Origin of the sequence: Pseudomonas sp. OV546, assembly GCF_900116845.1 — a bacterium.
GTDB lineage: Bacteria > Pseudomonadota > Gammaproteobacteria > Pseudomonadales > Pseudomonadaceae > Aquipseudomonas > Aquipseudomonas petroselini.
On sequence record NZ_FPCE01000010.1, the window covers coordinates 115,344 to 172,721 of the forward strand.

At 59.1% G+C, this 57,378-nt stretch carries 54 protein-coding genes (2 of these 54 running past the window's edge); 18 read left to right on the forward strand and 36 right to left on the reverse strand.

Annotated elements, in window-relative coordinates; genetic code table 11:
* Positions 1-123, forward strand: partial view of an NAD-dependent epimerase/dehydratase family protein gene (locus BM403_RS21870; RefSeq protein WP_046035831.1) — the final stretch only. 735 nt of this gene lie to the left of the window's left edge; the window shows 123 of its 858 coding nt (coding positions 736-858); its start codon lies beyond the left edge, outside the window; it ends in the stop codon at positions 121-123.
* An 89-nt stretch (positions 124-212) separates the two neighbouring features.
* Here the strand turns inward: BM403_RS21870 and BM403_RS21875 are convergent, their stop codons facing one another.
* The 17 genes from BM403_RS21875 to mnmG all read right to left on the reverse strand — a co-directional run bounded on the left by BM403_RS21875 (position 213) and on the right by mnmG (position 16,463).
* Complete coding sequence (locus tag BM403_RS21875; protein ID WP_093544800.1) at positions 213-590, reverse strand: avidin-fold protein; 378 nt, start codon at positions 588-590, stop codon at positions 213-215.
* Between the two features lie 60 nt (positions 591-650).
* Positions 651-2,483, reverse strand: coding sequence for a glutamine--fructose-6-phosphate transaminase (isomerizing) (glmS, locus tag BM403_RS21880; RefSeq protein ID WP_015886641.1), 1,833 nt, complete (start codon positions 2,481-2,483; stop codon positions 651-653).
* Between the two features lie 10 nt (positions 2,484-2,493).
* Positions 2,494-3,261 carry a DeoR/GlpR family DNA-binding transcription regulator gene (locus BM403_RS21885; protein WP_015886642.1) on the reverse strand — a complete coding sequence of 256 codons (768 nt, stop codon included), beginning with the start codon at positions 3,259-3,261 and terminating at the stop codon, positions 2,494-2,496.
* Between the two features lie 227 nt (positions 3,262-3,488).
* Positions 3,489-4,856 (reverse strand): bifunctional UDP-N-acetylglucosamine diphosphorylase/glucosamine-1-phosphate N-acetyltransferase GlmU, encoded by a 1,368-nt coding sequence (gene glmU, locus BM403_RS21890; protein ID WP_015886643.1) that lies wholly within the window; start codon positions 4,854-4,856, stop codon positions 3,489-3,491.
* A gap of 123 nt (positions 4,857-4,979) precedes the next feature.
* Positions 4,980-5,396 (reverse strand): F0F1 ATP synthase subunit epsilon, encoded by a 417-nt coding sequence (locus BM403_RS21895; RefSeq protein WP_015886644.1) that lies wholly within the window; start codon positions 5,394-5,396, stop codon positions 4,980-4,982.
* 44 nt (positions 5,397-5,440) lie between these two features.
* Positions 5,441-6,817 (reverse strand): F0F1 ATP synthase subunit beta, encoded by a 1,377-nt coding sequence (gene atpD, locus BM403_RS21900; RefSeq protein ID WP_015886645.1) that lies wholly within the window; start codon positions 6,815-6,817, stop codon positions 5,441-5,443.
* Between the two features lie 27 nt (positions 6,818-6,844).
* Positions 6,845-7,705, reverse strand: a complete 861-nt coding sequence (gene atpG, locus BM403_RS21905; RefSeq protein WP_003195829.1) for a F0F1 ATP synthase subunit gamma — start codon at positions 7,703-7,705, stop codon at positions 6,845-6,847.
* A gap of 50 nt (positions 7,706-7,755) precedes the next feature.
* Entirely contained in the window at positions 7,756-9,300 is a 1,545-nt protein-coding gene (gene atpA / locus BM403_RS21910) for a F0F1 ATP synthase subunit alpha (protein ID WP_003177064.1), read from the reverse strand.
* 21 nt (positions 9,301-9,321) lie between these two features.
* Positions 9,322-9,858: a F0F1 ATP synthase subunit delta gene (locus BM403_RS21915; protein ID WP_015886646.1), complete on the reverse strand. Its 537-nt coding sequence runs from the start codon at positions 9,856-9,858 to the stop codon at positions 9,322-9,324.
* A 12-nt stretch (positions 9,859-9,870) separates the two neighbouring features.
* Positions 9,871-10,341 carry a F0F1 ATP synthase subunit B gene (locus BM403_RS21920; RefSeq protein ID WP_015886647.1) on the reverse strand — a complete coding sequence of 157 codons (471 nt, stop codon included), beginning with the start codon at positions 10,339-10,341 and terminating at the stop codon, positions 9,871-9,873.
* Between the two features lie 57 nt (positions 10,342-10,398).
* A complete protein-coding gene (gene atpE / locus BM403_RS21925; RefSeq protein WP_002555987.1) occupies positions 10,399-10,656 on the reverse strand; it encodes a F0F1 ATP synthase subunit C in 258 nt (85 codons plus the stop codon).
* Positions 10,657-10,789: 133 nt separating this feature from the next.
* Positions 10,790-11,659: a F0F1 ATP synthase subunit A gene (gene atpB, locus BM403_RS21930; protein WP_015886648.1), complete on the reverse strand. Its 870-nt coding sequence runs from the start codon at positions 11,657-11,659 to the stop codon at positions 10,790-10,792.
* 16 nt (positions 11,660-11,675) lie between these two features.
* The gene (locus BM403_RS21935; RefSeq protein WP_015886649.1) at positions 11,676-12,083 is read right to left on the reverse strand and encodes a F0F1 ATP synthase subunit I; all 408 of its coding nucleotides are present in this window, start codon (positions 12,081-12,083) and stop codon (positions 11,676-11,678) included.
* A 148-nt stretch (positions 12,084-12,231) separates the two neighbouring features.
* Positions 12,232-13,104 (reverse strand): ParB/RepB/Spo0J family partition protein, encoded by an 873-nt coding sequence (locus BM403_RS21940; RefSeq protein WP_015886650.1) that lies wholly within the window; start codon positions 13,102-13,104, stop codon positions 12,232-12,234.
* 9 nt (positions 13,105-13,113) lie between these two features.
* Positions 13,114-13,911, reverse strand: coding sequence for a ParA family protein (locus BM403_RS21945; RefSeq protein ID WP_015886651.1), 798 nt, complete (start codon positions 13,909-13,911; stop codon positions 13,114-13,116).
* 18 nt (positions 13,912-13,929) lie between these two features.
* Entirely contained in the window at positions 13,930-14,574 is a 645-nt protein-coding gene (rsmG, locus tag BM403_RS21950) for a 16S rRNA (guanine(527)-N(7))-methyltransferase RsmG (protein ID WP_015886652.1), read from the reverse strand.
* Positions 14,571-16,463 (reverse strand): tRNA uridine-5-carboxymethylaminomethyl(34) synthesis enzyme MnmG, encoded by a 1,893-nt coding sequence (mnmG, locus tag BM403_RS21955; RefSeq protein ID WP_093544912.1) that lies wholly within the window; start codon positions 16,461-16,463, stop codon positions 14,571-14,573. The genes rsmG and mnmG overlap by 4 nt, the downstream gene beginning before the upstream one ends.
* A gap of 565 nt (positions 16,464-17,028) precedes the next feature.
* On the opposite strand from mnmG, the gene BM403_RS21960 reads away from it, so the two are divergent.
* The 3 genes from BM403_RS21960 (at position 17,029) to BM403_RS21970 (ending at position 21,010) form a co-directional block, all read left to right on the forward strand.
* A complete protein-coding gene (locus BM403_RS21960) occupies positions 17,029-17,535 on the forward strand; it encodes a sigma-70 family RNA polymerase sigma factor (protein ID WP_093544803.1) in 507 nt (168 codons plus the stop codon).
* Positions 17,535-18,479: a FecR domain-containing protein gene (locus BM403_RS21965; protein ID WP_093544805.1), complete on the forward strand. Its 945-nt coding sequence runs from the start codon at positions 17,535-17,537 to the stop codon at positions 18,477-18,479. The genes BM403_RS21960 and BM403_RS21965 overlap by 1 nt, the downstream gene beginning before the upstream one ends.
* 92 nt (positions 18,480-18,571) lie before the next feature.
* Entirely contained in the window at positions 18,572-21,010 is a 2,439-nt protein-coding gene (locus BM403_RS21970; RefSeq protein WP_093544807.1) for a TonB-dependent siderophore receptor, read from the forward strand.
* 83 nt (positions 21,011-21,093) lie between these two features.
* Here BM403_RS21970 and mnmE read toward each other — a convergent pair whose 3' ends face one another.
* From mnmE to rpmH, 5 genes are all read right to left on the reverse strand, one after another.
* Entirely contained in the window at positions 21,094-22,464 is a 1,371-nt protein-coding gene (gene mnmE, locus BM403_RS21975) for a tRNA uridine-5-carboxymethylaminomethyl(34) synthesis GTPase MnmE (protein WP_046035856.1), read from the reverse strand.
* 79 nt (positions 22,465-22,543) lie between these two features.
* On the reverse strand, positions 22,544-24,226 hold the full coding sequence (yidC, locus tag BM403_RS21980; protein WP_015886658.1) for a membrane protein insertase YidC: 1,683 nt from the start codon (positions 24,224-24,226) through the stop codon (positions 22,544-22,546).
* A gap of 2 nt (positions 24,227-24,228) precedes the next feature.
* A complete protein-coding gene (gene yidD, locus BM403_RS21985) occupies positions 24,229-24,474 on the reverse strand; it encodes a membrane protein insertion efficiency factor YidD (protein WP_003213574.1) in 246 nt (81 codons plus the stop codon).
* Positions 24,467-24,871 (reverse strand): ribonuclease P protein component, encoded by a 405-nt coding sequence (gene rnpA / locus BM403_RS21990; RefSeq protein ID WP_010565857.1) that lies wholly within the window; start codon positions 24,869-24,871, stop codon positions 24,467-24,469. Before rnpA ends, yidD begins: the two co-directional genes overlap by 8 nt.
* 16 nt (positions 24,872-24,887) lie before the next feature.
* Complete coding sequence (gene rpmH, locus BM403_RS21995) at positions 24,888-25,022, reverse strand: 50S ribosomal protein L34 (protein ID WP_003213577.1); 135 nt, start codon at positions 25,020-25,022, stop codon at positions 24,888-24,890.
* A 585-nt stretch (positions 25,023-25,607) separates the two neighbouring features.
* Here rpmH and dnaA point away from each other — a divergent pair.
* Genes dnaA through gyrB form a run of 4 tightly spaced genes read left to right on the forward strand, consistent with a single transcriptional unit; the run spans position 25,608 to position 31,801 of the window.
* Positions 25,608-27,113, forward strand: a complete 1,506-nt coding sequence (gene dnaA, locus BM403_RS22000; protein WP_012721451.1) for a chromosomal replication initiator protein DnaA — start codon at positions 25,608-25,610, stop codon at positions 27,111-27,113.
* A 38-nt stretch (positions 27,114-27,151) separates the two neighbouring features.
* Positions 27,152-28,255: a DNA polymerase III subunit beta gene (gene dnaN, locus BM403_RS22005; protein WP_010207719.1), complete on the forward strand. Its 1,104-nt coding sequence runs from the start codon at positions 27,152-27,154 to the stop codon at positions 28,253-28,255.
* Positions 28,256-28,275: 20 nt separating this feature from the next.
* Positions 28,276-29,379, forward strand: a complete 1,104-nt coding sequence (recF, locus tag BM403_RS22010; RefSeq protein ID WP_012721452.1) for a DNA replication/repair protein RecF — start codon at positions 28,276-28,278, stop codon at positions 29,377-29,379.
* Positions 29,380-29,383: 4 nt separating this feature from the next.
* Entirely contained in the window at positions 29,384-31,801 is a 2,418-nt protein-coding gene (gene gyrB, locus BM403_RS22015) for a DNA topoisomerase (ATP-hydrolyzing) subunit B (RefSeq protein WP_012721453.1), read from the forward strand.
* A gap of 104 nt (positions 31,802-31,905) precedes the next feature.
* Here the strand turns inward: gyrB and BM403_RS22020 are convergent, their stop codons facing one another.
* A complete protein-coding gene (locus BM403_RS22020; RefSeq protein WP_012721454.1) occupies positions 31,906-32,628 on the reverse strand; it encodes a response regulator transcription factor in 723 nt (240 codons plus the stop codon).
* A gap of 286 nt (positions 32,629-32,914) precedes the next feature.
* Between BM403_RS22020 and BM403_RS22025 the strand changes: the two genes are divergently transcribed.
* Positions 32,915-33,847: a FecR family protein gene (locus BM403_RS22025; protein ID WP_175538094.1), complete on the forward strand. Its 933-nt coding sequence runs from the start codon at positions 32,915-32,917 to the stop codon at positions 33,845-33,847.
* 3 nt (positions 33,848-33,850) lie between these two features.
* On the forward strand, positions 33,851-36,130 hold the full coding sequence (locus BM403_RS22030) for a CHASE2 domain-containing protein (protein ID WP_093544810.1): 2,280 nt from the start codon (positions 33,851-33,853) through the stop codon (positions 36,128-36,130).
* A 182-nt stretch (positions 36,131-36,312) separates the two neighbouring features.
* Here BM403_RS22030 and BM403_RS22035 read toward each other — a convergent pair whose 3' ends face one another.
* From BM403_RS22035 to glyQ, 4 genes are all read right to left on the reverse strand, one after another.
* Complete coding sequence (locus BM403_RS22035; RefSeq protein WP_093544813.1) at positions 36,313-37,083, reverse strand: lysophospholipid acyltransferase family protein; 771 nt, start codon at positions 37,081-37,083, stop codon at positions 36,313-36,315.
* Between the two features lie 84 nt (positions 37,084-37,167).
* Positions 37,168-37,704 (reverse strand): D-glycero-beta-D-manno-heptose 1,7-bisphosphate 7-phosphatase, encoded by a 537-nt coding sequence (gene gmhB / locus BM403_RS22040; RefSeq protein WP_012721458.1) that lies wholly within the window; start codon positions 37,702-37,704, stop codon positions 37,168-37,170.
* Between the two features lie 2 nt (positions 37,705-37,706).
* Positions 37,707-39,761, reverse strand: a complete 2,055-nt coding sequence (gene glyS, locus BM403_RS22045; RefSeq protein WP_093544816.1) for a glycine--tRNA ligase subunit beta — start codon at positions 39,759-39,761, stop codon at positions 37,707-37,709.
* The gene (gene glyQ, locus BM403_RS22050; protein ID WP_003187265.1) at positions 39,758-40,711 is read right to left on the reverse strand and encodes a glycine--tRNA ligase subunit alpha; all 954 of its coding nucleotides are present in this window, start codon (positions 40,709-40,711) and stop codon (positions 39,758-39,760) included. Before glyQ ends, glyS begins: the two co-directional genes overlap by 4 nt.
* An 81-nt stretch (positions 40,712-40,792) precedes the next feature.
* Here glyQ and BM403_RS22055 point away from each other — a divergent pair, with 81 nt between their 5' ends.
* Together BM403_RS22055 and BM403_RS22060 are read left to right on the forward strand one after the other, a co-directional pair.
* A complete protein-coding gene (locus tag BM403_RS22055) occupies positions 40,793-41,350 on the forward strand; it encodes a DNA-3-methyladenine glycosylase I (protein ID WP_093544819.1) in 558 nt (185 codons plus the stop codon).
* Positions 41,351-41,392: 42 nt separating this feature from the next.
* Positions 41,393-42,280, forward strand: coding sequence for a lysophospholipid acyltransferase (locus tag BM403_RS22060; protein WP_012721461.1), 888 nt, complete (start codon positions 41,393-41,395; stop codon positions 42,278-42,280).
* 134 nt (positions 42,281-42,414) lie between these two features.
* Here BM403_RS22060 and BM403_RS22065 read toward each other — a convergent pair whose 3' ends face one another.
* The 5 genes from BM403_RS22065 to def form a co-directional block, all read right to left on the reverse strand.
* Complete coding sequence (locus tag BM403_RS22065; protein WP_012721462.1) at positions 42,415-42,726, reverse strand: tetratricopeptide repeat protein; 312 nt, start codon at positions 42,724-42,726, stop codon at positions 42,415-42,417.
* Between the two features lie 140 nt (positions 42,727-42,866).
* The gene (gene trkA / locus BM403_RS22070) at positions 42,867-44,240 is read right to left on the reverse strand and encodes a Trk system potassium transporter TrkA (protein ID WP_012721463.1); all 1,374 of its coding nucleotides are present in this window, start codon (positions 44,238-44,240) and stop codon (positions 42,867-42,869) included.
* Positions 44,241-44,262: 22 nt separating this feature from the next.
* Positions 44,263-45,573 (reverse strand): 16S rRNA (cytosine(967)-C(5))-methyltransferase RsmB, encoded by a 1,311-nt coding sequence (rsmB, locus tag BM403_RS22075; protein ID WP_046035862.1) that lies wholly within the window; start codon positions 45,571-45,573, stop codon positions 44,263-44,265.
* The gene (gene fmt, locus BM403_RS22080) at positions 45,570-46,523 is read right to left on the reverse strand and encodes a methionyl-tRNA formyltransferase (RefSeq protein ID WP_093544822.1); all 954 of its coding nucleotides are present in this window, start codon (positions 46,521-46,523) and stop codon (positions 45,570-45,572) included. The genes rsmB and fmt overlap by 4 nt, the downstream gene beginning before the upstream one ends.
* A 69-nt stretch (positions 46,524-46,592) precedes the next feature.
* On the reverse strand, positions 46,593-47,099 hold the full coding sequence (gene def, locus BM403_RS22085; protein WP_005783383.1) for a peptide deformylase: 507 nt from the start codon (positions 47,097-47,099) through the stop codon (positions 46,593-46,595).
* A 135-nt stretch (positions 47,100-47,234) separates the two neighbouring features.
* On the opposite strand from def, the gene BM403_RS22090 reads away from it, so the two are divergent.
* The 3 genes from BM403_RS22090 (at position 47,235) to BM403_RS22100 (ending at position 49,796) form a co-directional block, all read left to right on the forward strand.
* A complete protein-coding gene (locus BM403_RS22090; RefSeq protein ID WP_093544825.1) occupies positions 47,235-48,026 on the forward strand; it encodes a peptidoglycan-binding protein in 792 nt (263 codons plus the stop codon).
* A 63-nt stretch (positions 48,027-48,089) separates the two neighbouring features.
* Entirely contained in the window at positions 48,090-49,184 is a 1,095-nt protein-coding gene (gene dprA, locus BM403_RS22095; RefSeq protein ID WP_093544828.1) for a DNA-processing protein DprA, read from the forward strand.
* Positions 49,185-49,238: 54 nt separating this feature from the next.
* Entirely contained in the window at positions 49,239-49,796 is a 558-nt protein-coding gene (locus tag BM403_RS22100; RefSeq protein ID WP_012721468.1) for an L-threonylcarbamoyladenylate synthase type 1 TsaC, read from the forward strand.
* 147 nt (positions 49,797-49,943) lie between these two features.
* On the opposite strand, the gene BM403_RS22105 is transcribed toward BM403_RS22100, so the two are convergent.
* Positions 49,944-50,921, reverse strand: coding sequence for an NADPH:quinone reductase (locus BM403_RS22105; RefSeq protein WP_046035865.1), 978 nt, complete (start codon positions 50,919-50,921; stop codon positions 49,944-49,946).
* 159 nt (positions 50,922-51,080) lie between these two features.
* Between BM403_RS22105 and hemF the strand changes: the two genes are divergently transcribed.
* Together hemF and aroE are read left to right on the forward strand one after the other, a co-directional pair.
* On the forward strand, positions 51,081-52,013 hold the full coding sequence (hemF, locus tag BM403_RS22110) for an oxygen-dependent coproporphyrinogen oxidase (RefSeq protein ID WP_093544831.1): 933 nt from the start codon (positions 51,081-51,083) through the stop codon (positions 52,011-52,013).
* Positions 52,013-52,831 (forward strand): shikimate dehydrogenase, encoded by an 819-nt coding sequence (aroE, locus tag BM403_RS22115; protein WP_093544834.1) that lies wholly within the window; start codon positions 52,013-52,015, stop codon positions 52,829-52,831. The genes hemF and aroE overlap by 1 nt, the downstream gene beginning before the upstream one ends.
* 49 nt (positions 52,832-52,880) lie before the next feature.
* On the opposite strand, the gene BM403_RS22120 is transcribed toward aroE, so the two are convergent.
* The 3 genes from BM403_RS22120 to betC form a co-directional block, all read right to left on the reverse strand.
* On the reverse strand, positions 52,881-54,449 hold the full coding sequence (locus BM403_RS22120; protein ID WP_046035866.1) for a SulP family inorganic anion transporter: 1,569 nt from the start codon (positions 54,447-54,449) through the stop codon (positions 52,881-52,883).
* Between the two features lie 96 nt (positions 54,450-54,545).
* A complete protein-coding gene (gene choX, locus BM403_RS22125; RefSeq protein WP_064053163.1) occupies positions 54,546-55,460 on the reverse strand; it encodes a choline ABC transporter substrate-binding protein in 915 nt (304 codons plus the stop codon).
* An 18-nt stretch (positions 55,461-55,478) separates the two neighbouring features.
* Positions 55,479-56,993 carry a choline-sulfatase gene (betC, locus tag BM403_RS22130; protein WP_093544837.1) on the reverse strand — a complete coding sequence of 505 codons (1,515 nt, stop codon included), beginning with the start codon at positions 56,991-56,993 and terminating at the stop codon, positions 55,479-55,481.
* A gap of 103 nt (positions 56,994-57,096) precedes the next feature.
* Between betC and BM403_RS22135 the strand changes: the two genes are divergently transcribed.
* Positions 57,097-57,378, forward strand: the 5' portion of a protein-coding gene (locus BM403_RS22135) for a choline sulfate utilization transcriptional regulator (RefSeq protein WP_064053161.1). It continues 669 nt past the right edge of the window; only the first 282 of its 951 coding nucleotides appear in the window; it begins with the start codon at positions 57,097-57,099; its stop codon lies beyond the right edge, outside the window.

The window sequence follows — 57,378 nt, forward strand, 5'->3', positions numbered from 1 at the left end:
TCCAGCACCCTGGTGATGCGCATGAATCAGGATCTTGTGTTCGACCATACGGATGCAGCTGTCCACTTGGGATTTTCGCCGCGCGCCTTCCACTTGAGCGATCAAGACCTGCCGAAACATTGATGTGCCGGCCACTTCTGAAAAGGCGATTTTCCGGTTCATGGGCAATGCCCCTGCATGGCACATGCTTCGACAACAATCGCGAACATGCATTACTGCTTTATGTGCGAGGCGCCCATCTCGACGTAAAAAGACTCTCCTCCTCCCGTTGCGCCCGACAACCATGCCCATTGGAAGCCCAACGTGGTAAACCCAGCGTGATCAACACCCACCGTGCCACGCGACCAGCCCGCCAGCAATTGCCCGTCCAGCGTCAGGCAGTGATAAAGCAGCTCAATGGAATGGGAACCGGTCACTCGCCCCACTTGCGTACCCAGGCGAATCCGCCCGCCCTGGTAAGTGCCGGAAATGGCATCACCTTCAACAAGGTAATGAAACACCGTACCCGCGCCAGATAGTCCTTGGGCGTTGTTGGCGACGGTGAATCGGCGGTTGTTCAGACGTTGGTGGATCAGGGAGGGGGGTTGCATCGAGGTCGCGTCCTTTCGCGGTAGCCTGGAGACCCGGGCGGGTCTCCAGGGCGTAGCGGGTTACTCCACCGTCACCGACTTCGCCAGGTTGCGCGGCTGGTCCACGTCGGTGCCCTTGAGCACGGCAACGTAGTACGACAGCAGTTGCAGCGGGATGGTGTAGAGGATCGGCGACAGGGTGTCATTGATGTGCGGCATGTTGATGACGTGGGTGCCTTCCCCGTTGGTCATGCCGGCTTTCTCATCGGCGAACACCACCAGCTGACCACCACGGGCGCGGACTTCCTGCAGGTTGGATTTGAGTTTTTCCAACAGTTCGTTGTTCGGCGCCACGGTGACCACCGGCATGTCGTCATCCACCAGGGCCAATGGGCCGTGTTTGAGCTCACCGGCCGGGTAGGCTTCGGCATGGATGTACGAAATTTCCTTGAGCTTGAGTGAGCCTTCCATCGCCACTGGGTATTGCGCGCCACGGCCAAGGAACAGGGTGTGGTTCTTGTCGGCGAACAGTTCTGCGACTTTTTCCACGGTGCTGTCCATTGCCAGGGCTTCACCCAGGCGGGTTGGCAGGCGACGCAGTTCTTCGACCAGGGTCGCTTCGACGCCTTCGGCCAGGGTGCCGCGAACCTGGCCCAGGGACAGGGTGAGCAACAACAGGCCAACCAGTTGGGTGGTGAAGGCTTTGGTGGAGGCCACGCCGATTTCGCGACCGGCCTGGGTCAGCAAGGTCAGGTCGGATTCGCGCACCAGGGAGCTGATGCTGACGTTGCAGATGGCCAGGCTGGCCAGGAAGCCCAGCTCCTTGGCATTGCGCAGGGCCGCCAGGGTGTCGGCGGTTTCGCCGGACTGGGAGATGGTCACGAACAGGGTATCGGGTTGCACCACCACCTTGCGGTAGCGGAACTCACTGGCGACTTCCACCTGGCACGGGATGCCGGCCAGTTCTTCCAGCCAGTAACGGGCAACCATGCCGGCGTGGTAGCTGGTACCGCAAGCCACGATCTGCACGTTGCGCACTTTGGCAAACAGTTCGGCAGCTTGCGGACCGAAGGCGTTGACCAGTACCTGGTTCTGGCTCAGGCGACCTTCCAGGGTGCGTTGCACCACGGCTGGCTGCTCGTGGATTTCCTTGAGCATGAAGTGGCGGTATTCACCTTTGTCGGCGGCTTCGGCACCGTCGCGGTATTGCACGGCTTCGCGCTCGACGGATTGACCGTTAACGTCCCAGATCTGCACGCTTTCACGGCGGATGTCGGCGATATCGCCTTCTTCCAGGTACATGAAGCGGTCGGTGACTTGGCGCAGGGCCAGTTGGTCGGAGGCGAGGAAGTTTTCACCCAGGCCCAGGCCGATCACCAACGGGCTGCCACTGCGGGCGGCAACCACGCGGTCGGGCTGGCTGGCGCTGACCACGGCCAGGCCATAGGCACCGTGCAGTTCCTTGACCGTGGCCTTCAGGGCGACGGTCAGGTCGCCAAGGTCCTTGAGTTTGTGGTTGAGCAGGTGAGCGATGACTTCGGTGTCGGTGTCCGAGGTGAACACATAACCCAAGCCTTTGAGTTGTTCACGCAGCACTTCGTGGTTTTCGATGATGCCGTTATGGACCACCGCCAGGTCACCGGAGAAGTGCGGGTGGGCATTGCGTTCGCACGGCGCACCGTGGGTCGCCCAACGGGTGTGGGCAATCCCCAGGCGACCGACCAGCGGCTCGCCAAGCAGGGCTTGCTCCAACTCGCTGACCTTGCCCGGGCGGCGCATGCGCTCGAGCTTGCCGGCATTGGTGAAGACGGCCACACCGGCGCTGTCATAGCCACGGTATTCCAGGCGCTTGAGGCCTTCGAGCAGGATGGCGGTTACGTTACGTTCAGCGACTGCGCCTACGATGCCACACATGGTGTTTCTCCTAGATGATTGCCGCGCATATCAGCGTAATGCCGCGGGCTTGGATCTGGTCGCGGGCCTCAAGCGGCAGGCGATCATCGGTGATAAGGGTATGGACGCTGCTCCAGGGCAGTTCCAGGTTGGGAATCTTGCGGCCGATCTTGTCCGATTCGACCATCACCACCACTTCACGGGCGACCTCGGCCATGACACGGCTCAGGCCCAGCAATTCGTTGAAGGTGGTGGTACCACGCTGCAAATCGATGCCGTCGGCGCCGATGAACAGTTGATCAAAGTCGTAGGATCGCAGCACTTGCTCGGCGACCTGGCCCTGAAACGAATCCGAATGCGGGTCCCAGGTGCCGCCGGTCATCAACAACACCGGCTCGTGTTCCAGTTCGCTCAAGGCGCTGGCCACGTGCAGAGAGTTGGTCATCACCACCAGGCCGGGCTGGTGGCCCAGCTCGGGGATCATCGCGGCGGTGGTGCTGCCGCTGTCGATAATGATGCGTGCGTGTTCGCGCAGGCGCATGACCGCAGCACGCGCAATCGCACGCTTGTAGACCGACACCGGTTGAGTGGCATCGCCCACCAGCTCCTGAGGCATGGTGATTGCGCCACCGTAGCGGCGCAGCAACAGGCCGTTGCTTTCCAGCGCGGCCAGGTCCTTGCGGATGGTAACTTCCGAGGTTTCGAAACGCTTGGCCAATTCGTCCACGCTGACTTCGCCCTGTTCATTGAGCAAGGTCAGGATGTTGTGGCGCCGTTGGGGTGTATTTCGTTTCGACATGGCGATGATAAGTTTCGTTTCGAAAGATAACGAAGGCAATCAAAACCTATCGGCGAAAGATCGTCAAGCAGCAAACCTCATTTTTTCAAGCTATACAAAACAAATGTGGAAGGGGGCTTGCTCCCGATCGCGGCAGATCAGTCAACTTTGCATCGACTGAACCACCGCCATCGGGAGCAAGCCCCCTTCCATATTGGCGTTATGCTGCCTGTGAAATTGTGGATAACTCAGGTCTTTTTGATTTTGACCGGGCGTTTCCAGCCGTCGATATTGCGTTGGCGGGCGCGGGCTACGGCCAGTTGGGACTTATCCACATCCTGGTTGATGGTTGAGCCCGCGGCAGTGTTCGAACCATCACCGATAGTCACTGGCGCAATCAACGAGTTATTCGAGCCGATAAATACGTCCTCACCAATAGTGGTCTGGTACTTGTTGGCACCGTCGTAGTTGCAGGTGATTGCGCCAGCGCCGATGTTGCTGCGAGCACCGATCACGGCATCACCGAGATAGGCCAAGTGGCCGGCCTTCGCATCGTCACCCATTTTCGCGTTTTTCAGCTCGACGAAATTGCCAACGTGCGCCCTGGCGCCCATCACTGTCCCCGGACGCAGCCGCGCAAACGGGCCGGCATCGCTGCCCTCCCCCATTACGGCGCCATCGATATGGCTGTTGGCCTTGATCACCGCCCCCTTGCGCAGGGTACTGTCCTTGATCACACAGTTAGGGCCGATCACCACGTCGTCTTCGATGATCACACGGCCTTCGAGGATCACGTTGATATCGATCAGCACATCGCGACCCACGCTGACTTCTCCGCGCACATCGAAGCGTGCCGGGTCGCGCAGGGTCACACCCTGGGCCATCAGGCGACGACCTTCGCGCAACTGATAGTGGCGTTCAAGCTCTGCAAGCTGCTTACGGTCGTTGGCGCCCTGCACTTCCATCGGGTCGTGGGGTTGTTCGGTGGCGACCAGCAGGCCATCGCTCACGGCCATTTCGATGACGTCGGTGAGGTAGTACTCGCCTTGGGCGTTGTTGTTGGACAGACGGCTCATCCAGTCAGCGAGCTTATTGGCCGGTACTGCGAGAATGCCGGTGTTGCCTTCGGTGATCGCGCGTTGGGCCTCGCTTGCGTCCTTGTGCTCCACGATAGCCGCGACCTTGCCGTCGGCATTACGCACGATGCGCCCATAGCCGGTAGGGTCGTCCAGTTCGACGGTCAGCAGGCCCATCTGGCCAGGCACGACGTGCTTGAGGAGGCGTTGCAGGGTTTCCACTTCGATCAACGGTACGTCGCCGTAGAGGATCAACACCGTATCGGCGGTGATGAACGGCACCGCCTGCGCAGTGGCGTGGCCGGTACCCAATTGCTTATCTTGGAGAACGAAATTCAAGTCGTCTGCGGCGAGGCGTTCACGCACCACGTCCGCACCGTGACCGATCACCACGTGAATGCGCTGTGGGTCGAGTTGTCGAGCGCTGTGGATAACATGGCCAAGCATGGAGTTGCCGGCAACCGGGTGCAGCACCTTGGGCAGGGCCGAACGCATACGGGTGCCCTGGCCTGCGGCGAGAATGACGATTTCAAGAGACATGAATGGCTACCAATCCTGGGCGGTCCGGCGTCAGACCAACGAAGTGTTTTGCTGAAAAAGAAAAAGGGTAGCCGAGGCTACCCTTTTTAATCAATCGCGCATGAAGCATGACGGCGTGGCCGCTTACTTCTTACGGATCTGCTGGAGCGTGCGCAGCTGAGCTGCAGCCTCAGCCAGACGTACAGCAGCAGCGCTGTAGTCGAAGTCCGCACCCTTTTCGTTCAGGGCTTTCTCGGCAGCCTTGACGGCTTCCTGAGCGGAGGCTTCATCCAGGTCGCCAGCACGTTGCACAGTGTCGGCAAGTACCTTGACCATGTTCGGCTGAACCTCGAGGAAACCACCAGAGATGTAAAACACCTCTTTTTCCCCGCCTTGCTTGGTCAGCGTGATCGGACCTGGCTTCAAGCTGGTGATCAACGGCGCGTGGCCCATGGCAATACCCAGGTCACCCAGGTCGCCGTGTGCAATCACCATTTCTACCAGACCGGAGAAGATTTCCCCTTCCGCGCTGACGATATCGCAGTGGACTGTCATAGCCATCTGATTGCCTCAACCTGATGAGCGCCCGTTGCCGGGCGCTTGGATTACAGTTTCTTGGCTTTCTCGATCGCTTCTTCGATGCCGCCGACCATGTAGAACGCTTGTTCTGGCAGGTGGTCGTAGTCACCGTTGAGGATGCCTTTGAAGCCAGCAATGGTGTCTTTCAGGGAAACGTATTTACCCGAGGCACCGGTGAAGACTTCAGCCACGAAGAACGGCTGCGACAAGAAGCGCTGGATCTTACGAGCGCGGGATACCAACTGCTTGTCGGTTTCCGACAGCTCGTCCATACCCAGGATCGCAATGATGTCCTTCAGTTCTTTGTAACGCTGCAGCACGTACTGAACGCCGCGAGCGGTGTCGTAGTGCTCCTGGCCGATCACGTTCGGGTCCAGCTGGCGCGAAGTCGAGTCGAGTGGATCGACCGCTGGGTAGATACCCAGGGAAGCGATGTCACGGGACAGTACGACGGTGGCGTCCAAGTGGGCGAAGGTGGTCGCAGGCGACGGGTCGGTCAAGTCATCCGCAGGTACGTATACCGCTTGGATCGAAGTGATCGAACCTTCCTTGGTCGAAGTGATACGTTCTTGCAGAACGCCCATCTCTTCAGCCAGGGTCGGCTGGTAACCTACTGCCGAAGGCATACGGCCCAGCAGTGCGGATACTTCAGTACCGGCCAGGGTGTAACGGTAGATGTTGTCGACGAACAGCAGAACGTCGTTACCTTCGTCACGGAACTTCTCGGCCATGGTCAGGCCAGTCAGTGCTACGCGCAGACGGTTTCCCGGCGGCTCGTTCATCTGACCGTAAACCAGTGCCACTTTGTCCAGAACGTTGGAGTCCTTCATCTCGTGGTAGAAGTCGTTACCCTCACGAGTACGCTCACCCACACCAGCGAACACGGAATAACCGCTGTGCTCGATGGCGATGTTACGGATCAGTTCCATCATGTTTACGGTCTTGCCTACACCGGCACCACCGAACAGACCGACTTTACCGCCCTTGGCGAACGGGCAAACCAGGTCGATAACCTTGATGCCGGTTTCCAGCAGGTCGTTGCCGCCAGCTTGTTCGGCGAACGAAGGTGCTGGACGGTGAATGCCCCAGCGCTCTTCGGTGTCGATCGGGCCAGCTTCGTCAATCGGGTTGCCCAGTACGTCCATGATCCGGCCCAGGGTCGCTTTACCGACTGGTACGGAGATGGCAGCGCCAGTGTCGACAACGTCCAGACCGCGCTTCAAGCCTTCGGTGGAACCCATCGCAATGGTACGAACTACGCCGTCGCCCAGCTGCTGCTGAACTTCCAGAGTAGTTTCCGCGCCTTGTACTTTCAGCGCGTTGTAGATGCTCGGTACGCTGTCGCGTGGAAATTCCACGTCGATAACGGCGCCGATGATTTGAACGATACGTCCGCTACTCATAGCTGGATCCTCTGAATATTTGAACCGTTAAACCGCGGCAGCGCCGCCGACGATTTCCGAGATCTCTTGGGTGATCGCAGCCTGACGCGCCTTGTTGTAGATCAACTGCAAATCGCTGATCAGATCACCGGCGTTATCGGTAGCGTTTTTCATCGCGATCATCCGCGCCGCTTGTTCAGCTGCGTTGTTCTCGACCACCGCCTGGTACACCTGCGACTCCACGTAGCGCACCATCAAGCCGTCAAGCAGCTCTTTGGCGTCTGGTTCGTAGAGGTAGTCCCAGTGGTGCTTGAGTTCCTGATCCGGAGTCGCCACCAGTGGAATCAATTGCTCCACGGTTGGCTGCTGGGTCATGGTGTTGATGAACTTGTTGGATACCACGGACAGGCGGTCAATCCGGCCTTCCAGGTACGCATCCAGCATCACCTTCACACTGCCGATCAAATCATTGATCGACGGCTCTTCACCCAGGTGGCTGATAGCTGCAACGACGTTACCGCCGAAGTTACGGAAAAAGGCCGCACCCTTGCTACCAACAACACACAGATCGATCTCGACGCCGTTTTCGCGGTTTACCGCCATGTCCTTGACCAGGGCCTTGAACAGGTTGGTATTCAAACCACCGCACAAACCACGGTCACTGCTCACTACCACATAACCCACACGCTTGACGGCGCGTTCGATCATGAACGGGTGGCGGTATTCCGGGTTGGCGTTGGCCAGATGCCCAATTACCTGGCGGATACGTTCCGCATAAGGACGGCTAGCAGCCATGCGCATTTGTGCCTTGCGCATTTTGCTGACCGCCACTTTTTCCATGGCGCTGGTAATTTTTTGCGTGCTTTTGATGCTCGCAATCTTACTGCGAATCTCTTTTGCGCCTGCCATGTAACACCTATCAGGTTAGCAAGCGGGAGCCTTGCGGCTCCCGCTGCGGCTTACCAGGTTTGGGTGGCCTTGAACTTCTCGATACCGGCTTTCATGCCAGCGTCGATATCGTCATTGAAGTCACCCTTCACGTTGATCTTCGCCATCAATTCGGCGTGATCGCGGTTGAAGTAAGCAATCAGCGCTTGTTCAAAGCTGCCGACCTTGGCGATTTCAACGTCGGTCAGGAACCCACGCTCAGCGGCATACAGCGACAACGCCATGTCAGCGATCGACATTGGGGCGTATTGCTTCTGCTTCATCAGCTCGGTAACGCGCTGACCATGCTCAAGTTGCTTACGGGTCGCTTCGTCCAGGTCAGAAGCGAACTGGGCGAATGCCGCCAGTTCACGGTACTGAGCCAGAGCGGTACGGATACCACCGGAGAGCTTCTTGATGATCTTGGTCTGAGCGGCACCACCCACACGGGATACCGAAACACCGGCGTTCACTGCAGGGCGGATGCCCGAGTTGAACATGGCCGATTCCAGGAAGATCTGACCGTCGGTGATGGAAATCACGTTGGTCGGAACGAACGCGGAAACGTCGCCAGCCTGGGTTTCGATGATCGGCAGTGCGGTCAGGGAACCGGTTTTGCCGGTCACTGCGCCGTTGGTGAACTTCTCTACGTATTCTTCCGAAACGCGGGATGCGCGCTCCAGCAGACGGGAGTGGAGATAGAACACGTCGCCTGGGTAGGCTTCACGGCCTGGTGGACGGCGCAGCAGCAGGGAAATCTGGCGGTAAGCCACTGCTTGCTTGGACAGATCGTCATAAACGATCAGCGCGTCTTCACCGCGGTCGCGGAAGAATTCACCCATGGTGCAACCGGAGTACGGTGCCAGGAATTGCAGCGCAGGAGATTCCGAAGCACTGGCAGCCACGATGATCGTGTTGGCCAGGGCGCCGTTTTCTTCCAGCTTGCGAACCACGTTGGCGATGGTCGATTGCTTCTGACCGATGGCTACGTAGACGCAGAAAATGCCGCTGTTCTTCTGGTTGATGATCGCGTCGATCGCCAGAGCGGTTTTACCGATCTGACGGTCACCGATGATCAGCTCACGCTGGCCACGGCCGACAGGGATCATGGCATCGACAGCCTTGTAGCCAGTCTGTACAGGCTGGTCTACCGACTTACGCCAGATCACGCCTGGAGCAACTTTCTCGACCGCGTCGGTCTCGGTGTTGCCCAGTGGACCTTTACCGTCAACAGGGTTACCCAGTGCGTCGACTACGCGACCCAGCAGTTCCTTACCAACCGGAACCTCCAGGATGCGGCCGGTGCACTTGGCGCTCATGCCTTCAGCCAGACTGGTGTACGCGCCCAATACAACGGCACCTACGGAGTCTTGCTCCAGGTTGAGGGCCATACCGTAGACGCCGCCCGGAAACTCGATCATCTCGCCGTACATAACGTCGGCCAGACCGTGAATCCGCACGATGCCGTCAGATACGCTGACGACAGTGCCTTCGTTACGGGCTTGGGAGGTCACATCGAGCTTGTCGATGCGGCCCTTGATAATTTCACTTATTTCGGAAGGATTGAGTTGCTGCATTGCTCTGCTGCCCCTTCAAACTCAAGATTTCAATGCTTCGGCAAGTTTCGCGATTTTGCCGCGAATCGAGCCATCGATAACCAGGTCGCCGGCACGGATAACAACACCACCAATCAGGGATGCGTCCTCCGAAGCTTGCAGGCGCACTTCCCGATTGAGTCGTGCACTGAGAACCTTGGCGAGTTTGTCTTGCTGTTCTTGGTTCAATGCAAAAGCACTGGTCACTTCAACGTCTACCGATTTCTCTGCTTCGGCCTTGTACAGGTCGAACAGAGCGGCAATCTCCGGCAAAAGCGGGAGACGGTCGTTTTCGGCAACGACGTGGATGAAGTTCTGCACTTTCACATCAAACTTGTCGCCGCACACTTCAATAAAAGTGGCGGCCTTGTCTGCGCTCGTCAGGCGCGGGGCCTTGAGCACGCGCTGCATGGTGTCGTCTTGCGACACTGCTGCAGCCAGGCCGAGCATGGCTGACCAAGAGGCCAGCTGCTGGTGGGCCTGGGCGTGCTCGAAGGCTGCCTTAGCGTAAGGTCGGGCCAACGTGGTCAGTTCTGCCATGATCGCCCTCGCTTAAATTTCAGCAGCCAGTTTGTTAACCAGCTCCGCGTGCGCGTTTTGATCGATTGTGGCACCGAGGATCTTCTCAGCACCGCCGACCGCCAGAGCACCCAGTTGGGCACGCAGCGCGTCTTTGACGCCGTTCAGTTCCTGTTCGATCTCGGCATGAGCCGAAGCCTTCACACGGTCAGCTTCGACGCGGGCTTTTTCAACAGCCTCTTCGACGATCTGGTTACCGCGCTTCTTGGCTTGCTCAATGATTTCAGCTGCCTGTGCTTTAGCATCGCGCAGTTGATGACCCACTTTCTCTTGGGCCAACTCCAGGTCGCGAGCTGCACGGCTGGCAGCGTCCAAGCCATCAGCGATCTTCTTCTGACGTTCGTGCAAAGCCGCGATGACCGGAGGCCACACGAACTTCATGCAAAACACTACAAAAATGAAGAACGCAACGGATTGGCCAATCAGGGTTGCATTAATGTTCACGCCAACACCTCGCTCATTCGTTGTCCATCACTCCAATCAACTCGAAAATTCGAGTGATTAGCCAGCGAGTTGACCAACGAAGGGGTTCGCGAAGGTGAAGAACAGAGCGATACCAACGCCGATCATGGTCACGGCGTCGAGCAGGCCGGCGACGATGAACATTTTAACTTGCAGCATTGGAACCATTTCTGGTTGACGCGCTGCGCCTTCCAGGAATTTGCCGCCCAGCAGGCCGAAACCAATGGCAGTACCCAGGGCGCCCAGGCCGATCAACAGTGCAACAGCGATAGCGGTTAGACCAACTACAGTTTCCATCTTTCCTCCCGACTTTTACGTCGTATGGTTTAGGTTTTTTAGATTTTAAAGCGGTAAAACAAATCGTTTCATAGCCCTGGTGGGCCACCTTCCCGTTTCACCGGGAAGGACATCAGACTAGTCGAGACTGGTCTTAATGGTTCTCTTCGTGCGCCATCGACAGGTAGACGATGGTCAGCATCATGAAGATGAAGGCCTGCAGGGTAATGATCAGGATGTGGAACACAGCCCACGCCCACTGCAGAACCACGCCCAGGCCGCTAAGCCAGAGCAGACCACTGCCGAACATCACAGCGATCAGAATGAACACCAGCTCGCCGGCATACATGTTGCCGAACAGTCGCAGCGCCAGGGAAATCGGCTTGGCGATCAGGGTCACGAACTCCAGCAGGAAGTTCACCGGAATCAGCAGGGCTTGAACGAAGATGTTCTTGCTGCCGAACGGGTGCAGGGTCAGTTCGCCGATAAAGCCGCCGATGCCCTTGACCTTGATGCTGTAGAAAATGATCAACGCAAACACCGACAGGGCCATGCCCAGGGTGGCGTTAGGGTCAGTCGTCGATACGGCACGGAATGGAATGTGCGCATCGCCCGTAATCAGGATGGCCAGCTGAGGAATCCAGTCGACCGGGATCAGGTCGACGGCGTTCATCAGGAACACCCAGACGAAGATGGTCAGTGCCAACGGTGCAATCACCGGGCTACGGCCATGGAAGCTGTCTTTCACGCTGCCATCGACGAATTCGACCAGTACTTCAACGAAGTTCTGCAAAGCACCTGGCTGACCGGACGTTGCCTTCTTTGCCGCCATGCGGAAAATCAGGACGAAGATCAGACCCAATGCGACCGACCAGCCCAGAGTGTCCAGGTGGAAAGCCCAGAAGCCCATTTCTTTGGCCTCTGCTGCGGAGTGGGCAAAGCCCCAGCCGCCATTAGGAAGCTGACCGAAGGTCAGGTTCTGCAAGTGGTGCTGGATATAGCCCGAAGCGGTTGTTTCTGCCATGGTTGCCTCAAACGCCCTAAGGTTTCGAAAGTCTTGTTTTCATTAGCAGGGGAGCGAACCAGCTGACCAGTTGGGTCAACACGAAGACGCCGAATACAGCCAGCGGCGCCAATGGCTTCACACCTGCAAAGGTCAGTGCAAACAGCACTGCCGTCAAAATCAGTTTCCCCGCCTCGCCGGCATAAAAAGACCGGACGATAGCCTGGGCTGCTCGGGCGCCGGAAAACCGAAAGGCCCTGTGAGCAAAATACATATTGGGCAGCAAGGCTATCAGGCCTCCGCAGAGTCCTGAATATCCGGCTACGACTCCATGCCAATACCAAAGCGCCAATGCGGCGATCAGCAAAACGACAAATTGAGCCAATAAAACCGGAAAAACGGCCAAGCGATGGAACGGCAACGTGTTTGGCGTGCGGGTTTCCATCACTCTTGCTCCTCAATGGTCGGCTGCCGGAAATCAATAACTTGGCATAATTTGTGCCGACAAAATGCGCGCAGAGTATAGGGGCGGTTCTGCCCCTATTCAACTGCCGGGTAGTGATTTCCGATCACGCGCTACATAAGCAAATGTTTCAGCGGATGTGAGCAAGGACGCCCTGAAGCTCATCAAGGGAGTTATATCCGATGACCAATTGTCCTTTGCCTTTCTTACCGTGGCGAATTTGCACCGCAGAGCCTAGGCGCTCGGCCAGGCGCTGCTCGAGACGTGCGATATCCGGATCAGGTTTGGCCGTTTCGACCGGTGCAGGTTTGCCGCTGAGCCATTGGCGAACCAGGGCCTCGGTCTGACGAACGGTGAGACCTCGTGCGACAACGTGTCGCGCCCCTTCAACCTGTTGATTTTCCGGCAAACCGAGCAAAGCACGGGCGTGACCCATCTCCAGATCGCCGTGGGAAAGCATGGTCTTGATGACTTCCGGCAGTGCGATCAGGCGCAGCAAGTTCGAAACGGTAACGCGGGATTTCCCCACCGCCTCGGCCACTTGTTGTTGGGTCAGCTGGAATTCCTGCTGCAAACGTTGCAGCGCGATGGCTTCTTCAATCGGGTTGAGGTCTTCGCGCTGGATGTTCTCGATCAACGCCATGGCGATGGCGGTTTCATCCGGCACATCGCGCACCATCGCCGGGATGGTGTCCTTGCCGGCCTGCTGGCTCGCGCGCCAGCGGCGTTCACCGGCGATGATTTCAAAGCGGCCACCCCCAATCGGACGCACCACGATCGGCTGCATCACGCCCTGAGCCTTGATCGAATTGGCCAGCTCTTCCAGCGCCTGCGGGTCCATGTCCCGGCGAGGCTGGTATTTGCCGCGCTGGATAAGGTCCAGGGGCAGGTGTTGCAGCTCGCGTTCGTCGGCCTGCACCGCCTGTTCTTCAAGCGATGTGACGGTCGGACCACTCAACAGTGCATCCAGTCCACGTCCGAGACCTCGTTTCTTGACGGCCATGGGGATTCCTTAAGTTGGCTGGGCTGCAGCGGTGCGTGAGTTGCGGCGTTGGCGACGAACCATCTCGCCGGCCAGCGCCAGGTAGGCAATGGCACCACGCGAAGTCTTGTCGTATGCCAGCGCAGGCATGCCATAGCTGGGTGCTTCGGCCAGGCGGATGTTGCGTGGAATCACGGTGTCGTACAGCTGCTCGCCGAAGTGTTCCTTGAGCTGGGCCGACACATCATTCATCAGGCTCAGGCGCGGATCGAACATGGTACGCAGCAAGCCTTCGATCTGCAGGTTCGGGTTGAGCAGCTCGGCAATACGCTTGATGTTATCCACAAGGTCACTCAAGCCTTCCAGTGCGTAGTACTCGCACTGCATGGGGATAATCACGCCGTCGGCGGCCACCAGCGCGTTCAATGTCAGCATCGACAATGACGGTGGGCAGTCGATCAAAATGTAGTCGTAGTTCTCGCGGATCGGCGCCAATGCGCTGCGCAGACGGCTTTCTTTCATCTGCATTTCCAGCAGCACAACTTCCGCCGCGGTCAAATCGCGGTTGGCCGGCAGCAGTTGGTAACCGCCGTGTTCGGAGTAGTGCATGGCTTGGGCCAGGTCGCACTCACCAATCAGCAGGTCGTAGACCGAGTTTTCCAGGCCGTGTTTATCCACACCGCTACCCATGGTGGCGTTGCCCTGTGGATCGAGATCGATCAGCAGCACCCGACGCTTGGTGGCGACCAGGGATGCTGCGAGGTTGATGCAGGTGGTGGTTTTGCCCACGCCACCTTTCTGGTTCGCTATCGCGAATACCTTAGCCATTCTTGCTTGTGTTCCCAATCATGCCGTGCGGCGCAGTATCAGCAGATGGCGTTGGCCTTGGCAACCGGGTACGGCCAAGGCGTGTTCGCTATCGAGGTGGAAGTCTGCCGGCAATGCTAACAGCTCGTCGCTTGGATGAACGCCCTTCATTGCCAGCCAACGGGTGTCACGATCGCCCAGATGGCGGGTCCAGTTGCTGAAGTTCTCCATGCTGCTGAATGCCCGGGAAACGATTCCGTTGAAAGGCTGTTCAGGCGTGAAGCCTTCGACCCGGCTGTGGATAACTTGCAGGTTATCCAGTTTGAGTTCGAGTTTGACCTGGGTCAGGAAGCGGGTTTTCTTGCCATTGCTATCAAGGCAGGTCACTTGCGACTCAGGAAACAGGATCGCCAGCGGGATGCCGGGCATGCCGCCGCCACTGCCCACGTCGAGCCAACGACCGTTTTCGATAAACGGCATCACGCTCAAGCTGTCGAGCAGATGGCGGGAGACCATTTCGTCGGGGTCACGCACTGCGGTCAGGTTGTAAGCCTTGTTCCATTTGATCAACAGGGCCAGGTAGCCCAACAGCAATTCATGCTGGGCCGGGGTCAGGTCGACGCCCAACTGGCGCGCACCTGTGGATAACTCTTCGGCGTGTTGCGAGGTGACCAACGAACTCAAGCGCTTTGCTCCAACTGACGGCCCGCGCCGCGTTTTTTCAAATGGATCATCAACAGCGAAATCGCTGCCGGGGTGACGCCGGGGATACGTGAAGCCTGGCCCAAAGTCTGCGGCCGAGTTATCCCCAGCTTGCTTTGGATTTCTTTCGACAGCCCGGAAATTCCGGTGTAGTCGATATCCGTAGGCAGCTTGGTGTCTTCACTGGCGCGCAGGCGAGCGATCTCATCCTGCTGGCGGTCAATGTAACCGGCGTATTTGGTCTTGATTTCGACCTGCTCGGCAACCTGTGGGTCTTCTGCGCCCTGGCCAGTCACTTCGACCAGACCCGCGTAGTCGATTTCCGGACGCGACAGCAGGTTCAGCAAGTTGTACTCGTGGGTCAGCGGCGTGCCGAATTTTTCCGCAATCGCGTCGCCTTGTTCAGTGCCCGGGCGAACCCAGGTGCTTTTCAGGCGCTGCTCTTCGAGCGTGATGCTTTCGCGTTTTTTGCAGAAGGCTTCCCAGCGTGCGTCATCAACCAGGCCCAGCTCGCGACCTTTTTCGGTCAGGCGCAGGTCGGCGTTGTCTTCCCGCAGGATCAGGCGATATTCCGCCCGGGAAGTGAACATCCGGTACGGTTCCTGGGTACCCAGGGTAATCAGGTCGTCCACCAACACGCCGATGTACGCTTCATCGCGACGCGGGCACCAGCTGTCTTTGCCTTGAGCACGCAGTGCAGCATTGGTCCCGGCCAGCAAACCCTGGGCGCCGGCTTCTTCGTAACCGGTGGTGCCGTTGATTTGCCCAGCGAAGAACAGACCGCCGATCACTTTGGTTTCCAGGCTGTACTTCAGGTCACGCGGGTCGAAGTAGTCGTACTCGATGGCGTAGCCCGGACGCACGATGTGTGCGTTTTCCATACCGCGAATCGATTGCACGATCTGGATTTGCACGTCGAACGGCAGGGAAGTGGAAATCCCGTTCGGGTACAGCTCGTGGGTGGTCAAGCCTTCGGGTTCGATGAAGACCTGGTGGCTTTCCTTGTCGGCAAAGCGATGGATCTTGTCTTCGATCGACGGGCAATAACGCGGGCCAATGCCTTCGATCACCCCGGAATACATCGGCGAACGGTCGAGGTTCGCGGCGATGATCTCGTGGGTACGTGCATTGGTGTGGGTAATCCAGCAGCTGACCTGTTTGGGGTGCTGCTCTTTGTAACCCATGAACGACATGACTGGGATCGGCGTATCGCCGGCTTGTTCGGTCATCACCGAGAAGTCCACAGAACGCCCGTCAATACGCGGCGGGGTCCCGGTTTTCAAGCGACCGACGCGCAGCGGCAGTTCACGCAGGCGTTTTGCCAGGGCAATCGATGGCGGATCGCCGGCGCGGCCACCGGAGTAATTCTGCATACCGATGTGGATAAGTCCGCCGAGGAATGTGCCGGTGGTCAACACCACGGATTCTGCCAGGAAGCGCAGGCCCATTTGCGTGACAACACCGCGTACCTGGTCCTGCTCGACGATCAGGTCATCCGCTGCTTGTTGAAATATCCACAGGTTCGGCTGGTTTTCCAGGGTTTCGCGAACGGCAGCCTTGTACAGGATGCGGTCAGCCTGTGCCCGAGTGGCACGTACGGCCGGACCTTTGCGGCTGTTGAGCACGCGAAATTGGATGCCACCTTTGTCGGTCGCCATGGCCATCACACCGCCAAGGGCGTCGATTTCCTTGACCAGGTGGCTTTTGCCGATCCCACCGATGGCGGGGTTGCAACTCATGGCACCGAGGGTTTCCACGTTATGCGTCAACAACAGGGTTTTTACGCCCATGCGTGCTGACGCCAGTGCTGCCTCGGTACCGGCATGACCGCCGCCGATGACGATCACTTCAAAACGGGAAGGGAAATCCACCACGCACCTCGTGCCTGCTTATGTAGGTAATTAGGAATTGATTGGTTGAGCTGGTTTTAGAGCTTTGGCGGCAAGTATAGGGACTTAGCCCTTCCTAAAGAACCCTTTGCACAAAATTTAACCAGCTGTGGATGAATCACAGACAATAGAAATTAAAAGAGAGAAATATATTAAAGCTTTGTTTTTATGTTTATTTCTACTGAACAACATTTCTGTGGATAGATCTCTACAGGCCTTAATTTACGTTGTGTACAGCGATTCAAAAGTCTGTGGTCATGTGCCAATGAGGCCGTTGGATAAGTGCGTTAAGCCTGTGGATTAAACAGGTGGTTATCCACAGATGGGTTTTTGCTCAGGTTTCAGGGCCTGTTATCAACTGGGCACAGGAGCGGTTATTCACAGGGCTTAATCCACAGAAATCAGTGAATCTGGCTGTATTCTGTCCACGACGACGCCAGCGGAAACCTTCCACTCGGTGGTGAGCACGGCAAAAAGAGATCTATTGTGAGAAAACCGCAGGACAGTTAATAATAGCGATTATCATTAACCTGCCTTGTCATGCCCTATGTCCCCTTCCTCACACACGGCTGCGGTCCAGAACATCTATGAGCAGCACCATTCCTGGCTGCATGGGTGGCTCAAAGGTAAGTTGCATAACGCCTGCGATGCGGCCGATGTGGCGCACGATACGTTCGTGCGCATCCTGGGCGGGCGGCATGCGGCGCAGATCGTTGAACCGCGTGACTATTTGGCGACCATCGCCAGAGGCCTGGTGATTGATCGTTACCGTCGGCACGCCATCGAACAGGCTTACAAGCAGACCTTGGCCGAACGGCCTGAAGCGAATGCCATCAGCGAAGAAGATAAAGCCATCATCCTCGAGACGTTAGTGGCTGTGGATAAAGCCTTGTCTGCACTTGGCGAGCGGGCCCGGCGGATTTTCGTGCTGTCGCAGATCGAGGGGCTGACTTATCAACAGATTGCCGATCAGCTCCAGGTGTCACTGACCACGGTGAAAAAGCACATGATCCGTGCATTGACTGAATGCTCGCTGATCATGGCCAGCTTGTAATGGCGGCGCCTGATCGCAAGACCTTCGAGGCCGCTGCCAGTTGGTATGTGCAGTTTCAATCCCAGACACCGACCGCCGCCGAGCGCCATGCCTGGCAACAATGGCTCAACGGCGATCCGTCCCATCAGGCCGCGTGGAACCAGATGGAGCAGTTGCAGCGCAGTCTCGGCGCCCTGCCCCAGGATTTCACCCGCCGCGCATTGTCGACCAGCCAGCAACGTCGCCAGGTGTTGAAGTGGATGCTGGTGTTGGGCGGTACCGGGTACCTTGGCTGGAATGTTCAGCAACACACGCCCCTTGGCAACGTATGGGCCGACTACCGGACCTCCGTGGGTGAGCGCCGACGTGTCGAGCTGGCTGACGGCACGCGAATTGATCTGAACACCCGTACGGCAATTGACGTGGTATTCGATGGGCGTCAGCGTTTGATCCGCCTGCGTGAAGGTGAAGTACTTATCCACACAGGCAAGCGGGGTGGCCAAACGCCCTTTTATGTCGAGACGCGCCAAGGCCGAATCCAGGCCTTGGGCACCATATTCAACGTGCGCCAGTTGCCAGATTCCACACGTGTCGGCGTCCTGGAGGATCGGGTGAGCGTAGCGCCTGGTGACCAACCCAACCATGCGCGGCTACTCAGTGCCGGTGAAAGCGCTGACTTTGATCGCCAACACGTGGGGGTTAACCACGCGTACCGCAGCTCACAGGCGGCCTGGGTCGATGGTCAGTTGATCGTATTGAATGCTCGCCTCGCAGAGGTGATCGAAGACCTCGCCCGCTACCGCCCTGGCGTTCTGCAATGCGACTTGGCGTCGGCACGCCTGCGTGTCTCCGGGACCTTCCGCCTGGATTCCACCGATGCGGTACTGGCCAATCTGCAGGCAACACTGCCGATCCAGGTGAAGTACTTCACCCGCTATTGGGTTTCGGTCAAGCGAATCGGTTGATCGCAAAAAATATCCGCACCAGGGGTTATCTTTTTTTTACCTGACACGGCCCTACAGGTAATCACGACGTCACCTTCAGGGCTTACCCACCTATGCGCCTCCCTTCCAAGCTCCGCCAACGACTTTCCTACCACGGTATGACGTGCAGCCTGCTGCTCGCCACGGCAGCCACCGCCAGTGTTTTGTTATCCACTGATGCCCTGGCCGCCAGCGCGGTGCAGCACTACGTCATTGCAGCCGGTCCCCTGGACAATGCCTTGAGCCAATTTGCGGCCAAAGCGAACGTGATTCTGTCTTTCTCACCCCAGCAAACCGCGCGTTTGAGCACGACCGGGCTTGAGGGCGAGTATTCGGTGGAGCAAGGCTTTGCGCTGTTGCTGCAGAACTCGGGGTTACAAGCGGTATCCCAGGCGCCCGGCAGCTATGTCCTGCAAGTCATTCCCGCAGGGCAACTCACGCTTGCGCCCACCACGGTCAGCACTTATCAACAAAGCGGTTTCAACCAGGAGATCGCCGGGGATGTGGGCTACAAGGCACAAAACAGCCGCATCGGTACCAAGACCAGCACGCCCCTGTCAGAAACACCGCGTTCGGTATCGGTCGTCACCAGCCAGCGTATCAAGGACCAAAAGTCGCAAACCCTGACGGAAGTGTTGGGCTACGTGCCGGGTATCTTCGCGCCACCCTTTGCTGCCGGCGACGGTCTGGCCGGTGACCTGTTCTTCATTCGTGGTTTCAATGCCACGGATTACGGCTACGGTTTGCTGCCAGATGGCCTACGCGTACAAGGCAATCGGTATGACACCACCAGTGAGCCGTATGGCCTGGAGCGCGTCGAAATCTTCCGTGGCCCCTCTTCCCTGCTCTACGGCGAAAACGCACCTGGCGGCTTGGTGAACTTGGTGAGCAAACACCCGACTGCCACGCCGCAAGGTGAAGTCCAGCTGGGGTACGGCTCGAATAATCGGCGTCAGTTGGGTGTGGATATCTCGGGGCCGCTCAATGACAGCGGCAATATCCTTGGGCGGGTTGTGATGCTTGGTCGAAAATCCGACACGCAGACTGACCATGTGCCAGATGATCGCCTGTACATAGCCCCCTCACTGACCCTGAATTTCGACGACTACAACACCCTCACCCTGTTAGCCAATTACCAAAAGGACCACACCAATCTCGAACTTGGCCTACCAGCCGCGGGCACCTTGCTGAAAAATCCCAATGGCAAGCTGTCCAAGCACACCCTGCTCGGCGACCCGGACTGGAACACATTTGAACGTGAAGCCTGGAGCACCGGTTACGAATTCAGCCACAGCTTCAACGATGATTGGCAGTTCCGTCAGAACTCGCGGTATATGCAGTCCCGCATCAACCGTCATGAAACCTGGCCCAGCGCGCTGAATAACCGCGGATTCGGTACGCAACTGAACATGACTGCCTACGACCGCTACAACAAGTCGATGGTGTATTCCCTGGATAACCAGTTGGAAGGCAAATTCCAGGTGGGTGGCCTGGAAAACACCGTGCTGTTGGGTGCTAGCTATGACCGCACCTCTTTCAATCAGGATTGGGATGCCGGTTTCGCCGGCACCATCAATGTATATAACCCCGTGTATCTGCGTGATCCACTTACGCCCGTGGCGGTGCAAAACACCTTGCTCGAGCAGCAGATGAAAGGCGTTTATGCACAGATCCAGAGCAAGTATGACCACTGGCTGTTCCTGCTGGGTGGTCGTCAGGACTGGGTCGACAGCGATTTCCGCGACAAGGTCAACAAGGCCAGCAACACCGGCTCGGAAGACCGCAAGTTCACCTACCAGGGCGGGGTGATGTACCAGTTCGACAACGGCCTGACGCCGTACGTCAGCTACTCCACCGCATTTGTGCCGGTGCAGCAGATCTCCAATGCCGGTTCGCCGCTGAAGCCGATTACCAGCAGCCAGTACGAAGTGGGTGTGAAGTACGAGCCGATCGGCTGGGATACGGCGATGACCCTGTCGGTGTATGACCTGCGCAAGGAAGACGACACCTACCTCGACGCCACCACCAACAGCTATCGCCAGGTGGGCGAAAGCCGGGCTAAAGGTGCGGAAGTCGAGGTGAACAGCAACATCACGCCCAACCTGAATGTGACGGCCGCCTACACCTACACTGACGCTCGGATTACCAAGGATTCGGCTACATCGCTGGTCGAAGGGCACCAGATGACGGGAGTTCCACGCAACCAGGCTTCGGTGTGGGGCAAGTACCGATTCCTTGATGGCCAACTCAAAGGCTTGTCCCTGGGCGGCGGTGTGCGTTATTTCGACAGCACCTTTTCCTACACCGCGCCAACGCTGTACGGGAAGTTGGATGCAGGAAGCGTCACCTTGGTGGACGCAGCCGTTGGCTATCAGATCGACAAACATTGGTCTGTGGACGTGAACGCCAAGAACCTGTTCGACAAGGAATATGTATCTGGTTGCAACGACGCGGGCCGCTGCTATTGGGGTGAAAGCCGTACGCTGCTTGGGACGGTTTCGTATAACTGGTGATGGATGAGGGCCTGAAGAATTCTGCTGTTCTTCAGGCCGCTATCGCTGGCAAGCCAGCGCCTACAGGGGTGTGGATAACTTGGTTATTTGCCGATGCAGAAGCTGGAAAATATCCGCCCCAACAAATCATCGGAGCTGAATGCGCCGGTGATTTCTCCCAGCAGTTGCTGCGCCTGGCGTAAATCCTCAGCCAGCAGCTCCCCTGCCCCCGCCAAGGTCAATTGCGCCCGACCATGCTCCAACGCTGCGCTCGCATGACGCAACGCCTCCAGGTGCCTGCGGCGCGCACTGAAGCTGCTTTCCGACGTCTGCTCGTAACCCATGCAGGCCTTGAGGTGCTCGCGCAGCAATTCCAGACCTTCACCTGCCGATTTCGCGCTCAAGCTTAGAGTGACATGGCCATCCGCGCTGGTTTCCATGGCAATGGCTTCACCCGTCAAGTCGGCTTTGTTGCGAATCAAGGTGACTTTGGCCGGGTCCGGCCGTTGCTCGAGGAATTCCGGCCACAATGCAAAAGGATCCACAGCCTCGGGCGCCGTGGCATCCACCACCAGCAACACCCGATCCGCTTCGCCGATGGCTTTGAGTGCGCGTTCCACGCCGATCTTTTCCACCTGATCGTCGGTATCACGCAAACCTGCGGTATCGACTACATGCAGTGGCATGCCGTCGATGTGGATATGTTCGCGCAGGATATCCCGGGTGGTACCGGCAATCTCGGTGACGATGGCGGCTTCACGCCCCGCCAGCGCATTGAGCAGGCTGGATTTACCCGCATTCGGCCGCCCAGCGATCACCACCGTCATGCCGTCACGCAGCAGCGCGCCTTGCCCCGCTTCGCGCAGGACTGTGGATAACTCATCACGAACTTTATCCAGCATCGCCAATACGTGGCCATCGGCGAGAAAGTCGATTTCTTCCTCGGGAAAATCAATCGCGGCCTCGACGTAAATACGCAGGCTGATCAGTTGCTCGGTCAAGTTATGCACACGCAGGGAGAACGCGCCCTGCAGCGAGCGCAGTGCATTACGTGCAGCCTGTGCAGAACTGGCTTCGATCAAATCAGCAATGGCTTCAGCCTGGGCCAGGTCGAGCTTGTCATTGAGAAAGGCCCGTTCGCTGAATTCACCTGGCCTGGCCAAGCGACATCCCAGTTGCAGGCAACGTTGCAGCAACATATCCAGGACAACCGGGCCACCGTGACCCTGCAATTCCAGGACATCTTCCCCGGTAAACGAATTCGGGCCTGGAAAATAGAGGGCCAACCCCTCGTCCAGCACGCTTTGGTCAGCGTCCAGGAACGGTCCGTAATGGGCATAACGTGGCTTCAATTCACGGCCGCTGATAGCGTTGGCTGCAACGCTTGCGAGCGGCCCGGAAATTCTAACGATGCCGACACCGCCGCGACCTTGAGCGGTAGCGACGGCAGCGATGGTTTCACGAGGTGCGCTCATCAGCAGATTCCAAAACAAAAGTGACGGAAAGCAAAACGCCCCACTAGGGGGCGTCTTGAGTGGTTATCCACAGAGTAAATTACGCCGCGGCTTTTGCAGTAGCCGCTTCGATTTTACGTGTGATGTACCACTGTTGAGAGATAGACAACACGTTGTTGACCACCCAGTACAGCACCAGACCGGCTGGGAACCACAGGAAGAAGAAGGTGAAGATGATTGGCATCATTTTCATTACCTTGGCCTGCATCGGATCCGGCGGAGTCGGGTTCAAGCGCTGCTGGATGAACATGGTTGCGCCCATGATGATCGGCAGGATAAAGAACGGGTCTTTGATCGACAGGTCAGTTATCCACAGCATGAACGGCGCCTGGCGCATTTCCACGCTTTCCAGGAGTACCCAGTACAGCGACAGGAACACCGGCATCTGCACCAGAATCGGCAAGCATCCACCCAGCGGGTTGATCTTCTCTTTTTTGTACAGCTCCATCATGGCCTGCGACATCTTCTGCCGGTCATCGCCATGTTGTTCTTTCAGTGCCGCCAGTTTCGGGGCCACGGCACGCATACGCGCCATCGACTTGTAGCTGGCTGCCGACAGAGGGAAGAAGATCCCCTTGATCAGCATGGTCAGGAAGATGATCGACCAGCCCCAGTTACCGACGATGCTGTGGATATGTTGCAGCAGCCAGAAAATAGGCTGGGCAATGAACCACAGGAAGCCGTAATCCACAGTCAGTTCCAGACCTGGGGACAACTCTTTGAGCACGGCCTGGCTTTTCGGACCGGCGTACAGGGTAGCGCTGGTTTCAGCCTTGGCACCGGGTGCGACGGTCAACGCCGGGCCAGTAAAGCCGATGATGTAGTTACCCTGGCTGTCCTTGCGGGTTTGAACCAGGTTCGCATCACCTTTGTTCGGGATCCAGGCGGTCACGAAGTAGTGTTGCAGCCAAGCAACCCAGCCACCTTGAACGGTTTCTTTCAGCGAGCCCTTGTCGATATCTTTCATCGACACTTTTTTGTACGGCTCGTTACTTGTCCACAGGGCTGCGCCCAGGTAAGTCGCGGTGCCGGTGGCGGTGCTGGAAGAAGGATCGGAGCTCGCGTCACGCTTGAGCTGGGCAAACAGGTTGCCGCTCCACGGTTTGCCGCTTTCGTTGTCGATCAGGTAAGTGACCTTCAAGTCGTACAAACCACGGGTGAAGCTGAAGCGCTTGATGTAGTTGACGCCGTCGAGGCTGAATTTCAGGTCGACGTTCAACTGGTTCTGGCCATCGGCCAGTTGATAAGTCTTCTGCTCGGTCGAATAAACCGGACGACCGGTAGCACGTGCATCCGGACCATTGGTGCCGGTCAGGCCGCTTTGCGCCAGATAAGTACGCTCACCACCGTTATCGAACAGTTGGAACGGAACATCCGGATGGTCTTGGCGACGTGGATACAGCGGCAGTTTCAACTGCGCAATATCACCACCTTGTGGGTCGATAGCCAGGTCGAGCACATCCGTTTTGACGTGGATGAGGTCTTTATTGGTGACCACTGGCGTTTCTAAAGGGGCGCTTGTCTCGCCATTCGCGCTGGGAACATCGGCACTCGCGGACGCATTGTTACCCAGCGGGGTGTCCGGAATAGCCGGCGCAGCCTGGTTGGTAGCAACATTCTGAGTCGGCAGGGCAGCCTGTCCATAGTCCTGGTTCCACTTAAGAACCATGACGTAGGACACGATTGCCAGGGCGACGATCAGGATCGTGCGTTTAATATCCATGATTACTCGGCCATCGAAGAAGAACGGGAGGTAGGGATAGGTGGAACCGGGTCATAACCACCGGGATTCCACGGATGACAGCGACCTAAACGACGAAAGGTCAGCCAGCCACCGCGCAGAAGACCATGGTTTTCTATGGCCTCTAACGCGTAGCAGGAACAACTGGGGTAGAAACGACAGTGGTTGGCCATCAGAGGACTAATGGCATAGCGATAAAACTGGATCGGAACGAGGGCCAGTTTACGCATCAAGGCTGTCTACCCCTACAGTTTCGGTGCTGACTGCTGGTGCTGGCTTGTTGGTACGCGCCAAACGTTTCCAGAGCTTGCCGAAATGCTGAATCAATTCGGGGTTTTCTACGTCCCCCAAGCCTTTGCGCGCGACGATAACAATATCCCAACCAACCAGAGTGTCCTGGTGGAGGCGAAACGATTCGCGCATCAGACGCTTGAGGCGATTGCGCTCAACGGAGAGCTTTACGCTCTTCTTGCCGATCACCAACCCGAGACGGGGGTGATCCAGATCGTTGTTACGCGCAAGGAGCAGGAGATTTTTCCCCGGAACCTTGCCGGTGGGGGAGTCAAAGACTGCCTTGAAATGCCGGGGGGTTAGCAGACGCTTTTCCCGACTGAAGTCCTGACTCACCACCAGTACCGGATTATCAAACTGCCAGACGCGCACGACCTTTGGCGCGACGACGCGACAGGACAGCACGGCCGTTCTTGGTAGCCATGCGAGCACGGAAACCGTGGGTGCGGGCGCGTTTGATGGTGCTTGGTTGGAAAGTACGTTTCATGGCGTTGTTACCTGGTTCGTCCACAACGGGCCGGAATGGCCCCCGTTTTAAGAGACCGGCGATTCTAGTGAAAGCAAGCCTCTAGGTCAATTTCCAACCAGCTTTTCCTTTAATTAGATCTCTGCAGCCGATTTGCCCTTTTGCGTCCGCGCCGCTTCCACGGGCAATGCCATAGATATAAAAATAAAGAAGGAAGTTATTTAAAGCTTTTCTGTAAAGCTTATAAAAGCTAGGCAGGCGATCATCTGTGGATAACTGCCTTGAGGCCATGTTCTACGTGATGTACAGAGAATGACAACACGGGGGAGAAACGGTGCTCTGCCTGTGCTGCGCTGTCGGATAAGCTGTGCGTGGAATGGGTTGTTATCCACAGGCCAGTTACCCACAGACTTTCTCCCCCACTTGTGCAACGACCTTAGGGGGGCTTATCCACAGAGCTTATGCACAGACCATTGGTCGCCTTTATTACCCTTAAGACGTTGATTTTGGCCGGTCCGTGATCAACCTACATGTGGATAAGTGGGCGGCTCGCCGCTACAATGGCGGCTGTTTTTGCCTCACCGGCTTTCAACTTAGGGGATATCCGTGTCAGTGGAACTTTGGCAGCAGTGCGTGGAGCTTTTGCGCGATGAGCTGCCTGCCCAGCAATTCAACACCTGGATCCGTCCACTACAGGTCGAAGCCGAAGGCGACGAGTTGCGTGTTTACGCGCCCAATCGTTTTGTTCTCGACTGGGTCAACGAGAAGTACCTGAGCCGCGTGCTCGAATTGCTCGATGAACATGGCAACGGCCTCGCACCCGTGCTCTCCTTATTAATAGGCAGCAAACGTAGCTCCGCACCTCGTGCTGCGCCGAACGCGCCATTGGCCGCTGCTGCGTCGCAAGCCCAGGCGGCACCGGTTGCCAGTACACCTGCACCGGCTCCTTCCAAATCGTCTGCGAAGAAAAATGCAGCCGAGAATGAAGAACCGTCGCGCGATAGCTTCGACCCGATGGCCGGTGCCAGCTCCCAGCAAGCCCCGATCCGTGCCGAACAGCGCACCGTTCAGGTTGAAGGCGCGCTCAAGCACACCAGCTACCTGAACCGCACGTTCACGTTCGAGAATTTTGTCGAAGGTAAATCCAACCAGCTGGCTCGTGCAGCCGCCTGGCAGGTCGCCGACAACCCCAAGCATGGTTACAACCCTCTCTTCCTTTATGGTGGCGTCGGCTTGGGTAAGACTCACTTGATGCACGCTGTGGGTAACCACCTATTAAAGAAGAACCCGAATGCCAAGGTCGTTTACCTGCACTCGGAGCGCTTCGTGGCTGACATGGTCAAGGCCCTGCAGCTCAATGCCATCAATGAATTCAAGCGTTTCTACCGCTCGGTTGATGCGTTGCTGATCGATGACATTCAATTCTTTGCCCGTAAAGAGCGTTCCCAGGAAGAGTTTTTCCATACCTTCAACGCCCTGCTCGAAGGTGGCCAGCAGGTCATCTTGACCAGTGACCGTTATCCGAAAGAGATCGAAGGTCTGGAAGAACGCCTGAAATCGCGTTTCGGCTGGGGCCTGACTGTTGCAGTAGAGCCGCCGGAGCTCGAAACCCGCGTCGCGATCCTGATGAAAAAGGCCGACCAGGCGAAAGTCGACCTGCCTCACGATGCTGCGTTTTTCATCGCTCAACGCATCCGCTCCAACGTGCGTGAGCTGGAAGGCGCACTCAAGCGGGTCATCGCGCACTCGCACTTCATGGGCCGCGACATCACCATTGAGCTGATCCGCGAGTCCCTGAAGGACTTGTTGGCACTTCAAGACAAGCTGGTGAGTGTGGATAACATCCAGCGCACCGTGGCCGAGTATTACAAAATCAAGATTTCCGACCTGCTGTCCAAGCGCCGTTCGCGCTCGGTAGCACGTCCCCGTCAGGTGGCCATGGCACTCTCCAAGGAGTTGACCAACCACAGCCTGCCGGAAATCGGCGACGTGTTTGGCGGGCGTGACCACACCACGGTCTTGCACGCGTGCCGCAAGATCAATGAACTTAAGGAATCCGACGCGGATATTCGCGAGGACTACAAGAACCTGCTGCGTACACTGACAACGTGATGACACCAGCGCAGCTTATTAAGGCAAGGGACTAGACCATGCATTTCACCATTCAACGCGAAGCCCTGTTGAAACCCCTGCAACTGGTCGCAGGCGTCGTCGAGCGCCGACAGACCTTGCCGGTGCTCTCCAACGTATTGCTGGTGGTCGAAGGCCAGCAATTGTCCCTGACCGGTACCGATCTGGAAGTCGAGCTGGTTGGTCGTGTGCAGCTGGAAGAGCCCGCCGAACCTGGCGAGATCACCGTGCCGGCGCGCAAGCTGATGGACATCTGCAAAAGCCTGCCGAACGACGCGCTGATCGACATCAAGGTTGATGAAGCGAAGTTGGTCGTCAAAGCCGGTCGCAGCCGCTTCACCCTGTCCACCTTGCCGGCCAATGATTTCCCGACGGTGGAAGAAGGTCCTGGTTCGCTGACCTGCAGCCTGGAACAAAGCAAACTGCGTCGTTTGATTGAGCGCACCAGTTTCGCCATGGCCCAGCAGGACGTGCGTTACTACCTCAACGGCATGCTCTTGGAAGTGTCGGAAGGCATTATCCGCGCCGTGGCTACCGACGGTCACCGTCTGGCGATGTGCTCGATGCGTGCTGATATCGGCCAGCCAGACCGTCACCAGGTGATCGTGCCACGCAAGGGTATCCTTGAGCTGGCGCGTCTGCTCACTGAGCCGGAAGGCAATGTCAGCATCGTGTTGGGCCAGCACCACATTCGCGCTACCACTGGCGAGTTCACCTTCACTTCCAAACTGGTCGACGGCAAGTTCCCGGATTACGAGCGCGTGCTGCCTAAAGGCGGTGACAAGCTGGTACTCGGTGATCGCCAGGCCTTGCGTGAGGCGTTCAGCCGTACCGCGATTCTGTCCAACGAAAAGTACCGTGGTATCCGTCTGCAACTGGCCAACGGTCAGTTGAAGATTCAGGCGAACAACCCGGAGCAGGAAGAAGCGGAAGAAGAAGTGGGCGTCGACTACAACGGCGGTTCACTCGAGATTGGCTTCAACGTGAGCTACCTGCTGGACGTACTGGGTGTGATGACCACCGAACAGGTTCGCCTGATTCTGTCGGACTCCAACAGCAGCGCCTTGGTACAGGAATCCGACAACGACGACTCGGCTTACGTTGTCATGCCGATGCGCCTGTAACCATGCTCAGCAGAAGCTAGATGTCCCTCAGTCGCGTCTCGGTCACCGCGGTGCGCAATCTGCACCCGGTGACCTTCTCCCCCTCCCCCCGCATCAATATCCTCCACGGCGCCAACGGCAGTGGCAAAACCAGCGTGCTGGAAGCCATTCATCTGTTGGGACTTGCCCGTTCCTTTCGCAGCGCTCGCCTGTTGCCGGTCATCCAGTACGAGCAATTGGCGTGCACGGTTTTTGGCCAAGTTGAGCTGGCTGAGGGTGGGCACAGTAGCCTGGGGATATCCCGTGATCGCGGCGGAGAGTTTCAAATTCGCATTGATGGGCAAAATGCTCGCAGTGCTGCACAGCTGGCGGAAATCCTGCCGCTGCAATTGATCAACCCTGACAGTTTCCGTCTGTTGGAAGGTGCGCCAAAAATCCGCAGGCAATTCCTCGATTGGGGAGTGTTCCACGTGGAACCACGCTTTATGGCCACCTGGCAGCGCTTGCAGAAGGCCCTGCGGCAGCGGAACTCATGGCTGCGGCATGGTACACTTGACGCCGCTTCGCAAGCGGCCTGGGACCGGGAACTGTGCCTGGCCAGCGACGAAATAGATGAATACCGCCGTGCCTATATCAAAGCCTTGAAACCAGTCTTTGAGCAGACCTTGAGTGAGTTGCTGGATCTCGAGGGGCTGACACTGAGTTACTACCGTGGTTGGGACAAAGAGCGCGAGCTGAGTGCAGTGCTCGCCACGTCCTTGCAGCGGGATCAGCAAATTGGCCATACCCAGGCCGGACCCCAGCGGGCTGATTTGCGTCTTAGATTAGGCGCACACAATGCTGCGGACATCTTGTCCCGTGGCCAGCAGAAGTTGGTGGTGTGTGCACTGCGTATCGCACAGGGTCATCTGGTTAGCCAGGCCCGACGCGGACAGTGTATTTATCTGGTGGATGACTTGCCGTCTGAACTGGACGAGCAGCACCGCCGCGCGTTATGCCGCTTGTTGGAAGAATTACGCTGCCAGGTGTTTATCACCTGTGTAGACCACGAATTATTGAGGGAAGGCTGGCAGACGGAAACGCCAGTCGCTTTGTTCCACGTGGAACAAGGCCGTATCACCCAGACCCACGACCATCGGGAGTGAAGGCATGAGCGAAGAAAACACGTACGACTCGACCAGCATTAAAGTGCTGAAAGGTTTGGATGCCGTACGCAAACGTCCCGGTATGTACATTGGCGACACTGATGACGGTAGCGGTCTGCACCACATGGTGTTCGAGGTGGTCGACAACTCCATCGACGAAGCTCTGGCCGGTCACTGCGACGACATCAGCATTATCATCCACCCGGATGAGTCGATTACTGTGCGCGACAACGGTCGCGGCATTCCGGTAGACGTGCACAAAGAAGAAGGCGTTTCGGCGGCAGAGGTCATCATGACCGTGCTTCACGCCGGCGGTAAGTTCGACGACAACTCCTATAAAGTCTCCGGTGGTTTGCACGGCGTGGGCGTGTCGGTTGTGAACGCGCTGTCCGAAGAACTGATTCTGACAGTTCGCCGTAGCGGCAAGATCTGGGAACAGACTTACGTCCACGGCGTTCCACAAGAACCGATGAAAATCGTCGGCGACAGCGAGTCGACCGGTACGCAGATCCACTTCAAGCCATCGGCTGAAACCTTCAAGAATATTCACTTCAGCTGGGACATCCTGGCCAAGCGTATTCGTGAATTGTCCTTCCTCAACTCCGGTGTGGGTATCGTCCTCAAGGACGAACGCAGCGGCAAGGAAGAGCTGTTCAAGTACGAAGGCGGTCTGCGTGCATTCGTTGAATATCTGAACACCAACAAGACTGCGGTCAACCAGGTGTTCCACTTCAACATCCAGCGAGAAGACGGCATCGGCGTGGAAATCGCCCTGCAGTGGAACGACAGTTTCAACGAGAACCTGTTGTGCTTCACCAACAACATTCCTCAGCGCGATGGCGGTACTCACTTGGTGGGTTTCCGTTCCGCACTGACGCGTAACCTGAACACCTACATCGAAGCCGAAGGCTTGGCCAAGAAGCACAAAGTCGCCACCACCGGTGACGATGCCCGCGAAGGCCTGACCGCGATTATCTCGGTGAAAGTGCCGGACCCTAAGTTCAGCTCCCAGACCAAAGACAAGCTGGTGTCTTCCGAGGTGAAAACCGCGGTGGAACAGGAGATGGGCAAGTACTTCTCCGACTTCCTGCTGGAGAACCCGAACGAAGCCAAGCTGGTCGTCGGCAAGATGATCGACGCTGCACGTGCCCGTGAAGCTGCGCGTAAAGCCCGTGAGATGACCCGCCGTAAAGGCGCGCTGGATATCGCTGGCCTGCCAGGCAAACTGGCTGACTGCCAGGAGAAGGACCCTGCCCTCTCCGAACTGTACCTGGTGGAAGGTGACTCTGCTGGCGGTTCCGCCAAGCAGGGTCGTAACCGTCGCACCCAAGCCATCCTGCCGTTGAAGGGTAAGATCCTCAACGTCGAGAAGGCCCGCTTCGACAAGATGATTTCTTCCCAGGAAGTTGGCACCTTGATCACGGCGTTGGGCTGCGGTATTGGCCGCGACGAGTACAACATCGACAAGCTGCGCTACCACAACATCATCATCATGACCGATGCTGACGTCGATGGTTCTCACATCCGTACCCTGTTGCTGACCTTCTTCTTCCGTCAGTTGCCGGAATTGATCGAGCGCGGCTACATCTATATCGCCCAGCCGCCGTTGTACAAAGTGAAAAAGGGCAAGCAAGAGCAATACATCAAAGACGACGACGCCATGGAAGAGTACATGACGCAGTCGGCCCTGGAAGATGCCAGCCTGCACTTGAACGACGAAGCCCCAGGCATTTCCGGCGAGGCCTTGGAGCGCTTGGTTAACGACTTCCGTATGGTCATGAAAACGCTGAAGCGCTTGTCACGCCTGTACCCTCAGGAGCTGACCGAGCACTTCATCTACCTGCCGTCCGTGAGCCTCGAGCAATTGGGTGACCACGCACACATGCAGGAATGGCTGGCCCAATACGAAGTGCGCCTGCGCACCTCGGAGAAGTCCGGCCTGGTGTACAAAGCCAGTCTGCGTGAAGACCGTGAACGTAACGTGTGGCTGCCAGAGGTCGAACTGATCTCGCACGGCCTGTCGAACTACGTCACCTTCAACCGCGACTTCTTCGGCAGCAATGACTACAAGACCGTAGTAACCCTGGGCGCGCAACTCAGCACGCTGCTGGACGACGGCGCTTATATTCAGCGTGGCGAACGCAAGAAGCAGGTCAAGGAATTCAAAGAAGCCCTCGACTGGCTGATGGCCGAAAGCACCAAGCGTCACACCATCCAGCGATACAAAGGTCTGGGCGAAATGAACCCGGATCAGCTGTGGGAAACCACCATGGACCCGGCTCAGCGTCGCATGCTGCGCGTGACCATCGAAGACGCCATTGGCGCGGACCAGATCTTCAACACCCTGATGGGTGATGCGGTCGAGCCTCGTCGTGACTTCATCGAGAGCAATGCTTTGGCGGTGTCTAACCTGGACTTCTGATTCAGGTAACAGCTGAACCCAAAAGGCCAACGCTTAGCGTTGGCCTTTTTTATTGGGTAGTTTTCGGTGATCTACAAAATGCTCCACGTGGAACATCAGCATTTTCAGCCTTCAGAAGCGGCTGCCACGCTCTCTAATCGGTACCCATACCCGTAGATCGTCAACAGCTGCCAGCCCCGGTCTGCGGTCAACCCCAGCTTATTGCGCAACCGATAGATATGCGTATCGAGCGGCCGCGACGACACCATTTCTTCATGGGTCCAAAACCGCTCGTAGAGGTACTCGCGAGACAATGGCCGCGCCAGGTTGGCAAACAGGCAGCTCGCCAGCCGGTATTCACGTTCGGTAAGGTTGATAGGTTTACCCGCCCGCGTTACGGTCAATTCAGCATCATCAAACGTCAGGTCATTGAAGCTTTGTACTTCATGGGTCGCTGACTTCTGCAGTCCATGTCGACGCAGAACAGCCGTCACTCGCGCTTTCAGTTCATTGGGGCGAAAGGGTTTGCTGACGTAGTCGTCCGCACCGCTGTTCAGCGCAGTTACGATATCGCTCTCGGCGTCACGGCTGGTGAGCATGATGACGGCGGGTGGCGACTCCATGTGTTCACGGGTCCAGCGCAGCAGTGCGATACCGGTAATATCCGGCAGTTGCCAGTCGAGGATCAGCAGGTCAAACGTCTCCCGACGTAGCTGGCGCAGCAGGTCTTCCCCACGTTCGAAGCAATGCAGAGTCCAGGGCTGTTCGGCGGTGCTGGGGATTTGTCGCAGTGTCTGTTCCACCCGGCGCAGTTCCGCGGGTTCGTCATCCAATATTGCGACACGCATGGGTGGGTCCTTTCGTCTTGAAGTACGGCAGCCGTCGGCCGGTTTCGTTTATGGGCACGGACTGCGCAGATGCCGGCCATGGAATCTGAAGAATTGTGCTCAGATTCGTTGGCCCTTGGATCTCTCGATACGCTGAGACCAATGAGGGTTTAATCCATTGAACGTCCTCGCCACCGATGTAGGAAAGATACCGGCTCCCGACCATAAGGAAAAGGATCAGCCGACGCATGCGCTGCCGTAAACTCTTGCGTGCTGATGTCAGTTGCCCTCTGGAACCCCAACCTTGATGAGCGCCATGATCCTTTCTCCGAACCGCTTGCGCCGCGCCCTCCCCCCATTGTTGATCATGGTGGTCAGCTCTGTGGGGGCGGCAGCCAAGGTTCGTTTGCCTTATATCGATGACAACGTTCTGTGCCGAGCCCAGCCTTTACCGGCGATTGTCCAGCATCTCACGGGTGAGGCGTGGAAACTCGATGCCAGGGGCACGGCGAGCCCCTTGCTGGAAGGTATGACCATCGATGAGCAGGAAGGTGTGAAGACATCGGCTTCGGCGTTCGTCAGCCTGTTGCTCGGTGACGGATCCAGGGTGGTATTGCCCTCCAGTTCGCAAGTGCGATTGCGTCTGGAAAAGAAGCAGTCCATTCCCCAGGTTGTGCTTGAGCAAGGCCAGGCCGAGGCGTATGTGATCAAGCGCATCAGCGACCATGATCGTTTCCAGATCGTGACGCCAGTGGGTGTGCTGGGTGTGCGTGGCACGCACTTCCGGGTGCGCAATGACGCTGAGCAATCGGTACTGGAAGTGTTGGACGGACAGGTTGCCGTCAACCGCGAGGTTAAGACCAAGTCAGTGGAGCAAGAGGTAAAAGTAGGCGCCCGGCAAGGTCTGCTCTTCAAGAAACAGGGCGATTTGAAACCCGTTGAATTACTCGCCGCGCCCACGCTTGTGGGACAGGATGGCCAGAAAGGTGATGCACCGGTCTGGAGTCTGTACCTTCGGCCCTTGCCCGGCGCACAGAGGTACCGGGCCCAGGTCGCCACCGACAAGGCCTTTATGAATATCAAGCAGGAAAACTTTTCCGCTGCGCCGAAAATGAGCTTCACTGGGCTCAAAGCCTCGTTCTATCACGTGCGCTTGTCGGCGTATGACGAAAACGGCCTGGAGGGAGAAACCGGGGTCTATGACATCTTCTACTACCCACCTACCGCTCAGGCACGTTGACCTATGATGCTTTGGGGCAAGGCCGAGAAACGTCAACCCACCCATGCCCAGCGCTTGTTCCACGGCTTGGTGCGTGAGTGGCTGTGGATTGGTTTGCTACTGCTGCCCGTCACCGCCTACCTGTCGGTGAGCCCAGGCCTGGCTTTGAATAATACGTTGTACGACAGCCTGCGCCGCCTCACGCCTCTGCCTGTAGACCCGCGCATCCTGCTGGTGACCATCGACGATTCCAGCCTGAAAAAACTCGGTCAATGGCCCTGGCCGCGCAGCCTGCACGCTGACCTGATCGACCGTCTGAGTGCGGCGCAACCGGCGGGTATCCTGTTCGATGTGATCTTCAGTGAGCCCGGCGATCCGGCTAATGACAAACGCCTGGCCGAGGCGGTCTGCAATGCCGGCAATGTCTTGTTGCCGTTGGTGCGTGAAGGCACGGCGAGCTACAGCCAACCCAGCGCACAGATGCTGCCACTGCTTAAATGTGCCAAGGGCGTAGGTCATATCAATGTCGAGGCAGACAGCGACGGCGTTGTCCGTAGTTTGTTTATGCGTGAAGGTCCACCCGATGCCCCCGCGCCGCAGCTCACCTGGCTGGCCTACGAGATGAGTGGCGAGTTATCAGAGATGCCGGGTGAGCCTCAGCCGTTGGTAGCCCAACCCTGGCATCGTGAACATTCAATCCGCATCCCCTTTATCGCGCCGCATAGTCATTTTCCCAGCGTGTCCTACGTCAGCGTATTGCGTGGAGAAGTACCTCCAGAGCAACTGCGCAACCGGCTGATCCTGGTGGGGTCGACGGCATCCGGGATGGGTGATCGATTTGTCACGCCCCTCTCCTCCACGGTGGGCACAACGGCCGGTGTGGAGATCCAGGCCAATGTGCTCAATGGCTTGCTGCAAGGTCGCATTATCGTGGATCTTCCTGGCTGGCTGGCGGCATTGATGGCGACCGCCCTCGTGGCGTTGCTGCTGGGCCTGCTGCTCTACCGTCCACGCTACGCGCTGTGGATGACCCTCGGCTGCATGGCCGGCGCGTTGCTCGGTTCCTGGGCCCTGTTGCGTCTTGGCCACTGGTGGTCGCCTGCGGCCTGCCTGATTGGGTTGCTGCTCAGCTACCTGATCTGGAACTGGCGTCGCCTCAGTGTGATCATCGCTTACTTCGGCTGGGAACTGACACGCCTGGATAACGAACCCAAAGTCCTGCCTGAACGCCGCCGAGCGCCCGCCAGCAAAGGCGATGTATTGCAGGCGCGTATCTTCGCCCTGGAGCAGGCCGTAAGCCGCACACGCGACACCCGGCGCTTCATGGCTGACGGCCTGGAGTGCCTGCCGGTGGCGACACTGATCACCGACCCCAAAGGCAATATCCTGCTGGCCAACCGTATTGCCCGCGAGGTGTTCGGCAATGACCTTGTCACCGAAAACTTGCTGGAGCAGTTGGCGGACCTGGGCTACCCGCCGCTGCACAACGGTGTGCGCCCTGCTCTCTCAGCGATGGAGCTGGTGGAGTTCCGCGATATCCACCAACGCAGCCTGCGCATGGAATTGGCGCCCATGCTCCCCGCCGAAGGTGATGTCGCACTTGGCTGGCTGCTGAGCCTCACCGATTTGAGTAAGGAGCGCGAAGCCCAGCAACACCGCGAGACGATGTTGCGGTTCCTCTCCCACGACCTGCGTGCGCCGCACTCGGCGATCCTCGCGCTGTTGGATGTGCATGACGGTGAGTCGCCTGTGTTCGCCAAGATCGAACAACAAGTTCGTCGCGCCTTGAGCCTCACGGAATCCTTCGTCCAGTTGGCCAAGGCTGAGGCTGACGGTTACCAGTTCCAGCCAACATTGTTCGCCATGTTGGTGATGGACGCCTTTGATCAAGTCGCGTTGATTGCACAGCTCAAGGGTATTCATTTGGTTCACGACTTGGATGAAGCCGACGAGGGCATGGTGTCTGCGGACCAGTCATTGCTCACTCGTGCGTTGTTCAACGTGCTGGAGAACGCGGTCAAATACTCGTCCTCCGGTACCACCGTGAGGTTGCGACACAGCAGTGCGCAAGGCTGGTTGGAATGCCGTATCAGTGACCAGGGACCCGGGATTGCCGCGCAGGACTTGCCTGAGCTATTCAGCCAATACCGTCGTTTTGATTCCGCCCAGGGCAGTGAGGGCTTGGGGTTGGGGCTGACCATGGTCAAGGCCGTGGTTGAGCGCCACGGTGGGCGCATCAGCTGTGAAAGCGTGGTAGGCAAAGGCACCACGTTCAGCCTGCAATTGCCCCTGTTGGACGACTGAAAAAACGTACTTTCCTGCTGTGCATAAAAAACCGGTCACAAGGACCGGTTTTTTTATGCGGAAAAAACTTATGCACCTTTTCCGTGATTTTATGAGCTTAGGAAATATGTAAGTAAATCAGCTTCTTAAGAGTCAAAAAGCACAATTCGCCAACAAACCGTGCACAGGTTATCCACAGATGGTCAGATCACCGGAGTGTCGACTACAACCGGCTCTGGCGGCAGTGAGCCCATGGCCCGTTGCTGCGCTTCATTCCATGCGGCAGCACGGTCATTCAGTGCGGCAATGGCGCGTGGTCCTTCGCCTTCGGCGTACATAGGTTCACCGATCACCACCGTGATAGTGCCTGGGCGTTTGGCCCAGCCAGTCTTTGGCCAAAACTTGCCGGCGTTATGAGCAATCGGCAACACGGGCAGGTTAGCGTTGACCGCCAACGCGGTACCGCCGCGTGAGAACTTGCCTACGGTGCCGTAGGGCACGCGAGTACCTTCGGGGAAGATCAGCACCCACACGCCATCCTTGAGCAGCTCGTCCCCCTTCTTGGCCACGTGTTTCAGGGCCGCCTTGGGGTTGTCACGGTCGATGGCGATCGGACGCAGCATGGCCATGGCCCAGCCGAAGAACGGCACGTACAGCAATTCACGCTTGAGCACTTGGCTCAGCGGAGAAAAGTACGCCGAGAGAAAGAACGTCTCCCAGGTGCTCTGGTGGTTCGACAGAATCACGCAGGGTTGGTCCGGGACGTTTTCCGCGCCTTTGATCTCGAAGCGAATGTTCAGGAACACCTTGGTCAGCCACAACGCACAGCGGCACCAATAGACGTTGATAAAACGATAGCGCGCCTTGAACGGCAGGAACGGCGCGATAAAAAAGCTCAGGGTGCACCAGAGAAACGAACTGGTGCCCAACAGCAGGTAAAAGAAAAAGGTTCTGATGGCCTGCAAAATCGACATGGCGGCATTTACCGTTGCGGGACGCGGCCCGCCTGTTAAAAGCGCACTCCCGAACAGTCCTTGGTCTCAGGAAGTCGAGGGCGGCTAGTTGTTGATAAGTTCTGCGGCAACGGCCGCCAGATCGTCAAAAATCAAGGTGCCTACCGGCAGGTTTTTCGCCTGGGTCTTTTCGCCTTTCCCGGTCTTAACCAAAACTGGCTGAGAGTCGACGGCTTTGGCCGCCTCCAGGTCACCGAGGCTGTCCCCGACGAACCATATCCCAGCCAAAGGCACCTTGTAATGTTCTGCAATGGTTTTCAACATGCCAGGCTTGGGTTTGCGGCAATCGCAGCCCTCATCCGGCCCGTGGGGGCAGTACACCACCAGCCCCACCTCACCGCCCTGCTCGGCCACCAACGTGCGCAAGCGCGCGTGCATGGCGTCCAGGGTGGCGATGTCGTAATAACCGCGGGCGATACCGGACTGGTTGGTGGCAATGGCCACCGTCCAGCCGGCTTTGCTCAACTGCGCGATGGCCTCGATCGAACCGGGCAGTGGAATCCACTCCGCCACCGACTTGATGTAAGCGTCGGAGTCGTAGTTGATCACCCCGTCCCGATCGAGAATCAGCAGTTTCAGCATGGTCAGCTCAGCGTCGAAATGTCAGCGATATTGACGAACAAGCCACGCAGGCGCGCCAGCATGGCGTAACGGTTTTTTCGCACGCCGGCATCTTCGGCATTGATCATTACCGCTTCAAAGAACGCATCCACCGGCTCGCGCAAGGTCGCCAGGCGCGCCAACGCTTCGGCATAGTTGCGTTCGGCGATCAGCGGCTTCACAGCGTTTTCAGCTTTGGCGATGGCCGAGTTGAGCGAGAACTCCTTGGCATCGGCGAACAGGCCAGGGTCGACGTCGGCGTTGCCCAGGCCTTCGGCCTTGCTCAGCAGGTTCGACACACGCTTGTTCACGGCGGCCAGGGCATCGGCTTCCGGCAGTTTGCGGAAGGCCTGCACGGCTTGTACGCGTTGGTCGAAGTCCAACGCCGAACCCGGCTGCAGGGCACGTACCGACAGGTACACCGACACATCCACGCCTTCGTCTTCGTAACGCGCACGCAGGCGGTCGAACACGAACTCCAGCACTTGCTCGGCCAGGCCGGCCTGCTTGACCTTGGCACCGAACTGGCCGACGGCGAACACCACGGCCTGGGTCAGGTCGAGGTCGAGCTTCTTGTCGATCAGGATGCGCAGTACACCCAGCGCCGCACGGCGTAAGGCATACGGGTCTTTGCTGCCGGTTGGCAACATGCCGATACCGAAGATACCCACGAGGGTGTCCAGCTTATCGGCGATTGCCACGGCTGCACCGGTCAGGGTGGTCGGCAGTTCAGCACCGGCACCGCGCGGCATGTACTGCTCGTTCAACGCCAGGGCGACATCGTCCGGCTCGCCGTCGTTGAGGGCGTAGTAGTAGCCGGCAACGCCTTGCATTTCCGGGAACTCGCCGACCATCTCGGTGGCCAGGTCGCACTTGGACAGCAGGCCTGCACGCGCAGCCCAGGCCGCGTCGCCACCAATACGTTGTGCAATATAGGCGGCCAGCTTGGAAACCCGCACAGCCTTGTCGTAGACGCTGCCCAGTTTTTCCTGGAACACCACGTTCTGCAGGCGCAGGTTGAAGTCTTCGAGCTTCTGCTTCTTGTCTTGCTTGAAGAAGAACTCGGCGTCGGTCAGGCGCGGGCGAACGACTTTCTCGTTACCGGCGATGATCTGCTGCGGGTCCTTGCTCTCGATGTTGGCCACGGTGATAAAGCGCGGCAGCAATTTGCCGTCCACGTCCAGCAGGCAGAAGTACTTCTGGTTGTCCTGCATGGTGGTGATCAGGGCTTCCTGCGGCACGTCGAGGAAACGTTCCTCGAACGAGCACACCAGCGGCACCGGCCATTCAACCAGCGCGGTCACTTCGTCGAGCAGGCTTGGCGGCACGATGGCGGTGCCTTCCTGCAGGCGGGCCAGCTCTTCGGTGCGCTTGCTGATCAGCTCGCGACGCTCGTTGGCATCGGCCAGCACGTAAGCGGCGCGCAGGTCGGCGGCGTAGTTGGCTGGCGAGGTGATGCGCACGGCTTGCGGGTGATGGAAGCGGTGACCACGGGAGTCACGGCCGGCCTTCTGGGCAAGGAGGGTGCAGTCGATGACTTGGTCACCGAGCAGCATCACCAGCCATTGGGTTGGACGCACGAACTCTTCCTTGCGTGCACCCCAGCGCATGCGCTTGGGGATCGGCAGGTCGTTCAGGGAGTCTTCAACGATGGTCGGCAGCAGGCTGGCGGTCGGCTTGCCGGTGATGACCTGGCTGAAACGCAGTTTCGGGCCGCTCTGGTCGATCTCGCTCAGCTCCACGCCACACTTCTTGGCAAAACCAAGGGCGGCCTGGGTCGGGTTGCCTTCGGCGTCGAACGCCGCCTGGCGCGGCGGGCCGTCGAGGTTGATGCTGCGGTCCGGTTGCTGGGTTTCCAGCGCGGTCAGCAACACGGCCAGGCGACGTGGCGCGGCGTAGACTTTCTTCGCATCGAACTTCAGGCCAGCGCTGTGCAGGCCTTTTTCGATACCGGCCAGGAACGCGTCGGCCAGGGTATTGAGTGCCTTGGGTGGCAGCTCTTCGGTGCCCAGTTCAACCAGGAAATCTTGAGCACTCATTGTGCAGCCTCCAGCTTAGCCAACACTTCATCACGCAGGTCCGGGGTTGCCATCGGGAAGCCCAGCTTGGCGCGAGCCAGCAGGTAGGCTTGGGCGACGGAACGCGCCAGGGTGCGCACACGCAGGATGTATTGCTGGCGTGCGGTTACCGAGATGGCACGGCGCGCGTCCAGCAGGTTGAAGGTATGCGATGCCTTCAACACCATTTCGTAGCTCGGCAACGGCAGCGGCTGGTCGAGTTCGATCAGGCGCTTGGCTTCGCTTTCATAGAAGTCGAACAGTTCGAACAGCTTGTCGACGTTGGCGTGTTCGAAGTTGTAGGTGGACTGCTCCACTTCGTTCTGGTGGAACACGTCGCCGTAGGTGACTTTGCCGAACGGGCCGTCAGCCCACACCAGGTCGTAGACCGAATCCACGCCTTGCAGGTACATGGCCAGGCGCTCGAGACCGTAGGTGATCTCGCCGGTCACCGGGTAGCACTCGATGCCGCCCGCTTGCTGGAAGTAAGTGAACTGCGTCACTTCCATGCCATTGAGCCAGACTTCCCAGCCCAGGCCCCAGGCGCCCAGGGTCGGCGATTCCCAGTTGTCTTCGACAAAACGGATGTCGTGGACCAGTGGGTCCAGGCCCACATGCTTGAGCGAGCCCAAGTACAGTTCCTGGAAGTTGTCCGGGTTCGGCTTCAGTACCACCTGGAACTGGTAGTAATGCTGCAGACGGTTCGGGTTTTCGCCGTAGCGGCCGTCAGTCGGGCGACGACTGGGCTGCACATAAGCGGCGTTCCAGGTTTCCGGGCCGATGGCCCGCAGGAATGTAGCGGTGTGGAAAGTGCCGGCGCCTACTTCCATATCGTAGGGCTGAAGTACCACACAACCTTGCTCGGCCCAGTATTGCTGGAGGGCGAGGATCAAGTCTTGGAAGGTACGCACGGCTGGCGTAGGCTGGCTCACGAAATTCACCTGTTACTTGGGCTGCGATTTAAAGAGCGGGAGTATACCCGATTCGGCCGCGCCACCATCCCCTGGAGCCTTATGCCACGCTGCTTTTGGTGTTCTGAAGATCCGCTGTACATGGCTTATCACGATCAGGAGTGGGGAACGCCGCTGCGCGATGCGCAGGGTCTGTTCGAGTTGCTTTTACTCGAAGGGTTCCAGGCGGGCCTGTCCTGGATCACCGTTTTACGCAAACGCGAGCATTATCGAAAGGTCTTGTTCGGTTTTGATGCGCAGCGGTTGGCAAAGCTGACCGATGCCGAAATTGAAGCGTTGATGCTGGATCCGGGCATCGTACGCAATCGCCTCAAGCTGAACGCCACCCGCTGCAACGCCGCTGCCTGGCTGGCGCTGGAGGACCCGGTCGGGTTGCTCTGGTCCTTCGTCGGCGGCGTGCCTAAGGTCAATCATTTCAAGGACCGCAGCGAGGTCCCGGCGATCACGCCGGAGGCTGAAGCCATGAGCAAAGCCTTGAAAAAAGCTGGCTTTACCTTTGTCGGCCCCACCATCTGTTACGCGTTCATGCAGGCCTCGGGCATGGTCATGGACCACACCCAGGACTGCGACCGTTACGCGGACCTGGCCAACGCCGGTTAGAATGCCGGCTTTGCGCACCACACACACGATCAGGAGTGACCTGTGGAAAAGTTTAAAGGCGCCTTGCTGGTAGGCGCTCTTCGATTGTTTGCCTTGCTGCCCTGGCGCGCTGTCCAAGCGGTCGGTACGGCGATTGGCTGGATCATGTGGAAAACCCCCAACCGCTCCCGCGACACGGTGCGGATCAACCTGTCCAAATGCTTCCCCGATATGGACCCGGCTGCACGCGAGCGCCTGGTTGGCCAGAGCCTGAAGGACATCGGCAAGTCCCTCACCGAAAGCGCCTGCGCCTGGATCTGGCCGGCCCAGCGCTCCATCGACCTGGTGCGCGAAGTCGAAGGCCTGGAAGTGCTGCACGAAGCCCTCGCCTCGGGCAAAGGCGTGGTCGGCATCACCAGCCACTTGGGCAATTGGGAAGTGCTGAACCACTTCTATTGCAGCCAGTGCAAACCGATCATTTTCTACCGGCCGCCGAAGCTCAAGGCAGTGGATGAGTTGCTGCGCAAGCAGCGCGTGCAGTTGGGCAACCGCGTAGCGGCGTCGACCAAGGAAGGCATCCTCAGTGTGATCAAGGAAGTGCGCAAAGGCGGCCAGGTGGGAATCCCGGCCGATCCTGAGCCTGCGGAATCCGCCGGGATCTTCGTGCCGTTCTTCGCCACCCAGGCACTTACCAGCAAGTTCGTGCCGAACATGCTCGCCGGCCACAAGGCGGTGGGCGTGTTCCTGCATGCGCTGCGGCTGCCGGATGGCTCGGGCTACAAAGTGATCCTGGAAGCGGCGCCGGAAGACATGTACAGCACCGACACCGCCACGTCCTGCGCAGCGATGAGCAAGGTGGTGGAGCGATATGTCGGCGCTTATCCGAGCCAGTACATGTGGAGCATGAAGCGCTTCAAGAAACGCCCACCGGGTGAAGAGCGGTGGTACTGACTGCCACTGGTTCAGGACCAGAATAGGGCTAAATGTGGGAGGGGGCTTGCCCCCGATTGCGGCCTATCAGCTACAGATACATTGGCTGACACACTGCCATCGGGAGCAAGCCCCCTCCCACATTTGAATCCCACTCAGGCTTGGCGGTCGAGTTTTCTCAGGAACACCGTCATCTCTTTCTCGGCTTGTTTGTCGCCATGGGCCTGGGCCGCTTCGATACCCTTCTCCCACGCCTGTCGCGCGGCGTCACTGTCACTCTGCGCTTGGTGGGCCTTGCCCAACAACTTCCACGCCGCCGAATACTTCGGATCGAACTCGACGCACTTCTGCAAATGCTCCGCCGCCTTGGCGTTGTCCTTCAGGTCCAGATAACCCTTGCCCAAACCAAACCGCAGCAGCGCGTTATCCACACCCTTGGCGAGCATTTTTTCCAGGGATTCGAGCATTTACTGTCACCTTGAGCGAAAGAAGGCTGTTGTGGCGAGGGAGCTTGCTCCCGCTCGAGTGCGAAGCGCTCGCAAAATCTATGGGACCGCTACGCAGTCCAACGGGAGCAAGCTCCCTCGCCACAGTGGAATACTCCGATTTAGAAGAAGCTCAACCCCACGTGGAACAGTTTCTCCACATCGCGGATATGTTTTTTATCCACCAGGAACAAGATCACATGGTCACCGGTGGCGATCACCGTGTCGTCGTGGGCAATGATCACTTCTTCATCACGAATGATCGCGCCAATGGTGGTGCCCGGTGGTAGGCCGATATCGCGGATTGCCTTGCCGATCACCTTGCTCGATTTCGAGTCACCGTGGGCAATCGCTTCGATGGCTTCCGCCGCGCCCCGACGCAGGGAGTGCACGCTGACGATATCGCCACGGCGTACGTGGGCCAGCAGGGTGCCGATGGTGGCCAACTGCGGGCTGATGGCGATGTCGATATCACCGCCCTGGATCAAGTCCACATAGGCCGGGTTGTTGATGATGGTCATCACCTTCTTCGCCCCCAACCGCTTGGCCAGCAGCGACGACATGATGTTGGCTTCGTCATCGTTGGTCAGGGCCAGAAAGATATCGGCGTCGGCGATGTTTTCTTCCATCAGCAGGTCGCGGTCCGAGGCGCTGCCTTGCAGTACGACGCTGCTGTCCAGGGTGTCGGATAAATGCCGGCAGCGTGCCGGGCTCATCTCGATGATCTTCACCTGGTAGCGGCTTTCGATGGCTTCGGCCAAGCGCTCGCCGATCTGCCCGCCACCCGCGATGACGATGCGTTTGTAGGTCTCGTCGAGGCGGCGCATTTCGCTCATGACGGCGCGAATATTCGCCTTGGCGGCGATGAAAAACACTTCGTCGTCAGCCTCGATCACCGTATCGCCCTGGGGCAGGATCGGTCGGTCACGGCGGAAAATCGCCGCGACGCGGGTTTCCACATTCGGCATGTGTTCACGCAGCTGCCGTAGTTGCTGGCCGACCAGCGGGCCGCCGTAATAGGCCTTCACCGCGACCAGTTGCGCCTTGCCACCGGCAAAGTCGATCACCTGCAGGGCGCCGGGGATTTCGATCAGGCGCTTGATGTAGTGGGTGACCACTTGCTCCGGGCTGATCAACACGTCCACCGGAATCGCGTCGTTGTCGAACAGCCCGGCGCGGGTCAGGTAGGCCGCTTCGCGCACACGGGCGATCTTGGTCGGCGTGTGGAACAGCGTGTGGGCGACCTGGCAGGCGACCATGTTGGTTTCATCGCTGTTGGTCACGGCGACAAGCATGTCGGCATCATCCGCACCCGCCTGGCGCAGCACCGTCGGGAACGACGCGCGGCCCTGCACCGTACGGATGTCCAGGCGGTCGCCGAGGTTGCGCAGGCGCTCGGCATCGGTGTCGACCACGGTGATGTCGTTGGCTTCGCTGGCCAAATGTTCAGCCAGCGTACCGCCGACCTGCCCTGCCCCAAGGATGATGATTTTCATCCGGTCACTCCCTTAAAACCATTCAGCCGCGCGCGGCGGCGATCTTGATCAGTTTGGCGTAGTAGAAGCCATCGTGTCCGCCTTCTTGCGCGAGCAATTGGCGGCCGTGGGGCTGCTTGATGCCGGCTGTGGTGGCAAGGTCCAGTTCCCGTGCGCCGCTGGTACGGGCGAGAAAGGCTTCGATCACCTCGGTGTTTTCGGTCGGCAAGGTAGAGCAGGTGGCGTAAAGCAGGATGCCGCCGACGTCCAGGGTCGGCCACAGTGCGTCGAGCAGCTCGCCTTGCAGTGCGGCCAGGGCGGCGATGTCGTCGGGTTGGCGGGTGAGCTTGATGTCCGGGTGGCGACGGATCACACCGGTGGCTGAGCACGGCGCATCAAGCAGGATGCGCTGGAACGGTTTGCCGTCCCACCAGGTGGCAGTGTCGCGGCCGTCGGCAGCGATCAGCTCGGCGCTGAGGCCCAGACGGGCGAGGTTTTCCCGTACGCGTACCAGGCGCTTGGCTTCCAGGTCGACAGCGACCACCCCGGCCAGGTCTTTTTCGACTTCCAGGATGTGGCAGGTCTTGCCGCCCGGTGCGCAGCAGGCGTCGAGCACGCGTTGGCCGGGCGCCAGGTCGAGCAGGTCGGCGGCCAGTTGCGCCGCTTCGTCCTGCACGCTGATCCAGCCTTCGGCAAAGCCCGGCAGGCTGCGGACGTCGGCGGCGGCTTCCAATACGATGCCGTCGACGCTGTACACGCACGGCGTGGCGTTGATACCGGCAGTGGTGAGCAGTTGCAGGTAGGCGTCACGGCTGTGGTGACGACGGTTGACCCGCAAAATCATCGGCGGGTGCGCATTGTTCGCCGCGCAGATGGCTTCCCATTGCTCAGGCCAGAACGCCTTCAGGGACTTTTGCAGCCAGCGCGGGTGGGCGGTGCGCACCACGGGGTCATGTTCCAGCTCGGCCAGCAGCGCTTCGCTTTCGCGCTGGGCGCGGCGCAGTACGGCGTTGAGCAAGGCTTTGGCCCAAGGCTTTTTCAACTTGTCGGCGCAACCGACCGTCTCGCCGATCGCGGCGTGAGCGGGTACGCGGGTGTAGAGCAATTGGTAGAGGCCGACCAGCAGCAGCGCTTCGACATCCGCATCGGCCGCCTTGAAGGGTTTTTGCAACAACTTGGCCGACAGCGCCGACAAGCGTGGCTGCCAGCGCGCCGTGCCAAAGGCCAGGTCCTGGGTGAAGCCGCGATCGCGGTCTTCGACCTTGTCCAACTGCGTGGGCAACGAACTGTTCAGCGACGCCTTGCCGTTGAGGACGGCGGCGAGAGCCTTGGCGGCGGCCAGACGTGGGTTCATTGGGCGACCACTCCAAGGACGGTGCCCAGGGCGAATTTCTCACGACGGCTGTTGAACAAATCGCTGAAATTAAGCGCCTTGCCGCCAGGCAATTGCAGACGGGTCAGGCACAGCGCCTGTTCACCGCAAGCGACCAACAGGCCGTCCTTGCTGGCGCCGATGATTTCACCGGGAGCGCCTGAGCCCTCGGCGAGGGTCGCGGCCAGCACTTTCAAGGCTTCGCCGTTGAGCGTGCTGTGGCAGATCGGCCACGGGTTGAAGGCGCGTACCAGGCGCTCCAGTTCCACGGCCGGGCGGCTCCAGTCGATGCGTGCTTCGTCTTTGTTCAGCTTGTGGGCGTAGGTGGCCAGGCTATCGTCCTGGACCTCGCCTTCCAAGGTGCCGGCAGCCAGGCCGGCGATGGCCTGGATCACGGCAGGCGGGCCCAGCTCGGCGAGGCGGTCGTGCAGGCTGCCACCGGTGTCTGCGGCGGTGATCGGGGTGGTGACTTTCAGCAGCATCGGGCCGGTGTCCAGGCCCGCCTCCATGCGCATTACGGTCACGCCGCTCTCGCTGTCACCGGCCTCGACGGCACGTTGGATCGGCGCCGCACCGCGCCAACGTGGCAGCAATGACGCATGGCTGTTGATGCAACCCAGGCGCGGGATATCCAGTACCGCTTGCGGCAGGATCAAACCGTACGCCACGACCACCAGCAAGTCCGGGTTCAGCGCTGCCAGCTCGGCCTGGGCCTCGGCGTTGCGCAAGGTCGGTGGCTGCAGCACGGGAATGTTGTGCTCCAGCGCCAACTGCTTCACCGGGCTCGGCATCAGTTTTTGCCCGCGCCCGGCCGGGCGATCCGGCTGGGTGTACACCGCGACAACGTCATGAGGGCTGGTGAGCAGCGCCTTGAGGTGTTCGGCGGCAAATTCGGGGGTACCGGCAAAAACAATGCGCAGTGGCTCGGTCATGGGAGGTCTCGGTTAAAAGCAGTCACAAAAGAAAAAGGCTTGCCGCAGCAAGCCTTTGGAAGGGGAGCATCAAGCTTGCTGGCGATGCTTTTTTTCCAGCTTCTTCTTGATCCGGTCGCGCTTGAGCGTGGACAGGTAGTCGACAAACAGCTTGCCATTGAGGTGGTCGCATTCGTGCTGGATGCACACTGCCAGCAGGCCTTCGGCGATCAGTTCGAACGGCTTGCCGTCGCGGTCCAGGGCCTTGATTTTCACGCGCAGCGGGCGTTCGACGTTCTCGTAGAACTCCGGCACCGACAGGCAGCCTTCCTGGTATTCGCCCATCTCGTCGGTCAGCGGTTCGAACTCTGGGTTGATGTACACCCTTGGTTCGCTGCGATCTTCCGACAGGTCCATGACCACGACGCGAAGATGCACGTTGACCTGGGTCGCGGCGAGGCCGATGCCCGGCGCTTCATACATTGTTTCAAACATGTCATCGACCAACTGACGAACCTTGTCGTCCACTACGGCCACCGGTTTGGCGATCGTGCGCAGGCGCGAGTCGGGGAATTCGAGGATGTTCAAAATAGCCATAAGCGTAATTGCTGCACATGTGAGGTAGAGGCAAATCGGCGTTGGGATGGACCCAAACAGCCGGTGTGAAACGTCCCGAAGCCGCGAAGGCTCTGGCATTTCACGCGAACGCACATAATAAAGGAGATTCACCCCATGAGGAAATCGCTACTCGTCTTGCTGCTGTGGGCCTCGCTTGCTATGGCCCCGCTTGCCATGGCCTTGGTGCCGCAGCCCGCCCAGCGCCTGGATCAACCGACGCAACAGGCCATCCAGCGCTTTTTACTGCATAACCGCATTCTTGATTCGCCCCACGACCTGGACAGCGCACCCTACATCGTCGCCGCGGATGCTGGCCGAGTGCTGGGCGCGAATGGCGAGCAGGTGTATGCCCGGGGCGTCCTGGACGCTTCCCAGCCAAGTTATGGAATATTCCGGCGAGGCAAGACCTACACCGACCCGCAAACCCGAGAGCTGTTGGGCATCAATGCCGACGACATCGGCACTGCCCGCTTCGTAACGGCGGGCGACCTCACCACCCTGGCCGTGCAGCGGGTCACCCAGGAAGTGCGCCCCGGTGATCGCCTGCTACGCGCGCAATCTTTCGTCGACCCGGCAACCCTTGCGGTCACGCCTACAGCGCCGTTCATCGAAGGGCAAATCATCGATATCCCCAAGGGTGTCACCCAGATCGGCGTACTCGACGCGATAACCCTGAATAAAGGCCGCCGCGACGGCCTGGTTGAGGGCCAACTGCTCAACGTGATCAAGACCGGCGCCAGCGTACGCGACAGCTTGACGGGCGCGCCAACCCAACTTCCTGATGAACGCGCCGGCACCCTGCTGGTGTTTCGCACCTACGAAAAGCTCAGTTACGCCCTGGTGCTCAGTGCCACACGGCCGCTGGCCGTGACGGACCGTTTCGAGACTGCCCATCAAACACAATAAATAGCCTGCTAAATAAGTTACCAACAGAGTTATCCACAGCTTGTTCCGGTCAAGGATGATCAAATGAATCCGATAAACTGCCATGAAATATCCCCGTCAGAACTGGAAGCCCGACTACGCTTACACAGGCTGCCTGAGCTGGGTCCGAAGCGTTTTCGCTTACTGATCGAAGCCTTCGGGTCTGCGTCAAAGGCCATCAGCGCGCCCGCCAGTGCCTGGCGTTCGTTGGGGGTGCCAGCCATCAGTGCCGATGCCCGGCGCAGCCATGAAGTCCGCGACGGTGCCAGTGCGGCATTAGCCTGGCTGGCGTGTCAGGGCCAGCATTTGCTGATGTGGGACCAGCCGGACTACCCCGCTCTGCTCGCCCAGATTGATGACGTGCCACCGCTGTTATTTGTCGCTGGCGACCCTCTGATCCTGGAAAAACCGCAACTGGCGATGGTCGGCAGTCGCCGTGCTTCTCGCCCCGGCATGGACACGGCGGCTGCGTTTTCCCGCAGTTTGGCGAGCGCCGGTTTTGTCATCACCAGCGGTCTTGCACTAGGCATCGACGGCGCAGCCCATCAAGCGGCATTGGATGTGGGCGGCCAGACAATCGGCGTGCTCGGCACCGGGCTCGAAAATTTTTATCCACAGCGCCACAAACGGCTGGCGGCGGCGATGATTGATCAGGGCAGCGCCGTGGTTTCCGAGTTTCCCTTGGACGCCCCGCCCCAGGCCGGCAATTTTCCCAGGCGGAATCGGATCATCAGTGGCCTGTCCCTGGGCGTGCTGGTGGTGGAAGCCAGCATGGCCAGTGGTTCGCTGATCACTGCGAAACTGGCGGCCGAACAGGGGCGCGAGGTGTATGCGATCCCCGGCTCCATTCATCATCCCGGCGCCAAGGGCTGTCACCAGTTGATCCGCGATGGCGCCGTGTTGGTGGAAACCATCGAGCACATCCTGGAGGGCTTGCGCGGTTGGCAGGTGCTGTCGCGCCCTACGCCGATGCCGGTCGTGCATCCGCTGGTGGCGCTGCTGCACGCGGCACCCCATACCAGTGAAGGCCTGGCGATTGCCAGCGGGCGGTCGTTGTCCCACGTGTTGGCGACCCTTACCGAGCTGGAGCTGGAGGGCCAGGTCATCTGCGAAAGCGGGCGCTGGCTTGCGCGCTGCTAGGTTTTGTAACGAAGATCGGTAAACTGCGCAGAGCTTTAGTCTGGAGAGTCAACAATGGTCAACCGGTGGCGTGTGCTGGAAACCGCACGAGAAATTCGCGCAGGCGCGGTGATTGCCTATCCAACCGAAGCGGTTTGGGGCCTGGGCTGCGATCCGTGGAACGAAGAAGCAGTGGACCGTTTGCTCGCCATCAAGAACCGTTCGGTGGACAAGGGCCTGATCCTGGTGGCGGACAACATCCGTCAGTTCGACTTCCTGTTCGAAGACTTCCCGCAGGATTGGATCGACCGCATGGCCAGCACTTGGCCTGGGCCGAACACCTGGCTGGTGCCTCATCAGGGCCTGCTGCCGGAATGGGTGACAGGTGTGCACGACACCGTGGCGGTGCGGGTCACGGACCATCCGCTGGTGCGGGATCTGTGCTCGCTGGTGGGGCCGTTGATTTCCACCTCGGCCAACCCTCAAGGCCGCCCGGCTGCCCGCACACGGATTCGCGTGGAGCAGTATTTCCGTGGGCAGGTGGATCTGGTGTTGGGTGGCGCCCTGGGTGGGCGCAAGAACCCGAGCTTGATTCGCGATCTGGTGACGGGTGAGGTGGTGCGGCCTTCGTAGCGCTTTTGTGGCGAGGGCGCTTGCTCCCATTGGCCTGCGAAGCAGGCCCAAAGCCAGCGAATGCGGTTTATCTGAAAAAACATCATCGCCTGTTTTGGGGCCGCTTCGCGGCCCAACGGGAGCAAGCTCCCTCGCCACAAGGGGCAGTCAAGGCAGCAAAATTGTTGAGCCTGTGGTCCGGCGCCCCGACAACTCCGTCTGCGCCTTCGCCGCATCCGCCAGCGCATACCGCTGGTTGATATCAATGCGCACCTTGCCGCTCTTGATCATCGAGAACAGGTCATCCGCCATCGCTTGCAGGTTCTGCGGGTTGTTGGCATACGTCGCCAGGGTCGGTCGGGTGACGTACAGCGAGCCTTTGGCCGACAGAATCCCCAAGTTCACCCCATCCACTGCGCCTGACGCATTACCGAAGCTCACCACGAGCCCACGTGGCGCCACGCAGTCCAGCGATGTCAGCCAGGTGTCCTTGCCGACGCCGTCGTACACCACCGGCACCTTTTTGCCGTCAGTCAACTCCAGCACGCGCTGTGCGACATCTTCCTTGCTGTAGTTGATCGTTTCCCAGGCACCGAGGGCTTTGGCCACTGCGGCTTTTTCCGGCGAACTCACGGTACCGATCAACTTCACGCCCAGGGCCTTGGCCCATTGGCAGGCCAGCGATCCCACGCCACCGGCAGCGGCGTGGAACAGGATGGTTTCACCGGCCTTCACTTCGTAGGTCTGGCGCAGCAGATACTGCACGGTCAGGCCCTTGAGCATGGCGCCGGCGGCTTGTTCGAAGCTGATGTCGTCCGGCAGGTGCACCAGATTGGCGGCGGGCAACACATGCAGTTGGCTGTAGGCACCCAGCGGGCCGCTGCCATAGGCCACGCGGTCGCCGACCTTGAATTGGGTGACTTCGCTGCCAACCGCGTCGACCACACCGGCGCCCTCTGCGCCCAACCCCGATGGCAATGCGGGCGGGGCGTACAGACCGCTGCGGAAATAGGTGTCGATGAAGTTCAGGCCGATCGCCTCATTACGCACGCGCACCTGCTGCGGGCCCGGCTCCGCCGGGGTGTAGTCCACATACTCAAGCACTTCGGGGCCGCCATGGGCGCTGAACTGGATACGTTTTGCCATCTGCCTTCTCCTTGGGTCGAATTCGCGTAGCCCACTATCCCACTCCTAAGCTTGATCTTCGTCAACTGCGGCGCAATGGGGTGCAGTGGTATCCTGTGCGCCCATTTGCCGCCGATGCCCAATGGCCTCGCGTAGCTTTGCCCGATTCAAGGTGATGCCATGACTACCCGCACCGAGGCTGTAAAGGCCTACCTGCTTGACCTGCAAGACCGCATTTGCAGCGCCCTGGAAACCTTCGAGACGGACACTTGCTTTATCGAAGACGCCTGGACCCGGCCAGCTGGCGGCGGTGGTCGCACCCGTGTGATCGAAAGCGGTTCGGTGATCGAAAAAGGCGGCGTTAACTTTTCCCACGTGTTTGGCAGCGGTCTCCCACCCTCGGCCAGCGCGCACCGGCCTGAGCTGGCCGGCCGTGGCTTTGAGGCCCTGGGTGTGTCGCTGGTGATCCACCCGCACAACCCTCACGTCCCCACGTCCCACGCCAACGTACGGTTCTTCATCGCCGAAAAAGAAGGCGAAGAGCCGGTGTGGTGGTTTGGGGGCGGCTTCGACCTCACGCCTTACTACGGCAACGAAGAAGACTGCATCCACTGGCACCGCGTGGCCGAGCAGGCCTGTGCGCCGTTCGGTCCGGACGTGTACTCACGCTACAAGGCATGGTGCGACACCTACTTCCATATCAAGCACCGCAACGAACCGCGCGGCATCGGCGGCCTGTTCTTCGATGACTTGAACGAGTGGGACTTCGACACCTGCTTCGCCTTCATCCGCGCCATCGGCGACGCGTACATCGATGCTTACCTGCCGATCGTGCAACGCCGTAAGGCTATGGCCTATACCGAGCAACAGCGTCAGTTCCAAGAGTTTCGCCGCGGCCGCTACGTTGAATTCAACCTGGTCTACGACCGTGGCACCCTGTTCGGCCTGCAGTCGGGCGGGCGCACCGAGTCGATCCTGATGTCGCTGCCGCCGCAAGTACGCTGGAGCTACGACTGGAAGGCCGAGGTCGGCAGCGAAGAAGCGCGCCTTACCGACTACTTCCTGCAAGACCGCGACTGGCTGGGCCTTACTGCGCCTAAGGCGGCGGTCTGATGGACCGTTATGTGGTGTTCGGCAACCCCATCGGCCACAGCAAGTCGCCGCTGATCCACCGTATGTTCGCCGAGCAGACCGGCGAGCAACTGGACTACAGCACCTTGCTGGCGCCTTTGGAGGATTTCACCGGCTGTGCCCGTAAGTTTTTTCAACAGGGTCGTGGCGCCAACGTCACCGTGCCGTTCAAGGAAGACGCCTACCGCCTGGCCGACATCCTCACCGAACGAGCTCAACGCGCTGGCGCGGTGAATACCCTGAGCAAGCGGCCCGACGGTAGCCTGCTGGGCGACAACACCGACGGCGCCGGCCTGGTGCGCGACCTCAAGGTCAACGCCGGGCTGAGCCTGCGAGGCAAGCGCATCCTGCTGCTGGGCGCCGGTGGCGCGGTACGTGGCGCGCTGGAGCCGTTACTGGCCGAGCAGCCTGCCTCGCTGATCATCGCCAACCGCACCGTGGAAAAGGCCGAGTTGCTCGCCGAGTTGTTCGACGATCTGGGCCCGGTGTCTGCCAGCGGTTTCGATTGGCTGCGTGAGCCGGTGGATGTGATCATCAACGCCACGTCCGCCAGCCTGTCAGGCGATGTACCGCCGATTGCCGGCAGCTTGATCGAACCGCGTAAGACGTTTTGCTACGACATGATGTATGCCAAGGAACCGACAGCGTTCTGCCGCTGGGCGACTGAACAAGGCGCGTCGGTGGCGATGGATGGTTTAGGGATGTTGGTGGAACAGGCAGCGGAAGCGTTCTTCCTGTGGCGCGGTGTGCGTCCGAAGTCGGCGCCGGTGTTGGCCGAACTGCGCCGCCAATTGGCCTAACCCCAATTCAATGTGGAGGGAGCAAGCCCCTCCCACAGTTGAACTGCATTCAGTCTTGGAAGTGAATGGGGCATTGATCGGCCCCTTCCAGTTTCCTCAACTCTTCCACCACTTGCGGCCTGGCCCGGCGCAACGTCAGGCTACGCCCCAAGCCCTTCAAGCGCCGCGCCTCCTGGTGCAGCATCTCCACCCCGGAATAGTCGATAAAGTTGATCTGCTGCGCCTCGATCACCACCCGCTCGCCCTGTAAACGTTGGAGGCGCACTTGCAGGTAGTGGCTGGCGCCGAAAAAGATCGAGCCGCCCACCCGCAACACATCCTCATCGCCATCGCGCCATTGCTGAACCCTTGGTTGCGAGGTGCGCTTGAGGTAGAAGAACAGCGACGCCAGCACCCCGGCATAAATCGCGGTTTGCAGCTCCAAGAGCAAGGTGGCGACGCACGTCAGGCCCATCACCACAAACTCGGCGCGACTGACGCGGAACAACGCACGAATGCCACGATGGTCCACCAACCCCCAGCAAATCAGCAGGATGCTCGCGGCCATGCTCGGGATCGGAATGTGTGCGATCAGCGCCGCACCAAACAATGCGAACAACGCCACCCACAGTGCGGAAAACACCCCGGCCAACGGCGAGCACGCGCCCGCCTCATAACTGAGGCCCGAGCGCGTAAACGAACCGGCTGACAAGTAGCCGGAGAAAAAGCCGCCAACGATATTGGATAAACCCTGCGCGCGAACCTCTTGGTTGGCATCGAGCAATTGTTGCGAACGCGCCGACAGCGAGCGGGCAATCGACAGGCTGGTCACCAGCCCGAGCATGCCCACCGCCACGGCGCTGGGCAGCAGGCGCAGGATCATGTCCAGGTCCATCGGCAACGGGCTGAACGGCGGCAGTTTGCCAATAAACGAACTGACCAGCGCCACATGCCCGAACATCGCCGGCCACAACCACGCCACCAGGCTGCCCAACGCCAGCGCGATCAACAGCGTCGGCCAGCGGGGCACCAAGTACTTGAGCAGTGCGCCCACCAGCAGAGTCCCCAGCCCCAGGGCAAGGGATGCATGGTCCCATTCGCCGCTGTGGTGGATCAGTGCCAGCAGGCTATTGATCGCCGTGGCCTGGCTCGGCAGATCCAGCCCCAACAGGTTGGGCAACTGCCCCAGGGCAATCACCACGGCGGCGCCCAGGGTGAAACCGAGCACCACCGAATGGGAGACGAAATTCACCAGCGCGCCGAAGCGCAGCATGCCCAGCAGCCACTGGAAAACCCCGGCGAGGAAGGTGAGCAGCAAAATCAGGGTGATGTAGTCCTGGGAGCCCGGCACGGCCAAGGGACTGACGCTGGCATACAGCACAATGGAAATCGCCGCCGTAGGCCCGCAGATCAGGTGCCAGGATGAACCCCAGAGGCACGCGATCAGCACCGGGATGATCGCAGCGTACAGGCCATATTCGGGGGGCAGGCCGGCGATCAGTGCGTAGGCAATCGACTGTGGCAACGCGAGAACCGCGCCACTGAGGCCGACGATTGCATCCCGGCCGACGCTGGCGCGGGTTTGGCGCGGGAGCCAGCTGAGGAAGGGGAACAGTGTATGGCGGTTGGGCCGGGGCATCGCAGACTCGGTTTAAAGGTTTGGCGCAGAATATCAGTCCAGATCAGTTCCCGTGGGAGAGGGCTTGCCCCTCCCACATCTGGATTGCATCAAGCGTTAGAGTTTGGCTTTAACTGCAGAGAGTGCGTCTTTGCCGTCCAGTGTTTTTACACCCTCCAGCCACTTGTCCAATACCGCCGGGTTGGCTTTGATCCACGCCTTCGCCGCCTCAGCGTTGCTGACCTTGTTATTGGCCACCTGTGCCATGATTGCGTTCTCCATCTCCTGGGTAAAGCTCAGGTTGGTCAGCAATTTCCCTACATTCGGGCAGGCCTGTGCATAGCCCTTGCGGGTCAAGGTATACACACTGCCGGTGTCACCAAAATATTTTTCGCCACCCTTGAGGTAGTGCATTTTCAATTGCACGTTCATCGGGTGCGGAGTCCAGCCGAGGAAGGTCACGAATTTCTGCTTCTTAACAGCCCGTGATACTTCGGCGAGCATCGCCTGTTCGCTGGATTCCACCAGCTTCCACTGGCCGAGATCAAAGTCGTTTTTCTTGATGATTTCCTGCAACGAGATATTTGCAGGTGCACCGGAGCCGATGCCGTAGATCTTCTTGTCGAACTTGTCGGCAAATGTGTTTAAGTCGGCGAAGTCATGCACCCCGGCGTCCCACACATAGTCCGGCACGGCGAGGGTGAACTCGGTGCCGTCGAGGTTTTTCGCCAGTTGCACCACATCGCCATTAGCCACGAACTTGTCGTAGAAGCCTTGCTGCGCCGGCATCCAGTTACCCAGGAACACATCCACCTGGCCGTCCTTGAGCCCCCCGAAGGTGATCGGGACCGCGAGGGTGTCGACCTTGGCCTTGTAGCCCATGCCGGTCAGCAAAAAACCGGTGATGGCATTGGTGGCCGCGATATCGCTCCAGCCTGGATCGGCCATCTTTACCGTTTCGCAGCTGGCGTCCGCGTACACGTTGGCGCTACTCAGTACCAACATACCCAACACCACAGTTAACTTTTGCATGGCCTTCCCTCTGACTATTTATTGGTTTTGGCAGGGTTGTGGATAACGTGCCTTGCGCTCCAGGTCGTCGAGGTCGATATGGTTGCGCATGTATTGCTGACTGGCGTCCACCAGTGGCTGGTGATCCCAGCTCTTCAGCTTGCCTTGGGTCAGTGCTTCAAACACCAGACGGCGGCGGCGTTGGCTGGCGAGCACCTGTTGGTGGATCGCCGGGATGTCCCATTTGGCCCGCGCCTCGTCCAGGAAGGCTGCAAACAGCGCCTGATGCGGCGGCGACTGGCTGAGTTCTTCCTGTTCCCGAGGGTCGTTGTGTACATCGAACAGTAGACAAGGGTCGTCTTCGCTGTAGATGAATTTGTACGCGCCACGGCGAATCATCATCAGCGGGCTGATGGTGCCTTCGGCCATGTATTCGCCGAACACCTCGTCGTGCCCGCCCTGCCCTTGCAGGTGCGGGACCAGCGAACGGCCGTCCAGCGGCAGGCGCGGGTCCAGCTCGCCGCCGGCCAGTTCCACCAGGGTCGGCAACAAGTCGGCGGTGGACACGGCTTTGGACACGCGGCCTGCCGCGAATTGCCCCGGCGCACTCACCAGCAGCGGCACGCGGGCGGCCATTTCAAACCAGTGCATTTTGTACCAGAGGCCGCGCTCGCCGAGCATGTCGCCGTGGTCGCCGGAGAAGATGATGATCGTGTCGTCTGCCAAGCCGGTGTCTTCCAGGGTTTGCAGGAGCTTGCCGACATTGCTGTCGATGTAGCTGCACGCGCCGAAGTAGGCACGGCGGGCATCACGGATCTTATCCACAGGCAGCGGCTTGTCCCACAGGTCGTAGACCTTGAGCAGGCGCTGGGAGTGTGGATCGAGATCGCCCTGCGCAGGCGTTGTAGGCAAAGGGATGTCGGCGTCGTCGTACAGGTTCCAGAACGGCTTGGGAATCGTGTAGGGGTCGTGGGGGTGGGTCATCGACACGGTGAGGCAGAACGGCTGGTTGCCGTCTTCGCGGATATGGTCGAACAGGTACTGCTGGGCCTTGAACACCACCTCCTCGTCGAAATCCAGCTGGTTGGTGCGCACGCACGGCCCGGCTTGCAGCACCGACGACATGTTGTGGTACCAGGTGGGGCGCACGTCCGGCTCGTCCCAGTTGACGGCCCAGCCATAGTCGGCGGGATAGATGTCGCTGGTCAGGCGCTCTTCATAACCATGCAGTTGGTCTGGCCCGCAGAAATGCATCTTGCCCGATAACGCCGTGCGGTAACCGAGGCGGCGCAGGTAGTGGGCGTAGGTCGGCACATCGGCGGGGAAATCGGCGGCGTTGTCGTAGGCGCCGATCTTGCTCGGCAATTGCCCGCTCACCAGCGTAAAGCGCGAGGGTGCGCACAACGGGCTGTTGCAGTAGGCAGCCTCGAACACCACGCCCTGGGCGGCGAGGCGGCTCAGGTTCGGCAACTGGATCGGGGAAGGTCCGTAGAACGGTAGCATCGGCGCGGCCATTTGATCGGCCATGATGAAAAGAATGTTCTTGCGCTTCATGATCTATCGGGATTCCATAGGCGGTGTTTATGCGAATGAGCATGCAGCCCATGGAAAATGGGGTAAAGCCCACCCAAAGCAATGTCTAGGATAAGCACAGCTTATGTATGAAGCCCTCGGTGACCTGTCCCTCGATTTGCTGCGCGCGTTCGAAGCGGCAGCGCGTCACCGCAGTTTCACCGCCGCCGCGATGGAGCTGGGCACCACCCAGCCCGCGATCAGCCAGCAGATCAAGCGCCTGGAAGAACAGCTGGCGATCCGCCTGTTTGATCGCATCTACCGGGGCATCGAGCTGACCGATGCCGGCGCCCTGTTGTTCGAGCATGTGCAGGGCGGTTTGCAGGCCATCAACGCGGGCCTCAGCGCGATCACCCAGCAGGATCAG

Coding starts and splice junctions, on each gene's coding strand:
- BM403_RS21875 (WP_093544800.1), bottom strand. CDS start 590: ATGCAACCCCCCTCCCTGATCCACCAACGTCTGAACAACCGCCGATTC.
- glmS (WP_015886641.1), bottom strand. CDS start 2,483: ATGTGTGGCATCGTAGGCGCAGTCGCTGAACGTAACGTAACCGCCATC.
- BM403_RS21885 (WP_015886642.1), bottom strand. CDS start 3,261: ATGTCGAAACGAAATACACCCCAACGGCGCCACAACATCCTGACCTTG.
- glmU (WP_015886643.1), bottom strand. CDS start 4,856: ATGTCTCTTGAAATCGTCATTCTCGCCGCAGGCCAGGGCACCCGTATG.
- BM403_RS21895 (WP_015886644.1), bottom strand. CDS start 5,396: ATGGCTATGACAGTCCACTGCGATATCGTCAGCGCGGAAGGGGAAATC.
- atpD (WP_015886645.1), bottom strand. CDS start 6,817: ATGAGTAGCGGACGTATCGTTCAAATCATCGGCGCCGTTATCGACGTG.
- atpG (WP_003195829.1), bottom strand. CDS start 7,705: ATGGCAGGCGCAAAAGAGATTCGCAGTAAGATTGCGAGCATCAAAAGC.
- atpA (WP_003177064.1), bottom strand. CDS start 9,300: ATGCAGCAACTCAATCCTTCCGAAATAAGTGAAATTATCAAGGGCCGC.
- BM403_RS21915 (WP_015886646.1), bottom strand. CDS start 9,858: ATGGCAGAACTGACCACGTTGGCCCGACCTTACGCTAAGGCAGCCTTC.
- atpE (WP_002555987.1), bottom strand. CDS start 10,656: ATGGAAACTGTAGTTGGTCTAACCGCTATCGCTGTTGCACTGTTGATC.
- atpB (WP_015886648.1), bottom strand. CDS start 11,659: ATGGCAGAAACAACCGCTTCGGGCTATATCCAGCACCACTTGCAGAAC.
- BM403_RS21935 (WP_015886649.1), bottom strand. CDS start 12,083: ATGGAAACCCGCACGCCAAACACGTTGCCGTTCCATCGCTTGGCCGTT.
- BM403_RS21940 (WP_015886650.1), bottom strand. CDS start 13,104: ATGGCCGTCAAGAAACGAGGTCTCGGACGTGGACTGGATGCACTGTTG.
- BM403_RS21945 (WP_015886651.1), bottom strand. CDS start 13,911: ATGGCTAAGGTATTCGCGATAGCGAACCAGAAAGGTGGCGTGGGCAAA.
- BM403_RS21960 (WP_093544803.1), top strand. CDS start 17,029: ATGTCCCCTTCCTCACACACGGCTGCGGTCCAGAACATCTATGAGCAG.
- BM403_RS21965 (WP_093544805.1), top strand. CDS start 17,535: ATGGCGGCGCCTGATCGCAAGACCTTCGAGGCCGCTGCCAGTTGGTAT.
- BM403_RS21970 (WP_093544807.1), top strand. CDS start 18,572: ATGCGCCTCCCTTCCAAGCTCCGCCAACGACTTTCCTACCACGGTATG.
- mnmE (WP_046035856.1), bottom strand. CDS start 22,464: ATGAGCGCACCTCGTGAAACCATCGCTGCCGTCGCTACCGCTCAAGGT.
- yidC (WP_015886658.1), bottom strand. CDS start 24,226: ATGGATATTAAACGCACGATCCTGATCGTCGCCCTGGCAATCGTGTCC.
- yidD (WP_003213574.1), bottom strand. CDS start 24,474: ATGCGTAAACTGGCCCTCGTTCCGATCCAGTTTTATCGCTATGCCATT.
- rpmH (WP_003213577.1), bottom strand. CDS start 25,022: ATGAAACGTACTTTCCAACCAAGCACCATCAAACGCGCCCGCACCCAC.
- dnaN (WP_010207719.1), top strand. CDS start 27,152: ATGCATTTCACCATTCAACGCGAAGCCCTGTTGAAACCCCTGCAACTG.
- recF (WP_012721452.1), top strand. CDS start 28,276: ATGTCCCTCAGTCGCGTCTCGGTCACCGCGGTGCGCAATCTGCACCCG.
- gyrB (WP_012721453.1), top strand. CDS start 29,384: ATGAGCGAAGAAAACACGTACGACTCGACCAGCATTAAAGTGCTGAAA.
- BM403_RS22020 (WP_012721454.1), bottom strand. CDS start 32,628: ATGCGTGTCGCAATATTGGATGACGAACCCGCGGAACTGCGCCGGGTG.
- BM403_RS22025 (WP_175538094.1), top strand. CDS start 32,915: ATGAGCGCCATGATCCTTTCTCCGAACCGCTTGCGCCGCGCCCTCCCC.
- BM403_RS22030 (WP_093544810.1), top strand. CDS start 33,851: ATGATGCTTTGGGGCAAGGCCGAGAAACGTCAACCCACCCATGCCCAG.
- BM403_RS22035 (WP_093544813.1), bottom strand. CDS start 37,083: ATGTCGATTTTGCAGGCCATCAGAACCTTTTTCTTTTACCTGCTGTTG.
- gmhB (WP_012721458.1), bottom strand. CDS start 37,704: ATGCTGAAACTGCTGATTCTCGATCGGGACGGGGTGATCAACTACGAC.
- glyS (WP_093544816.1), bottom strand. CDS start 39,761: ATGAGTGCTCAAGATTTCCTGGTTGAACTGGGCACCGAAGAGCTGCCA.
- BM403_RS22055 (WP_093544819.1), top strand. CDS start 40,793: ATGCCACGCTGCTTTTGGTGTTCTGAAGATCCGCTGTACATGGCTTAT.
- BM403_RS22065 (WP_012721462.1), bottom strand. CDS start 42,726: ATGCTCGAATCCCTGGAAAAAATGCTCGCCAAGGGTGTGGATAACGCG.
- trkA (WP_012721463.1), bottom strand. CDS start 44,240: ATGAAAATCATCATCCTTGGGGCAGGGCAGGTCGGCGGTACGCTGGCT.
- rsmB (WP_046035862.1), bottom strand. CDS start 45,573: ATGAACCCACGTCTGGCCGCCGCCAAGGCTCTCGCCGCCGTCCTCAAC.
- fmt (WP_093544822.1), bottom strand. CDS start 46,523: ATGACCGAGCCACTGCGCATTGTTTTTGCCGGTACCCCCGAATTTGCC.
- def (WP_005783383.1), bottom strand. CDS start 47,099: ATGGCTATTTTGAACATCCTCGAATTCCCCGACTCGCGCCTGCGCACG.
- BM403_RS22090 (WP_093544825.1), top strand. CDS start 47,235: ATGAGGAAATCGCTACTCGTCTTGCTGCTGTGGGCCTCGCTTGCTATG.
- dprA (WP_093544828.1), top strand. CDS start 48,090: ATGAATCCGATAAACTGCCATGAAATATCCCCGTCAGAACTGGAAGCC.
- BM403_RS22100 (WP_012721468.1), top strand. CDS start 49,239: ATGGTCAACCGGTGGCGTGTGCTGGAAACCGCACGAGAAATTCGCGCA.
- BM403_RS22105 (WP_046035865.1), bottom strand. CDS start 50,921: ATGGCAAAACGTATCCAGTTCAGCGCCCATGGCGGCCCCGAAGTGCTT.
- hemF (WP_093544831.1), top strand. CDS start 51,081: ATGACTACCCGCACCGAGGCTGTAAAGGCCTACCTGCTTGACCTGCAA.
- aroE (WP_093544834.1), top strand. CDS start 52,013: ATGGACCGTTATGTGGTGTTCGGCAACCCCATCGGCCACAGCAAGTCG.
- BM403_RS22120 (WP_046035866.1), bottom strand. CDS start 54,449: ATGCCCCGGCCCAACCGCCATACACTGTTCCCCTTCCTCAGCTGGCTC.
- choX (WP_064053163.1), bottom strand. CDS start 55,460: ATGCAAAAGTTAACTGTGGTGTTGGGTATGTTGGTACTGAGTAGCGCC.
- betC (WP_093544837.1), bottom strand. CDS start 56,993: ATGAAGCGCAAGAACATTCTTTTCATCATGGCCGATCAAATGGCCGCG.